Here is a 56282-nt window from a genome sequence, read left to right on the forward strand (position 1 = left end):
GGGTTCGCGCTGGGCACCTCGACGCTCATGTGGTTCGGGACGACGTCCACGACCACGCCCATGCCGCGCTCGCGCGCCGCCTCGGCCAGGCGTCGCAGCGCGTCCGGGCCGCCGAGCTCGCCGCGCACGCGGGTGGGATCGGTGACGTCGTAGCCGTGGGTGGAGCCGGGCGTGGCCTCCATGACCGGCGACAGGTACAGCGCGCCCACGCCGAGGTCGTGCAGGTAGGGCACGACCTCGAGCGCGTCGTCCAGCGTGAAGCCGGGGTGCAGCTGCAGCCGGTAGGTGGACGTCGGGGTCGTCACGAACCGGCCCCGCCCACGCGCTGCAGCACCACCAGCGAGCGGGCCGGCAGCGTGGTCGTCGTGCCTGCCTCGAGCGTCTCGCCCGGCTTGTGCCGGACCAGGCCGGTGGACGTGTCGACCACGACCGCCCAGGCGTTCCCGTACGGGCCGTCGGGCAGCGTCAGGTCGATGTCCTCGAAGTGGGCGTTGAACGCCATGAGGAAGGAGTCGTCGACGACGCGGATGCCGCGGGCGTCCAGGTCGGCGATGGCGTCGCCGTTGAGGAAGACCACGATCGCCTTGCCGAAGTCGTCGTCCCAGTTCTGCGCCTTCATCTCCTCGCCGGCGGGCGTGAACCAGGCGATGTCGCGCAGCTCGTCGCCGGAGCGGATCGGCTTGCCCTGGAAGAAGCGGCGGCGGCGGAAGACCGGGTGGCGACGGCGGAACTTCGTCAGGCCCTGCGTGAACTCCAGCAGGTCCTCGTTGTCGCGCGCCTTCGCCCAGTCGACCCAGGCGATCTCGTTGTCCTGGCAGTAGACGTTGTTGTTGCCGCCCTGGGTGCGGCCCATCTCGTCGCCGTGCAGCAGCATCGGGACGCCCTGGCTGAGCAGCATGGTGGCCAGCAGGTTGCGGCTCTGCCGGCCGCGCAGCTCGAGCACCTCGGGGTCGTCGGTCGGGCCCTCCACGCCGCAGTTCCACGAGCGGTTGTCGTCGGCGCCGTCGCGGCCCTCCTCGCCGTTGGCCTCGTTGTGCTTCTCGTTGTACGAGACCAGGTCGGCGAGCGTGAAGCCGTCGTGCGCGGTGACGAAGTTGATCGACGCGTACGGGCGGCGGCCGTTGTCCTGGTACAGGTCCGAGGAGCCGGTCAGGCGCGACGCGAACTCGCCGAGGGTGGCCGGCTCGCCGCGCCAGAAGTCGCGCACGGTGTCGCGGTACTGGCCGTTCCACTCGGTCCACTGCGGCGGGAAGTTGCCCACCTGGTAGCCGCCGGGCCCGACGTCCCACGGCTCGGCGATGAGCTTGACCTGGCTGACGATCGGGTCCTGCTGCACGAGCTCGAAGAACGCCGACAGCCGGTCGACGTCGTAGAACTCGCGGGCGAGCGTGGACGCGAGGTCGAACCGGAAGCCGTCCACGTGCATCTCGGTGACCCAGTAGCGCAGCGAGTCCATGATCAGCTGCAGCGTGTGCGGGTGGCCGACGTTGAGGCTGTTGCCGGTGCCGGTGTAGTCCATGTAGTGCTGCGGGTCGTCGTCGACGAGGCGGTAGTAGGCCTGGTTGTCGATGCCGCGCATGGACAGCGTCGGGCCGAGGTGGTTGCCCTCCGCGGTGTGGTTGTAGACGACGTCGAGGATGACCTCGATGCCCGCCTCGTGCAGGGCGCGGACCATGCCCTTGAACTCCTGGACCTGCTGGCCCGGCGTCGCGGCGTACGCGTCGTGCGGCGCGAAGAAGCCCAGCGTGTTGTAGCCCCAGTAGTTCTTCAGGCCCTTCTCGACCAGGTAGTGGTCGGTGACGAACTGGTGCACCGGCAGCAGCTCGACGGCGGTCACGCCGAGCTCTCGCAGGTAGGCGATCACCGACGGGTGGGCGAGGCCGCCGTACGTGCCGCGCAGGTCCTCCGGGACGCCCGGGTGGGTCATCGTCATGCCCTTGAGGTGCGTCTCGTAGACCACCGTCTCGTGGTACGGCGTGCGCGGCGGGCGGTCGTTGGCCCAGTCGAAGTACGGGTTCGTCACGAGCGAGTACGGCACGTGCCCGGCCGAGTCGGCGTCGTTGGGCTGGGTGTGGTCGTCGAAGTCGTAGGCGAACAGCGAGTCGTCCCAGTCGATGCCGTGGGAGAACGCCTTGGCGTACGGGTCCATCAGCAGCTTGTTGGGGTTGCAGCGCAGGCCCTGCTCGGGGTCGCACGGCCCATGCACGCGGTAGCCGTAGCGCTGGCCCGGCCCGACACCGGGCAGGTAGCCGTGGTGGACGAAGCCGTCGACCTCGTCCAGGCGGACCCGCGTCTCGGTGCCCGCCTCGTCGAAGAGGCACAGCTCGACGCGCTCGGCGACCTCCGAGAACAGGGCGAAGTTGGTGCCGGTGCCGTCGTACGTGGCGCCGAGCGGGTAGGCACGTCCAGGCCAGGGTCGCAACGGGTTCTCCCTCGGGGTTCGCGCGGCCGTCCGGCCGACGGTCCCATTCGACGGCACCCACCCCCACCCGGCAACCGGAAAGGGTGTGACGTCCGCGGTCCCCGCAGCGTCAGGCGGGACGAGGCACGTCCACTGCTCCCGACGACACGTGCAGCACCTCGAACCCGGCCACGTCCGGGTCGTCCTGCGCCACCGCGTGGGTGGTCAGCTCGACGAGCACCACCGTCCACGTGGTCACGTCCACGGCGGCCACCCGGCACACCGTGCCGGGCCCGCCGCCGGCCAGGAAGGCTTCCGTGGCGGGCCCCACCGCGGCCGACGGGGCGACGCCGTCGGGCAGCGCCACCGTGCGTCGGGTCAGGCCCCGTGCCTCGCTCGCCGCGGCCGGACCCTCGGCGAGACCGACCACGGTCCAGTCCTGGATCGGCTGGCGGCCGAAGTCGCGGACGATCGCGGAGTAGCCGGGCTCGCCCCAGCAGAACGCGCGCATGCCGTCGACGTCGCGCCACACGTAGAACGGCGCGTACTCGTTGCGCGGCGCTCCACGGTCGCGCTCGCGGACCAGGAACGCCTTGAGCCCCAGACCGGGGAAGCCGTCCATGAGGTGACCGGTGCGCTCCACCCGCGCGCGGACGGTGCCCATGTCGTGGTCGGTGGGCAGGCCTACGGCGTACTGCATGGCGTACATGGACCGGACGCTAGGACGTCCCGGCCGCCACGGGATCCCCCGCGCGTGGGAGGTGCCGGTCAGGCGAAGTAGTTCTCCAGGCCGACGAACGCGGCCGTGGCGACGGCGGCGAGGACGAGCTGACCCGCCACCAGGCGCGCGAGCGAGGTGCTCCGGCCCAGCGGCAGGCTGATGCCCACGGCCACCACGGCCATCAGGAGGAAGGCGAGCACGGCGTCGATGTCCACGAGGACGTCCTTTCGTCGGGGCTGGCGCCAGCCTAGGAAGTCCGCGGGTCCAGCGCCCGTCGGTCCCACGCTGATCGCACACCGGAGCGGTGACCTGGCAACCGCATGAGCACTCCAGACGGTTGCCGGCCCACCGCTCCGGGGTTAGTCGGTTGCTGCCTCACCGCTCACCGGGACCCGAGGCTCACGGAGGGCTAGCGGCGGAGCGGGCGGGCCTCGCGCAGGGGCGCGGTCAGGGCGTCCACCCGCGGGTCGTCGAAGAACTCCTCGAGCGACACCTTCAGCGGCACGCGCCAGTTCGGGTACTCGTCGACGGTGCCGGGCAGGTTCGGCTGGCGCATCTCCCCCACGGCGTCGGCCGGGGCGCTGAGCACCAGCCGCGACGCCGCCCGCGCGATGAGCGTGTGCAGCGCGAGCACGAGGTCGTCCTCGTCGAGCCCCTCGGCCCGGACGAGCTCGAGCAGCGCCTCCTTGTCGGCGGCGGCCCCGGCGTACGCCTCCGCGGCCGAGCCGTCCAGCAGGTCGAGCGACGCCCGCAGCCGGACGTGCTCGGCCTCGAGCCAGCCCGGCGCGGTGGGCAGGTCGTGGGTGGTGATGCTGGCCATCGTCTCGGCCTTCCAGTCGGCCGGGCGCCGGTGCGGCTGCCCGTCGGCCTCCCAGTCGCGCTCGAACCACAGCACCGCCGAGCTGAGGATGCCGCGCTCCTGCATCGTCTCGGTGACGACGTCCTCGACCGTGCCGAGGTCCTCACCGACGACGACGGCACCGGCCCGGGTCGCCTCGAGCATCAGCACGCCGAGCATGGCGTCGCTGTCGTAGTGGACGTAGGTGCCGCGCAACGGCGGCTCCCCCGCGGGGATCCACCACAGCCGCCACATGCCGGCGACGTGGTCGACCCGGATGCCGTCGCCGTGGCGCAGCACGCTGCGCACCACCTCGCGGAACGGGGCGTAGCCGGTCTCGGCGAGCCGGTCCGGGCGCCACGGGGGCAGGCCCCAGTCCTGGCCGAGCTCGTTGAACGCGTCCGGCGGGCAGCCCACGCGGACGTCCTGGGCGAACAGCCGCGGCTGCGCCCAGGTGTCGGCCCCGGCCGGGCTGACCCCGACGGGCAGGTCGTGCACCAGGCCCACGCTCATCCCGGCGTCGTGCGCCTCGGCCCGCGCCCGGTCGAGCTGGGCTCGGCACTCGTGCTGCAGCCAGACGTGGAAGGCGACGCGGTCCGAGCGGCTCTCGCGCTCGGCCGCCACCGCCTCGCCGGTCGGGTCGCGCAGCTCCTCGGGCCAGCCGTGCCAGTCGGCGCCCAGCTCCTCGGCCAGGACGCAGTAGGTGGCGAAGTCGCGCAGGGACTCGTCCGGCTCGACCCGCTCGGCGAAGCGCCACAGCCGCTCCAGCGCCTCGAGCTTGGCGTCCCAGACGGCGTCGTAGTCGATCAGCTCGGGCTCGGCGTCCGGCGCGAGCGCCAGCACCTGCTGGCGGGTGGACGCGTCGGCCGCCGCGTAGGCCGCGGTCTCGGTGACGCGCAGGTACAGCGGGTTCGCGAAGCGGCGGCTGGCCGGGGAGTACGGCGAGCGCTCGACCGGGTGGGCCGGCGCGACCGCCTGCACGGGGTTCACGAGCAGCACGCCCGCCCCCTGCTCGGACGCCGCGCGGCGCGCGAACGCGGCGAGGTCGGCGAAGTCGCCCATCCCCCACGACTCGCGCGAGTGCATCGAGTACAGCTGCAGCATCCAGCCCCAGGTCAGCGGCACCTCGGGCATCCGGCCGGGGACGACCAGGAGGTGCGCCGTCTCGTCGCCGGCGCGCAGCCGGTGGTAGCCGAGCGGCAGGTCGTCCGGCAGCGTGCCGTCGACCTCGAGCGTCCCGCCGTCCTCGAGCTCGACCACGGCGTCGACGCCCAGGGCGTGCCGCTCCCCCTCGCGCACCACGACGGTGGGCGGGAGCGTGCGGGACTCGCGGTCCGTGCGCACCCGCTCGAGGGCGTCCTCGACCGCAGCGGCGCTGGACGCGTCGACGCCCAGCTCGGACAGCACGCGCACGACGACGTCGGGGTCGACGTCGACGCGTTCGCGGTCACCGCCCAGGTACCAGGTCGCCACGCCGTGCGCGGCGGCCAGCTCGTGCAGCGAGGACGGGACGCTCATCGCTGCGGCGGCCGCGGCTCGTGGCCGGAGCGGCCGGTCGTGCGGCGCTGCTGCTTCAGGCCCGCCTCGTGCAGGTGGCGGACGCCCTGGGCCAGCTGCTCGCGGGCGTCCTGCTCGGCCTGCTTGAACGCGCTGTAGTACCCGTCGTCGAACTCCTCGACGACCTGGAAGGTCCAGCGACCGTCCAGCACGTTGCGCCCGACGACCTCGGACTCGAGCCGGTCGGCGACGTCGTCGTGGCCGGCCTCGCGCAGCAGGTCGACGCCCTCGCCGAGCGTGAAGTCGGCGGTCCCCATGAGCCGGTGGAACGTGTACAGGTGGCCGCGGGCGATCTCGATGGCCTCGAGCGCCTCGCTCACCTTGCCCAGCGCCTCGACGGTGGCGTCGTCGACGCCCTCGGGGCGTTCGCGGATGGGGGCCTCGTCACGCTGCTCGGTCATGGCTCAGTGGTACCCCGCAGGACGCCCGGACGCACCTCGGCCGGACCCGGCGACGGTCCACCATCCGAGACGCGCCGTCCGCGCTTCGGACACCCCGACGGAAAACCCCTGCAACGCCGTTGCTAGCGTGATCGCTCCCGGCGCTCGTCCGGGACCATCACGCTCACTCTCGGGAGAACCGCATGTCCACCGCGCCCGCCTCCGCGCCACCGGTCAACTCACGCCGCAAGGTCGTGGCGGCCAGCCTCATCGGCACGACGATCGAGTTCTACGACTTCTACGTCTACGCGACCGCGGCCGTCCTGGTCTTCCCCCACCTGTTCTTCCCCGAGGGCAACGACACGACGGCGCTGCTGGCCTCGTTCGCCGTCTTCGGCGCGGCGATGGTCGCCCGCCCGCTCGGCGCGATCTTCTTCGGCCACCTCGGCGACCGCTCCGGGCGCAAGACCACGCTGGTCGCGGCGCTGCTGACGATGGGCGTCGCGACGTTCCTCATCGGCGTCCTGCCGACGTACGCGGCGGTCGGCTGGTTCGCGCCGTTCCTGCTCGTGCTCATGCGCCTGGCCCAGGGCTTCGCCCTCGGCGGCGAGTGGAGCGGGGCCGCCCTCGTGGCGACCGAGAACGCGCCCGAGGGCAAGCGCGCCTGGTACGGCACGTTCCCGCAGCTCGGCGCGCCGCTGGGCTTCATCATCGCCAACGGCCTGTTCCTGCTCATCACCGTCTGGATGCCGTCGGACGACCCCAGCCGCCCGTCCGACACCTTCCTGGAGTGGGGCTGGCGGCTGCCGTTCCTGTTCAGCGCCGTCATGGTCGCCGTCGGCCTGTGGGTGCGCCTGAGCCTGGTCGAGAGCCCGGCCTTCACCCGCACGGTCGAGGCCGGCAAGGTGCAGAAGCTGCCGCTCGCCGCCACCTTCCGCGGCTACTGGCGCGAGCTGGTGCTCGGCACGTTCTACATGCTCGCGACGTACGTGCTCTTCTACCTGATGACGACGTTCTCGCTGAGCTACGGCCGCGCCGCGGCCGACGCCGACACCCCCGGCCTGGGCTACTCGTACAACACGTTCGTGCTGATGATGATCGCGGGCGTCGTGTTCTTCGGGATCTTCACGCTCGTCTCGGGCCCGCTCGCCGACCGCTGGGGCCGGCGACGCACGCTCATCGTCGTCACCCTGCTCATCATCGTCTTCGGCCTGCTCTGGGTGCCGCTGCTGGACGCCGGCGACGTGGGCGTCATGGCCTTCCTGATCATCGGCTTCACCCTCATGGGCTCGACGTTCGGCCCCATGGGCGCGCTGCTGCCCGAGCTGTTCCCGACCGCCGTGCGCTACACCGGCTCGGGCGTCTCGTACAACGTCAGCTCGATCCTCGGCGCGGCCGTGGCGCCGTTCATCGCCGTCTGGCTGTGGAACGTGGGCGACGGCAGCCCGTTCTGGGTGGGCGTCTACCTGTCGGCGATGGCCACGCTGACGCTCGTCGCGCTGCTGCTGGGCAAGGAGACGCGCGACCTGGACATCGACCGCTAGTCGTCCGGACGCACGACGGCCCCGCACCACTCGGTGCGGGGCCGTCGTCGTTCCGCAGGGCGGAACCGGTGCCGTGTTGCGTCGGACAACGAACTAGGCTCGCCGGGCACGGCCGTGCGCACGACGCCTCGTCTCGGGGGACGGCGTCGCGCGCGCGGCCGTCGTCGTCACAGCGTGGTGGTCGCGACCTCGGCGTCGAGGCGCGGCAGGCGCGGGAACCAGGCGTCCGGGCCGGGCTTGCCGATGTTGACGACCATGAAGGTCTGGCGGCCCAGCCCCGCGTGCAGGTCGGCGTCGATGCCGGCTGCGTCGAAGCCGCCCATCGGGCCCGCGTGCAGGCCCATGGCGCGGACGGCGAGGATGAAGTAGCCGGCCTGGAGCCAGGCGTTGTTGCTGCCCACGGCGGCGCGGACCGGCGCGTTGTCGTCGCCGGTGAACATCGCGGCGCGCTCGGGGGCGATCGGGAAGACCGTGCCGAAGTGCTCGGGCCACTCGGTGTCGAAGCTCAGCACGGCGACCAGCGGGGCGGCCTTCGTCTTGGCGGCGTTGCCCTCGGCCATGTGGCTGACCAGGCGCTCGCGGGCCTCGTCGCTGCGGACCCAGGTCACGCGCAGCGGCTGGATGTTCATCATCGTCGGGCCCATCTTGGCGAGCTCGTAGATCGCGCGGGCGGTGTCCTCGGAGACGGGCTCGTCGGTGAACGTGTTCGCCGTGCGCCCCTCGCGGAACAGCAGGTCGAGGGCGTCGGAGTCGAGGGCGGACTCGGACACCAGGTCGAACCCGGCGCTCTGGTCGATGCTCATGGATGGCCTTTCGTCGGAAGAGCGTACCCATGATTGAACGAGCAACTACCTCGGACGCTTCCCTCTCGGCCGCGTGACAAGGTTCACACCGCAACCACCGTCGGACCCCAGTGCCACGGGATGCGCCCCGCTCCCTGACCCGAACCCGCTCCCTGAGCCTGTCGAAGGGACGCTTCGACAGGCTCAGCGAGCGGGAGGCACGGCTCGCCCGCTCAGAACGGGTAGCCGGCGTGGCCGTCCTTCTGCACCGTCATCCAGCGCATCTCGGTGAACGAGTCGACGCCGGCGTCGCCGCCGAACTTCCCGTAGCCCGAGCTCTGCACGCCGCCGAAGGGCGCGAACGGCTCGTCGTTCACCGACTGGTCGTTGACGTGCACGATGCCGGTCTTGATCCGCTCGGCCACGGCCCAGCCGGCGCGCAGGTCCTCGGCGATGACGCCGGCGGTCAGGCCGTACTCGGTCTCGTTGGCCAGCGCGACGGCCTCGTCCGGGCCGTCGACGGTGTAGACCGCGGTCGCGGCGCCGAAGATCTCCTCGCGGTGCATGCGCATGTCGCGCGTGATGCCCGTCAGGACGGTGGCCTCGAGCAGCGCGCCGTCCGGCTTGGTGCCGCCGGTGTGCACGGTGGCTCCCTTCTCGACGGCGTCCTGGACGAGCGCGAACTGGCGCTCGGCCGCGCGGACGTTCACCTGGGGGCCGATCACGGTGCTCGCGTCGGTCGGGTCGCCCGACGGCAGCGCGGCGACCTTGGCGACGAGCTTCTCGGTGAACTCCTCGGCGATCGAGCGGTCGACGATGATCCGGTCGGCCGACATGCAGATCTGGCCGGCGTTCATGAACGCTCCGAACGTCGCCGCGTCCACCGCGTAGTCGACGTCGGCCGACTCCAGGACGACGACCGAGTTCTTGCCACCGAGCTCGAGCACGGCCGGCTTGAGGTGCTGCGCGGCCAGCGTGCCGATGGTGCGCCCGACGTTGGTCGAGCCGGTGAAGTTGACGTTGCGGACGCGCTCGTCGGCGATGAGCGCCTCGACGACCTCGGCGGCGTCGTCGCGGTCGTTGGTGACGACGTTGAGCACGCCGGCGGGCAGGCCGGCGTCCAGCAGCACGTCGGCCAGGAACAGGCCGCAGGCCAGCGGGGCGTCCTCGCTGGGCTTGAGCACGACGGTGTTGCCCACCGCGAGCGGAACGGCCAGCGCGCGGACGCCGAGGATGAACGGCGCGTTCCACGGTGAGATCGCCGCGCAGACGCCGTACGGGCGGCGGACGCCGAGCGAGAGCTTGCCGGGCATGTCGGTGGTCAGCACCTGGCCCTGCACGCCGGTGGCCGCGGTGGCGGCCGAGCGCAGGATGTCGGCGGCCAGGTGGGCGTTGAACCCGGCCCACGGGGCGACGCCGCCGACCTCGCGAGCCATCAGCTCGACGCCCTCGGCGGTGCGCTCCTCGAGCAGGTCGGCCGCCTTGGCGAAGATGCGCGCGCGCTGGGACGGGCCGGTGGCCGCCCACCCCTCGAACGCCGCCTCCGCCGCGTCGACCGCGCGGCGGACGTCCTCGGGCCCGGCCGCCGCGACCTGGGCGTAGACGCTCTGGTCCCAGGGGGAGATGTCGTCGGTCGTGCGTCCGGACGCCGCCGGGACGTGCTCGCCGTTGATGATGAGGTCGCGCTGGATGGTCACGGGATGGTCCTCTCGAGGGGAAGGGAAGCTCTCCTCATCCTCCGCCCGGTCCGGGCCCGGCGACACCCGGGGTCACCGGCCCCTCCAGCGCGGCGCCCGCTTCTCGGCGAAGGCGGCCACGCCCTCCGCGGCGTCCTGCGACGAGATGGCCGGCGCCGCCAGCTCGGACTGCCGGACGAACGCCTCGTCGGCGTCCCAGTGCGGCGCCTCCTGCACGATGCGCTTGCCGATCGCGACGCTCATCGGCGCGTTCGCCGCTACCCGCTCGGCGAGCTCGATCGCCGCGTCCAGCACCTTCCCGCGCGGGGCGAGGACGTTGACCAGCCCGAGCTCGTGCAGCCGCAGGGCGGGCAGCGGGTCGCCGGTCAGCACGAGCTCCATGGCCACGTGGTGCGGCAGCCGCTGGCTCACCCGCATGACGCCGCCCGCGGCGGCGACCAGGCCGCGCTTGGCCTCGGGCAGGCCGAGCTCGGAGTCCTCCGCCGCCACGATCAGGTCGGCGGCGAGGGCGAGCTCGCAGCCGCCGGCGAGCGCCGAGCCCTCGACCGCGGCGATCAGCGGCTTGGCCGGCGGACGCTCGGTCAGCCCGAGCGGGCCGCGGTGGTCGCCGTAGGGCAGCTCGCCCCGGTTCGCCGCCTTCAGGTCCATGCCGGCGCTGAACGTCCCGCCGGCGCCGGTGAGCACGGCGACCCGGGCCGCCGGGTCGGACTCGAACCGGTCGATCGCGCGCTCCAGCAGCCGCGCGGTGCGTCCGTCGATCGCGTTGCGCGCCTCGGGACGGTTGAGCGTGATGACGGTGACCTCGCCGCGCTGGTCGACCAGCACCGGCGACGGCGGCGGCGCGGGCATCTCGTGGACGTCCTGGTCGACGACCTCGAGCCGGCCGTCCTCGGTCACCTCGACCTGCCAGCCGATCGGGTCGTCGGCCATGAACAGGCCGAGCGTCCGCTGGTCGTCGCGGCGCAGCAGGACGCGGTCGCCCGCAGGGGTCAGCAGGCTGACGACGACCGCCTCGGGCGCACCCTCGCGCGACCACGGGATCGTCCAGGTCTCGACCACGGCGGGGCCGGCGTAGGCGCCCAGGGCTCGGCGCGCCGGCGGCAGCTCGACGTGCGGGTGCAGGTGCTCGAACAGACGCTGCGGCGGCGTGGCCGAGTAGACGCCGAGGGCGTGCTTGGTCGCGTACCAGCCGAGCGACGTCGACAGGCCGTACGCGTCAGGCTCGGCCCGCAGCAGCGGGACGAGGTTGGCCACGGCGTGGCTGCCGTAGTTGTTGCCCGGACCGCCGCCGAAGGTGAGCCCGCCGGTGACCGTGAGCGGACGCTCGGGGTCGTCGTCCGGCAGCCCCAGGGCGTCCGCCGCGATCTGCACAGCCGACGGGAAGCACGCGTAGAGGTCGACGTGGCGGACGTCGTCGATGGTGACGCCGGCGTGGCCGAGCGCGGCCTCGCCCACCGCCGCGATCGCCGGCGACGTGGCCAGGTCGGCGCGCTCGCTGACGAACCACTCGTCCGACGCCCACGCCCCGGCGTGCACGAACACCCACTTCTCCTGCGGGACTCCGGCCGCCTCGGCCGCCGCAGCAGACATCAGCACCAGCCCGGTGCCCATGTCGACGGTGAGGTTGGCGCACATCAGCTTCGTGTACGGCTCGGACACCATGCGGTTGTCGGCGGCCGGCTCGGCGATGTGCTCGGCCGACGTCCGCTCCGGCTGCCAGGCGTACGGGTTGCGGGCGGCGACGGCCGAGAACCGCGACCACAGGCCGGCGATGGCCGCGCGGTGCTCCTCGACGCCGCGTCCGCGCCTGCGGCGGACGGCGTTCTCGATGAGCGAGTAGACGTAGATCGGCGCACTGAGCCCGACGCTCGTCTCGACCTCGTTGTTGGGGCTGGTGTCGACACCCACGACGTCGGTCGGCGCCACCCCGGCCGCCTGCACCGGCCAGTCGGGGGCCGACCCCGCGCGCTGCAGGCTCGACTGGGTCGCCCCGGCCTCCGCGCCGACGACGAGCGCGACGTGCGCCTCCCCCTCGGCGATGTAGCGAGCGGCCTCGTTGACGAGCAGCTGGGCCCCGTCGCCGCCGTACGGGCTGGACGCGACGGTGCGCGTCGGCGTGGCGCCGACCCGTTCCCCCACCAGGGCGGCGGCGTCGGCGTACGTCCAGGACGCGCTCGGGACGGCGAGGATCGTGTCGGCGCTCGCGAGCAGGCCGGGCACCCCGGCGTCCGCCTCGGCCCGCTGCAGGGCGACCACGGAGAGGGCGGCGGGGTCGGCCGTCGGGTCGAGCCGCCGGTTCACGTGCTGGCCGGCGCCGACGAGCACCGGGGTGGACGCCGGGATGGTGCGCCCGCTCGCCCGGTGCAGCACCGGGCGGCTGGACGGCGCGCCGCTGACCAGCTGCTCGAGCCGGCCCAGCGACTCGTCCAGCTCGCCGCCGAGGCTGCGGACGATCGAGCTGCCCAGCGGGCCCTTGACCGGCTGGCCGTCGAGGCCGGCGTGCAGCGTGACGCGGCTGCCGCCGCCCGAGGGCCGGACCTGCAGCGCGAGCGCGAGCACCAGGCCCATCGGTCCCTTGCCGCGCAGGTCGAGCGCACCGTCGTCGAACCGCTCGACGGTCCAGCGGATGTCGGCCGGGATCGCCATGATCGCCGCGTGCTGGACGAACGAGACGCCCACCGCGGCGGCGCCCGGGGTCTCGTCGCGCCAGCCGGTGTGCAGGGTCAGCCAGTCCGCGACGCTCGACAGGTCGCCGAGCACGTCCAGCACCTGCTCGGGCGGGGCGGCGACGGTGCGCGCGGCGGCGACCCGGTGCGTGAAGCCGGCGAGCCACTCCGGGACCTCCCCCGCGTCGAGCGCCGCCGGGGCGCCCGCCGGCTCGCGGCCGAGCAGGCCGCTGACGACGTCGCGCAGCATCGCGGGGTTGCGCGCCACGGTGCCGGCGACCCGCCGGGCACCGGAGAGCAGGGCCCGCAGGCGGCGGGTGTCGAGAGGACGTCGGGTCATGCGGAGGCCTTCCGGGAGGGAGTCGCCAGGTCGTCGGGGGCGAGGTCGCCGAGCAGCACGCGCAGCGCCCGCTTCCAAGCCAGGAGGGTGCGCTGCAGCTCGGCGTCGCGCGCGCCGAGCACGGCGGTGATCGACAGCCCGGTGAGCAGCTGGACCGTGAACGCGACCAGGAGCGGCACCCGCGGGTCGTCGTCGCCGTCCGTGGCAAGGACGGCCTCGAGCCCGCTCTGGATGCTGCCGAGCAGGTGGGGCTGCTCGCGCGCGAGGGCCTCGCGCAGGCTCGCGTCGGTCCGGGCCGCGCCCCACAGCTCGAGCAGGGCGTGGAAGGTGGGGCTGCTGAGGTCGGCCCAGACGGCGTCGACGAACGCGTCGAGCCGCTCGGCGGCGTCACCGGCGGCGGCCTGCTGGGCCTGGGCGACCCGCTGGGTGACCAGGTGCCCGACGGCGGCGGAGACCAGGTCGGCCTTGGCCGGGAAGTGGTGGAGCAGGGTGCCGCGGGCCATGTCCGCCCGCTTCTGCACCTCGCCGATCGAGAACCCGGCGTACCCGTTCTCGAGCAGGCAGGCCACGGCGGCGTCCAGGACGCGCGCCCGTGTGGTGGCGCGCCGGTCCTCCTGCGTGCGGCGGGTGGTCTCGGTCACGAGAACAAACCGTACGGTCGGACTGTTAGTGCGTCAACCGTGTCGCGGAGTGGAGGACACGGCGCATCTCGCAGCGGTCGAGGCTGACGTCGCCGCGGTGCACCGTCTCACGGGCGACGACCTCGAACCCGTGACGGGCGAACACCGGCTCGGCCACGAGGCTGGCGTGCGTGGTGAGCGTCGCGAGGCCGGCTCGGCGAGCCTCGGCGAGGACGCGGTCGAGCAGCGCGCCGGCGACGCCGCGGCGGGCGGCGGCGGGATGGACGAAGAGCCGGTCGACGTACCCGCGGTCGTCCACGTCGCTGAAGCCGGCCACCCGCCCGTCGAGCTCGGCCACGAAGGTGCGGACGGCCCGCCGCGCCTCGTCCCACGCGCCGAGCGAGGGCGGGGTGCCGATCCAGGCCTGCACCTGCTCGGCGGTGTAGCGGGCCAGCGCCGTCCGCGTGATCGCCAGCGTGAACGTCTCGAGCGTCGCCGCCGCGTCGGCGGGCTCGTAGGGGCGCACGTGGACGCCGTCGGGCTCGGGAAGGGGCACGCGGGTCATCCCACCACGACGTCGCCGTACCGCTCGCCCAGCGACCCGCCGCCTGCGACGAACGACCGCGTGGACGCGTGCAGCGCCGCCGCCTCCGAGACCGACAGCGCGCGCCAGGACGCGGCCACGACCTGCACGAAGTAGCCGGCCGCCCCCTCCGCGACCTCGACCGGCAGGTCGACCTCGTGCTCGGCGTACAGGCCGACGAACTCGTCGACCAGCGTCAGGGACGCGGGCGACCCGTCCAGGCCCTCTGCCCCCACGCCGGAGTCGCGCACGGAGACGACGAGGTCGTCGGCCCACTCGCGCGACGTCCACTCCGTCCGGGGCGGCCGGACCGTGCGGATCGACGGGTGGACGTGTTCGCGCTCGTCCTCGTCGTAGGCCTGGGTGAGCGCCGTGGCGATCCGGCGCAGGGTGGCGATGGCGTTCATGGTTCTTCCGTCCGCTCGGGCCGCGGTCTAGCGGCTCAGCTCGATGGTGAGGGTGTCGGCCGTGGGCGCGGCGACCTCGAAGGAGGTGTCGCCGGTCGTGCCGGTGAGCACGTCGCCGGAGCGCGTGGCCAGCCCGGCCAGGGCCGACTTGTAGCCGTCGAGCGCCTCGGCCGCGGCGTCGCCGTCGGTCAGGTAGCCGATCGTCTCGCGGACGCCGTCGGACTCCTGGAAGGCCTGGCACAGCGTGGCCTCGACCGGCGGCTCGGGCCAGCCCTCGGGCAGCATCGTCAGGTTGCCCAGGTCGGGCGTGCCCATGGCCTCGGGGAACGCGTCGAAGCAGGTGCGCTCCTGCGCGCCGCCACCCGACTGACCGGGCGCGGACGCCGTCGTGGCGTCCTCGGTCCCGCCGCACGCGCCGAGCGTGGCCAACAGCACCAGCGCGACGGCGGTGCGGGAGAAGGGACGGGTCGTGCGCATGGTGGAGCCTCTCGGTCGGGGCGCGCCGAGGACCGGCGGCCAGGGCTCCAGCGTGGCGAGACCGGCTTGCACGATGCTTGCAGCGCGGTGCAAGGCGCGGAGGCCTCGGTCAGGCGGTCGGCCCAGCGTCCGGCGGCCGCGCGCCCGGATCACGAGCAGGAGCGCGGCCAGTCCGATGAACGCCGCGCCCAGCACGCGCAGCACGAGCTCCAGCCGGCCGTCCGCGTCGGCCTCGTCGAGGAACGCGTCGGTGTTGTCCATCGCGTGCCATGGGTCGTCCCGGTCGTGGATGAGCGGGCGGGTGTCGCCCTCCTCCACGTCGTCGCACACGTGGTACGCCCGGTAGGTGTAGGTCTCGCCGCCGGCGGTGTAGGAGTACTCGGCGCACTGCACCTCGACCGTGCGCAGCGACCGGCGGGAGGCCCGTTCGGTGCGGTCGAACGGGAACGTGGCGGTGACCGTGCCGGTGGTCTCGACGCCGTCGCCCGCGCGCATCGCCCGCAGCTCGTCGGCCCGGTCGTCGGACGTGAGCCCGGACGTCAGCTCGGCGGTGCCGAGCAGCAGGAGGCCGAGCAGCAGGAGCCGGATCACGCGCGGAGCCTATCCACGCACGCTCGCGGATGCGCGCGGATGCAGAGCCCCCGACAGGAGTCGAACCCGCGACATCCTTATTACAAGTAAGGCGCTCTACCAACTGAGCTACGGGGGCGTGCGGGTGGAACCCGCGCCGTCATCGTAGTGGAACCGGTCCGCACGAACCCCTCCCCGGCGAGCCCGCCTGCCCCTAGGGTGAGCGCGTGTCCGAGCCCTACGACCGTCTGCTGCGTGCCACCGCGGACCTGCCGACGCCCTGCGCGATCCTCGACGGGCCCGCCCTGGCGACCAACACCCACGACCTCGTCCGCCGGGCCGGCGGGGTCCCCGTGCGCGTGGCCTCGAAGTCCGTGCGCGTGCGCGACCTGCTCGACCGCACGCTCGCCCACGACGGCTTCGCCGGCCTCATGACGTACTCGCTGGCCGAGTCCGTCTGGCTGGCCGACCTGGGCCACGACGACCTGCTGCTCGCCTACCCGACGGCCGACGCCGCCGCGCTGCGCGACCTCGTCGCGTCCGAGCAGCGGCTCGCCGCCATCATGCTCATGGTCGACTCGCTGGAGCACCTCGACCTGCTCGACGCGCTCGTCGGCACCGACCACCCGCCGATCCGGCTGTGCCTGGACGTCGACTGCTCGCTGCGCGTCGGGCCGCTCCACCTGGGTGTGCGCCGCTCCCCCGTCCGCACCCCGGAGCAGGCGTCGGCGCTGGCCGCGGCGATCGCCGCCCGGCCGGGCTTCGAGCTCGTCGGCGTGATGTTCTACGACGCCCAGGTCGCCGGCCTCCCCGACACGTCCCCGGCCGTGCGGCTGGTCAAGAAGCGCTCCAACGACGACCTCGCCGAGCGCCGTTCCGCGGTCGTGGCCGCCGTGCGCCGCCACGCCGACCTGGAGCTGGTGAACGCCGGCGGCACCGGCAGCCTCGAGGTCACCGGCACCGACCCGTCCATCACCGAGCTGACCGCCGGGTCGGGCCTGTTCATGCCGACGCTGTTCGACCGCTACGACGCGTTCCACGCGCGTCCGGCCGCGTACTACGCGCTGTCGGTCGTCCGCCGCCCGGCCGACGACGTCGTCACCCTGTTCTCCGGCGGCTACACGGCCAGCGGCCCGGCGAAGGCGTCCCGCGCGCCGAGCCCGGTCTGGCCCGACGGGCTGTCGCTCATCGGCTCCGAGGGCGCCGGCGAGGTGCAGACGCCGGTCAAGGGCGCGGCCGCCCGCACGCTGCGCCTGGGCGACCGGGTGCTCATGCGCCACGCCAAGGCCGGCGAGATGTGCGAGCGCTTCGACCGGGTCGCCCTGGTCGACGCGGCCGGCGACGTCGAGCTGCTGCCCACCTACCGCGGCGAGGGGAAGAACTTCGGATGAGCACCACCTGGGTCAACTGGGGACGCAGCGCCGTCGCGCACCCGTCCGCCGTCCTGCGCCCGAGCAGCACCGAGGAGGTCGTCGAGCTCGTCCGCGAGGCCGCCGCCGTCGGCCGCCGGGTCAAGGCGGTCGGCAGCGGGCACTCGTTCACGTCCATCGCGGCCACCGACGGCGTCATGGTCGAGATGACCCGCATGACCCGCGTGCTGCACGCCGACGCCGCGACCGGCCGCGTCCGGGTCGAGGGCGGCCTGCCGTTGCGCGAGCTCAACCGCCTGCTGGACGCCCTCGGGCTCGCGCTGCCCAACCTGGGCGACATCGACCACCAGACCATCACCGGCGCCGTCTCCACCGGCACCCACGGCACGGGCGGACGCCTGCACGGCATCAGCAAGGCCGTCGTCGGGGTGCGACTGGTCACCGGCACCGGCGAGGTGCTCGACCTGGCCGAGGGCGACGACCTGTTCGGCGCCGCCCGCGTCTCGCTCGGCGCCCTCGGCGTCGTCACCGAGGTCGTGCTGCAGTGCGTCCCGGCGTTCCTGCTGCACGCGCGCGAGGAGCCGATGGCCCTGGACGCGGTGTGGGAGGGGCTCGACGACCTCGTCGACGGCAACGACCACTTCGAGCTCTACTGGTGGCCGCACACCCGGCGCACCAGCACCAAGCGCAACAACCGCGTCCCGGCCGGCACCGAGCCGCGTCCGGTCTCCCGTGCCCGCCACCTGCTCGAGGACGAGGTGCTGAGCAACGGCGCGTTCGGCGCGATCTGCCGGGTCGGCACCGCGAAGCCGTCCTGGGTGCCGGCGATCAACCGGCTCAACGCCCGGGCCCTGTCGGCGCGCGAGTTCACCGACCGCTCGCACGAGGTGTTCTGCTCGCCGCGGCGCGTCCGGTTCCGCGAGATGGAGTACGCGGTGCCGCGCGAGGCCGTGCGCGACGTCGTCGAGGAGCTCGCCGCGTTCGTCGACCGCAGCGGGCTCACGGTGAGCTTCCCGGTCGAGATCCGCTTCACCGCCGCCGACGACGTCTGGATGTCGACCGGGCACGAGCGCGACAACGCCTACGTGGCGGTGCACCAGTACGTGCAGCGTCCGTTCGCCGGATACTTCGCCGGGGCCGAGGACATCTTCACCGCCTACGAGGGACGTCCGCACTGGGGCAAGATCCACACCCGCGACGCCGCCTACCTGGGCAAGCAGTACGCGCGCTTCGACGACTTCCTCGCCGCGCGCGACCGGCTCGACCCGGAGCGGACGTTCGCCAACGCCTACCTGGACCGGGTGCTCGGTCCCTGACCCGCTGAGTGTGACGTTTCGGGGGTCGATCGACCCGATCCACCCCCGAAACGTCACACTCAGCGCGTCCCGGCACCGCGCGCGAGGTGCCTAGCGGCGGAGGAAGTGGCGGGCCAGGCGGTTGCCACCGAACTGCACGAGCTGGACGATCACGACGATGATCACCACGGCCGTCCACGTCACCACCGTGTCGAACTGGCGGTAGCCGTACTGCAGCGCGAAGCCACCGATGCCGTCGCCGCCGATGACCGAGGCGATCGCCTGCATGTCGATGACGGCCACGAACGCGAACGTGTAGCCGAGCACCAGCGGGCCGAGGGCCTCGGGCAGGGCGACGGTGCGCAGGATCCGCAGGCGGCTGGCGCCCATCGAGCGGGCCGCCTCGATGACGCCCGGCTGCACCGTCACGAGGTTCTGCTCGACGATGCGCGCGATGGCGAACATCGAGCCGACCACCATGGCGAAGACCAGCGCCCGGTTGCCGATGCCGGTGCCGACCACGGCCCTCGCCGCCGGCTGCACGGCGGCGATGAGGATGACGAACGGGATCGGCCGGAAGAAGTTGACCAGGACGTTCAGCACGGCGCTGACGACCTTGTTCTGGTACAGCCCGCCGGGACGGCTGACGTAGAGGCCGACGCCGAGCAGCAGGCCGAGCAGGCCGCCGATCAGCATGACCAGGGCGACGATCCACAGGGTCGAGACGGTGTTCTGCCACACCAGGTCCCACAGCTCGGGCAGGCGGGTCTCGCGCGTGCTCATGCCAGCTCCTCCGTCCGCACCAGGCGGCTCACGGCCGCCACCGCCTCCTGCACGCGCGCCGGCTCACCGGTGAGCGCGAGGGTCAGGTTGCCGAACGTCGCGCCCTGGACGCGCTCGATGCCGCCGTGGACGAGCTCGAACCGGACGTCGCGGTCGAGCAGCTCGGCGAAGACCTGCGACTGGCCCGGGGACCCCTCGCGGAACTCGAGCGTGACGAGCCGGCGGTGACGCTGGCGCAGGTCGTCGAGCACCTCGCCCGCGGGCACGGTGTCGACCACGGTGCCCACGAACCGCTTGGTGACCGCGTGCTGCGGCTCGGCGAAGACGTCCTTGACCAGGCCGCGCTCCACGACCAGCCCGTCCTCCATCACCGCGACCTTGTTGGCGATGGAGCGCACGACGTCCATCTCGTGGGTGATGACCACGACGGTGATGCCCAGCTCGCGATTGACCCGGGCCAGCAGGTCCAGGACCTCCTGGGTGGTGTCGGGGTCGAGCGCGCTGGTGGCCTCGTCGGCGAGCAGCAGCTTGGGGCTCGTGGCGAGCGCGCGGGCGATGCCGACGCGCTGCTTCTGCCCGCCCGAGAGCTGCTCGGGGTACTGGTGCGCCTTGTCGGCCAGGCCGACGAAGTGCAGCAGCTCGCTGATCCGCTGCTGCTGCTCGGCGCGACCGACGCCGGCGACCTCGAGCGGGTAGGCCAGGTTGCCCCAGACCGTCCGCGAGTGCAGCAGGTTGAACTGCTGGAAGATCATGCCGATCCCGAGCCGGACGCGCTGCAGCTGACGCTCCTTGAGCCCGGTCAGCTCGACGCCGTCGACGGTCACGGAGCCCGAGGTGGCCGGCTCCAGCGCGTTGACCAGACGGACGAGGGTCGACTTGCCGGCGCCGGAGTAGCCGACGACGGCGTAGATGTCGCCGGCCTCGACGTCCAGGTCGACGCCGCGGATCGCGTGCACCGGCTCCCCGCCGCGCTTGGCCGGCGGGTACTCCTTGCGCACGTCGCGTAGCTCGACGAGTGCCACGTTCGTCCTCTCGGGGGTGGTGGAAGGACCGAGGGGGCGCGGCGCTCGTGGCGCCGCGCCCCTCAGGTGTCGTGCGGGTGGATCAGCCCTTGGCGCGGACGTCGGCCTCGACGTCGGCCAGGGTCTTGCTCAGCTCGTCCACGGGGGTGTCGACGATGACCGCCGTGCCGCCCGAGACCTCCTTGACGCCGTCGGTGACGGCCTTGGTGTCGTGGTAGATCTTCACGAGCTTCTTCAGCGTCGCGTTGTCCTTGTCCTCGGCGCGGACGGCGAAGATGTTGATGTACGGCGCCGCGGCCGGGTCGGACGCGTCGTCGGTCGCGATCGCGTCGTCGAAGCTCAGGCCGGCCTTCTCGACGAAGTCGTTGTTGATGATCGCGGCGGCCACGTCGGGCAGCGAGGTGGGCGTCAGGTCGGCCTGCAGGGCCTTGACCTTCACCTTCGAGGAGGGCAGGACGTCGTCCAGCGTCGAGTACGGCGAGCCGCCGTCCTTGAGCTCGATGAGGCCGGCCGTCTGCAGCACGAGCAGGCCGCGGGCCTGGTTGGAGTCGTCGTCGGGCACGACGACGGTCTCGCCGGCCTTGATGTCCTCGACCGAGTCGTACTTCTCCGAGTACAGCGACAACGGGTAGATCGCCGTGGCGCCGATCGGCGTCAGGTCGTCGTCGTTGGCCACGTTGTACTCGGCCAGGTAGATGATGTGCTGGAACTGGTTGATGTCCAGCTCGCCCTCGCTGACCGCGGGGTTCGGCTGCGTGTAGTCGGCGAAGTCCTTGACCTCGAGGTCGATGTCCTCCTTCGCGGCGGCGTCGACCAGCTCCTCCCAGTACGGGTCGCTGGCGCCGACGACGCCCAGCGTCACCTTCTCGGCGTCCCCGCCGGCGGCGGAGTCGTCGCCACGGGTGGCGAAGAAGACGATGGCGGCGATCACCAGGAGGGCGACGACGACCGCGGCGGCGACGATCGGGCCGCGGCGCTTGGGAGCCTCGATGAGGTTCGGCTCGGACATGACGTTCCTTTCGTGCGCGGCTCGTGACCGCAGGGGGAAGCGCGGCCGGTCGGGCCGCGGGGTCGAACTCGCAAGACCGTACGTTCGACTTCCGCCGAACCTCGGACGTGTCTCGCAGAGCGAGATGCGCGTCTCAGAACCGTTGCGCGTGCCGACGATGGGTGCATGACCTCGCGCCTCCGCCCGGAATCCCCGTCATGACGGGCACGTCGACGCCCTCCGCCCTGCGCCGGGCGGTCGACGCGCTGGCCGGGACGGTGCCCGCCGGCGTGGCGGTCATCACCACAGGCACGGGCGGACGTCCGCACGGCACGACGGTCCGCAACGTGCAGCGCGCCTCGACCGACCCACCCCTCGTGGCGGTGACCCTGAGCCGCACGTCCTCGCTGCTCGCGCGGCTGCGCCAGGGCGGTCAGCTCGGCGTGAACCTGCTCGCCGCGCACCAGGACCAGCTCGCCCTGCGCTTCTCCAAGGACGTCCACGACCGCTTCGCCGACGTGCCGTGGACCGACGCCGGGGCGCCGCGGCTCGAGGGCATCCACGCCTGGGCCCTCGCCGACGTGCAGACGATCATCCCGGCCGGCGACCACTCGATCGTCCTGGCCGACGTGCTCGAGGCCGAGGTGCTGGGCGGCTCGCCGCTGGCCTACTGGCAGCGCGGCTTCGGCACCGTCCAGCTCTTCTGAGGCCCCTCACCCGAGCCCCGCGCTGCCGAGATGTGGACGCAGAAGCACCACGATCCTGAGGATCGTGGTGCTTCTGCGTCCAGATCGCGGCGGAGCCGCGCGGCGGACTGAGGACTAGCGGCGGGCCTGGGCGACGCCGTAGAGCGCGACGCCCGCGGCGACACCGGCGTTGAGCGACTCCAGGGCCGAGCTCATGGGGATCGACACGATCTGGTCGCAGGTCTCGGCCACGAGGCGCGACAGGCCCTTGCCCTCGCTGCCGATGACGACGACCAGCGGGCCGTCGAGCAGGTCGCACTCGGGCAGCTCGACGTCGCCGTCGGCGGCCAGGCCGATGACCATGCAGCCGGCCTCCTGGAAGCTCTTCAGCTGGCGGGTCAGGTTGGTCGCCTTCGCCACCGGCACGCGGACGGCCGCACCCGCGGACGTCTTCCAGGCCGAGGCCGTCATCTGCGCCGAGCGACGCTCGGGGATGACCACGCCGTGCGCGCCGAATCCGGACGCCGAGCGGACGATCGCGCCGAGGTTGCGCGGGTCGGTGATGCCGTCGAGGACGACGATGAGCGGCACCTCGCCGGCCTCGGTCGCCTGGTCGACCAGGTCGTCGGGGTCGGCGTACTCGTAGGCGTTGATCTTGGCCGCGATGCCCTGGTGCACGGCGCCACCGGTCAGCCGGTCCATCTCGACCCGGCCGATCTCCATGAGCGAGACGTGCTGCTCGGAGGCGAGGCTGAAGATCTCGCGCATGCGCTCGTCGCGGTCGGTGCCCTCGGCCACGTACAGGCCGGCCACCGGGACGGTGGCGCGCAGCAGCTCGACCACGGAGTTGCGGCCGGCGACCCACTCCGCGTCGTTCACGCGACGCTTCTTCGGCTTGGCCTGCTCGCGCTTGTCGGCGGCGCGGGCCATCTTGTACGCCTTGTGGTTCGGGCGGTCCTCGGCGCGCGGCGTCGGACCCTTGCCCTCGAGGCCCTGGCGGACGCGACCGCCCGATCCTGCGGTCTTCTTGCTGCCCTTGCGGATCGCTCCGCGGCGCTGGCTGTTGCCGGCCATCAGCGGTTCTCCTTCACGGACCATCGCGGTCCTTGCGGGGTGTCCTCCACCTCGACGCCGGCGGCGGCGAGCTGGTCACGGACGAGGTCGGCGGTCGCCCAGTCCTTGGCGGACCGGGCCTGGGTGCGCTGCTCGAGCAGCGCCTTCACGAGCACGTCGAGCGCCTGCTCGTAGGCGGCGGACGCCCCGCCGGACGCCCACTGCGGCGACAGCGGGTCGACGCCCAGCACGTCCAGCATGGCGCGGACGCTCGCGAGCGTCTCGCGGAGCGCGGGCGAGTCGCCGTCGGCGAGCAGCTTCTGCCCGTCGGCGACCGACGCCTGGATCGCGGCGAGCGCGGCCGGGACGGCCAGGTCGTCGTCCATCGCGGTGGCGAACGCGGCGGTGACGTCGCCGGGCTCGACGCCGCCGGTCACCTCCGTCGCGCGCTGCACGAAGCCCTCGAGGCGCTGGTAGGCGGTCGCGGCCTCCAGCAGCGCGTCCTCGCTGTACTCGATGATCGAGCGGTAGTGCGCGGCCACGAGGTAGTAGCGCAGCTCGACCGCGCGCACGCGCTTGACGACCTCGCTGACCATCATCGTGTTGCCCACGCTCTTGGCCATCTTCGAGCCGCCGAGGTTGAGCATCGCGTTGTGCATCCAGACGCGCGCGAACTTCTGCCCGGCCGCGCGCGACTGGGCCAGCTCGTTCTCGTGGTGCGGGAAGCGCAGGTCCAGGCCGCCGCCGTGGATGTCGAACTCGTGGCCCAGGTACTTGGCCGCCATGGCCGAGCACTCCAGGTGCCAGCCCGGACGTCCGCGGCCCCACGGGGTCGGCCACGACGCGGTCTCGGGCTCGCCCGGCTTGTGCCCCTTCCACAGCGCGAAGTCGCGCGGGTCGCGCTTGCCGGCCGGCGGGGCGTCCTCGGCGGCCTGCATGTCGTCGAGTCGCTGGTTGCTGAGCTCGCCGTAGGCCGGCCAGGAGCGGACGTCGAAGTAGACGTCGCCGGAGTCGTCGGTGGCCGGGTAGGCGTGGCCGCGCTCGATCAGCTCGGCGATCATCTCGACCATCTCGGGCACGTGGCCCGTGGCGCGCGGCTCGTAGGTCGGCGGCTCGCAGCCCAGCACGGCGTACGCCTCGTGCAGCCGGCGCTCGTTCTCGTAGGCCACGGCGAACCAGGGGCGGCCCTGCTCCTCGCCCTTGGCCAGGATCTTGTCGTCGACGTCGGTGACGTTCGCGACGATGGTCACCTCGTAGCCGGCGCGCACGAGCCAGCGGCGCAGGACGTCGAAGACGACCTCCTTGCGGATGTGGCCGATGTGCGGCGGGCCCTGCACGGTGAGGCCGCAGTGGTAGATCCCCACGTGCCCGGGGGTGACCGGGACGAGCTCGGTCAGGGACCTGGTCGCGGTGTCGTAGAGGTGCAGCGTCACGGGCGTGCCTCCGTGGGAAGAGCACGGTACGGACGCTCGCCCGCGACCGTGCTGATGGTTCGCTCGCTCCGCTCGTTCACCAGCCAAGGGTATCGGGCGCGGAGAGGGCGGCCGACCATCACGCAGCGGCGACGCCGTGCAGGCGGCGAAGCGGTCCCGCCGGCCATCTTCGTGACCTATCCTGCGCGCATGCCTCTTCCCCGGCGTCTCGCGTCCGCCCTCGTCCCGGCCCTCGGCCTGCTCGCCGCCACCCTCGTGGCGCCGCCCGCACAGGCCGCCGACGCCCAGAAGGCGCGGTTCACCCAGTTCTCGTCCTCCGCCGAGCTGCGCAAGGGCAGCCTGAGCGGCGTCCGCGTCGCCGGCGGCACCGTCACCCTGCGCTCGCCGAAGAAGACGCTGACCCGCTCGGGCACCCGCTACCGCTACGGCAGCTGGACGTCCCCGTGGACGTCCACGGGCTTCGCCGGCCGCTCGCTCGTCCCGTCCTGGAACGCCACCACGCCCAAGGGCACGTGGCTGCGCGTCCAGGTGCGCGTCCGCGACGGCCGCAAGGTCGGCTCGTGGGACACCGTCGCCGACTGGGCCAGCGGCACGGACGTCCTGCGCCGCACCTCGCTGTCCGCCCAGGCCGACGACCTCGCGCAGGTCAGCACCGACACCGTCCTCGCCCGCGGCAGCCACCGCTTCCGCCAGTGGCAGGTGCGCGTGATGCTGATGCGCAAGGCCGGTAGCAGCGCCACGCCGTCGGTCACCTCGGTCAGCGGCGCGGCCGCGGGCTACACGACCCGCAGCCGCTCGACGTCGGCCACGACCATGACCCGCACGATCGAGCTGGCCGTCCCGTACGCCTCGCAGATGATCCACCGCGGCCACCACGGCGGACGCTACGGCGCCGGCGGCGAGGCCTGGTGCTCGCCGACGTCCGTCTCGATGGTGCTGCGCTACTGGGGCCGCGGCCCCTCCCCCGCCGCCTACTCCTGGACCGGCGAGAAGGAGGGCTTCGTCGACCACGCGGCCCGCTACACGATCGACCGCCGCTACGGCGGCACCGGCAACTGGCCGTTCAACACCGCCTACGCCGGCCTGTTCGGGCTGGACGCCTTCGTCACCCGGCTGTACGACCTGCGCGACGCCGAGCGGTTCGTCCAGGCCGGCATCCCGGTCGTCGTCTCGGTGGCGTTCGGCAAGGGCGGCCTGACCGGCGCCCCGATCTCGTCGACCGCCGGCCACCTCATGGTGATCCGCGGGTTCACCCGCGACGGACGCGTCATCGCCAACGATCCGGCCGGCTCGTCGAGCACTGCCCAGCAGGTGCGCCGGGTCTACCAGCGGGCCCAGTTCGAGCGGGCGTGGCTGCGCGGCTCGGGCGGCATCACCTACGTCGTGCGCCCGACGAACAAGGCGCTGCCGAAGGACACCGCCCGCTGGTGAGCGGGTGCGGCATGATCGTGCCGTGATCCCCCGCACCGGCCTCGGCACCGACGTCCACCGCCTCGTCCCCGACCGCCCGCTGTGGGTGGCCGGACTGCTGTGGGAGGACGAGCCGCTCGGGCTCGAGGGGCACAGCGACGGCGACTGCGCCGCGCACGCCCTCGTGGACGCGCTGCTGTCGGCGGCCGGTCTGGGCGACATCGGCTCGCGGTTCGGCACCGCCGACCCGCGCTTCGCCGGCGCCTCCGGCACGACCTTCCTGACCGAGGCCGCGCGCCTGGTGCGCGAGGCCGGCTTCGAAGTCGCGAACGCCACCGTGCAGGTGATCGGCAACCGCCCGCGGGTCGGCAGCCGGCGCGACGAGGCCCAGCGCGTGCTGTCCGAGGCGGTCGGGGCGCCGGTGACCGTCAGCGGCACCACCACCGACGGGCTCGGGCTCACCGGGCGCGGCGAGGGCGTGGCCGCCATCGCCTCGGCGCTGCTGATCGGCCGCTAGACGCACGAAGGGCCGCTCCCGGCGGGAGCGGCCCTTCGTACGTGCGAGGGTCAGGCAGCCGGCGTGGCCGACGCGAGCACCTCGTCCAGGCGGATCTCCGCCTTGTCCTCGTTGGTCTGCTCGGCCAGCGCGAGCTCGGACACCAGGATCTGGCGTGCCTTGCTGAGCATGCGCTTCTCGCCGGCCGACAGCCCGCGCTCGTGGTCACGGCGCCACAGGTCGCGCACGACCTCCGCCACCTTGAGCACGTCGCCGCTGTGCAGCTTCTCGACGTTGGCCTTGTAGCGTCGCGACCAGTTCGTGGGCTCCTCGACGTGCTCGGCGCGCAGCACGTTGAACACGCGCTCCAGGCCCTGCTCGTCGACCACGTCACGAACGCCGACGAGGTCGACGTTGTCGGCCGGCACTCGCACGATGAGGTCGTTCTGGGACTGGATCCGGAGCACGAGGTACTCGCGCTCCTGGCCCTTGATGACGCGCGTCTCGATGTCTTCGATCAGGGCCGCGCCGTGGTTGGGGTACACAACGGTCTCGCCGACTCGGAAGGTCATGTAATGAGCACCTCTCTCTGACGGCCCATCCTACCATCGCCGACCGACGGCCCTTCCGACTGGTGAGACGGGGGACACAGGACCTGATCGGTGCCCCCGGCCGCCCTTCGGTAGGATCGCGGTGCTGTCGTCCCTCGTCCGGAAGCAGGAACCACGTGAGCTCCGTCCGCACCCGCCGCACCGCGGCCGCCTCCCTGACCCTCGTCGCCGCGCTGGGCCTGACGGCCTGCGGCACCGGTTTCGACACGGCCGTGAACCAGCAGTACCAGGCCGCCGTCGGCGCCGACAACCGCGAGGGCGACGTCGAGGCGCTGCACACGCTGGTCGTGGCCGACGAGGGCCCGCTGGAGCCGGTGGAGCAGGTCGAGGTCTCCGAGGCCGAGGGCGAGGAGCAGGAGACCGAGGCGCCCGAGCCGGAGGCCGCCGACATCGGCGTCGTCGCCGTCTCGCTGGTCAACAACGGTGACGACGACGCCGTCCTGACCGGCATCACCGCCGCGTCGGTCGACGGCGAGCAGGTCGAGGTCACGGGCCCGTCGCGCGTCCGCGTCCCGCAGGGCGGACTCGTCCGGCTCGGCGTCGATGCCCGCACGCTCTTCGCCGTCTCCCCCATCGACGCCGGCCGCTACGTCGAGCTGACCTTCTCGTTCGCCGACGGCTCGACGGTCGTCGTCGACACCCCGATCGTCGCCCGCGGCGAGCAGGACGTCTACGAGTCGATCATCCAGTCGACCGAGGGCCGCACCAGCGTCGACCAGGACGCCACTGGCAACGCCGACGACGCGGACTCCGAGGAGACCACCGCGCGTCCCGAGTGACCCCAGCCGCACGAGGCTCCGGCACCCCTGAGGGTGCCGGGGCCTCGTCGTCTAGAGCGTCGCGGCGGCCAGGGCGGCACCAGCGCGCAGGTACCGGGTCGTGACGACGGCCTGCACCCGCAGGGCGGCGACTGGCACCAGCCGGGTCGTGCGCCACGCGGGCCGGCTGACCGCCCGCAGGTGGAACCGGGTGCCGTGCTCGTCCCGCACGTACTCAAAACGCTCGAGGCCCGCCTCGGGGTGGCCGGGCAGCGCGGCATAGGTGAACCCGTGGCCCGAGACGTCCACGACCCGGCAGGGCGCGAGCGCCCACAGCGGGCCCAGCCCGATGCCGAGCACCACGTCCGACCCCAGGGTCGCGGGCCCGTCGGCCGCCACGCGCAGACCGGCCCCGCGGTGCACGCCCCAGTCGCGCAGGGCCCGAGCGGCCTCGTCGAGGTCGGCGCCGGACGGCACGTCGACCCAGCGGTCGAGGACGTCCGCGCCGGGCGGCGGGTCCGTCAGCGACCATCCCTCGTTCAGCGGCTCCAGCGAACGGGCGCGCTCGAGCGCGGCACGCAGGTCGGGACGCAGCCGGATCATGCCCGCATCGTGACGCACGACGGCCCCCGCAGCACGTGCAGCGGGGGCCGTCGTGGTGGGACGAGGCTCAGGTGAGCTCGCCGGTGACCAGGTAGACGACGCGGCGGGCCATCGAGACGGCGTGGTCGCCGATGCGCTCGTAGTACCGGCCGAGCAGGGCCAGGTCGATGGCCGGCTCGACGCCGTGCTCCCACGAGTCGTCCAGCAGCACGCGGAACATGTGCTTGCGCAGCCGGTCCATCTCGTCGTCCTCGGCCTCGAGCCGGCCGGCGGCCTCGACGTCACGGTCGGCGACGATGCGCGCGGCGGCATCGACCATCTGGTCGGCGACCGAGGCCATCGACATGATGGTGGGGCGCAGCTTCTCGGGCACCGCGACGTCGGGGGCGCGGCGGCGCGCGACCTTCGCGACGTGCACCGAGAGGGCACCCATGCGCTGCAGGTCGGTGACCATGCGCAGGGTGGCCACGAGCTGGCGCAGGTCGGTGGCGACCGGCTGCTGCGTGGCCAGGAGCAGCAGCGCGCGCTCCTCGATCGACTCGGTCTCGGTGTCGATGTGCTTGTCGCCGGCGATCACCCGCTCGGCCAGGCCCGTGTCGGCGCCCAGCAGGGCGGAGGTGGCGTCGGCGACGGTGCGCCGCACGTCGTTGGTCAGGGAGACGAGCTCGTCGACGAGGGTGTCGAGCTGCTCGTAGTACTGGTCACGCATGCGAGCAGGCTAGGCAGCGCCGGTGAACGGGCGGCGACCTGCCGTGAACGGGGCGTGAACAGGCCCGGAACGTCCCAGGTCAGAGCCCCCTCGCGGGCGTCGGGCGCGTGTCCGGCGTGCGTACCATCGGTGCCGTGGAGCTGAGCACCGAGCTGGTCATCACCGCGTTCCTGGGAGCGCTGGTCGGTGCCGTCATCACCTACGTCTGGCGTCTCAGCGAGCGCCGCCTGCAGGAGGTCCCCTCCGGACCGACCCCGGTCAGCCCCGTCCCGCCCGGCGCCGAGGCCGTCCTGAGCGTCCTGTCGTCCTCGGCCGTCCTGCTCGACGACGCCGACGTCGTCCTCCAAGCGTCCGCGCCCGCCTACGCGCTCGGCCTCGTGCGCGAGGACGAGCTGACGTCCGAGGCCCTGCTGCAGCTCGTGCGCCAGGTGCGCCGCGACGGCCAGGTCCGCGAGGGCGAGACGACCCTGCACCGCCGCGGCCGCGCGCCCGTCCACGTCCACGCCCGCGTGGCTCCGCTGACCCGTCAGGTCGTGCTCGTCCTCGTGCAGGACCGCACCCACGAGCACCGGGTCGAGACGATCCGGCGCGACTTCGTGGCCAACGTCAGCCACGAGCTCAAGACGCCGATCGGCGCGATCTCGCTGCTGGCCGAGGCCGTCGGCGAGGCCAAGGACGACCCCGAGGCCGTCGTCCGCTTCGCCGGACGCATGCAGGACGAGGGCCGCCGGCTCACCCGCCTGGTGCAACAGATCATCGACCTGTCGCGGCTCCAGGCGGACGTCCTCAACGACACGCCCGACGTCGTGGCCGTGGGCGACCTGGTCGCCGAGGCGTGCGAGCACAGCCAGACCGACGCCGAGGCGAAGGGCATCGAGCTGGTCCGTGCCTGCGAGCCGGGGCTGTTCCTGCGCGGCGACCGCAGCCAGGTCCACGCCGCCGTCAGCAACCTGGTCGAGAACGCCGTCACCTACTCCGAGCCCGGCACCCGCGTCTCGGTCACCGCCGAGGCCTACGGCGACGACGTGCGCATCACCGTCACCGACCGCGGCATCGGGATCCCCGAGGGCGAGCTCGACCGCATCTTCGAGCGGTTCTACCGCGTCGACCCGGCCCGGCACCGCTCGACGGGCGGCACCGGCCTGGGACTGTCCATCGTCAAGCACGTCGCGGCCAGCAACGGCGGGTCCGTCGAGGTGTGGAGCAAGCCGGACGAGGGGTCGTCGTTCACCCTCGTCCTCCCGGCGCACGTGCCGGACAACGAGGAGGAGCACGCATGACCCGTGTCCTGGTGGTCGAGGACGAGGCGAGCTACAGCGAGGCGCTGTCGTACGTCCTGCGCAAGGAGGGCTTCGAGGTGGCGATCGCCGAGACCGGCCCCGACGCGCTGACCGAGTTCGAGCGCGGCGGGGCGGACATCGTCCTGCTCGACCTGATGCTGCCGGGCCTGTCCGGCACGGAGGTGTGCCGGCAGATCCGCCAGACGTCGCACGTGCCGATCATCATGGTCAGCGCGAAGGACACCGAGGTCGACAAGGTGGTCGGGCTCGAGCTGGGCGCCGACGACTACGTCACCAAGCCGTACAGCCCGCGCGAGCTCGTCGCCCGCATCCGCGCGGTGCTGCGCCGGGGCGTGGTCGACCCGGTCGAGGACGACGCCGCGCTCGAGGCCGGCCGCGTCCGCATGGACGTCGAGCGGCACCTGGTGACCGTCGACGGCGACGAGGTGCGCCTGCCGCTCAAGGAGTTCGAGCTGCTCGAGTACTTCCTGCGCAACCCCGGCCGCGTGCTCACCCGCGGCCAGCTGATCGACCGCGTGTGGGGCTCGGACTACGTCGGCGACACCAAGACGCTGGACGTCCACGTGAAGCGCCTGCGGGCCAAGATCGAGCCCGAGCCCGCGGTTCCGCGGACGCTCGTGACCGTGCGCGGCCTGGGCTACAAGTACGAGTCCTGACCCGATCCGCTCCCCGAGCCGGTCGAGAGGATTCCTTCGACAGGCTCAGGGAGCGGGTCCTCAGCGACCCTGGTTGGCGACCGCGGCGATGGCCGCCTGGGCCGCGTCGGGGTCCAGGTAGGTGCCGCCGGCCTTGACCGGCTTGAAGTCGTCGTCCAGCTCGTAGTGCAGCGGGATGCCGGTCGGGATGTTCAGCCCGGTGACCGACTCCTCACTCATGCCGTCCAGGTGCTTGACCAGCGCGCGCAGCGAGTTGCCGTGGGCGGTGACCAGGACGGTCTTCTGCTCCAGCAGGTCCGGGACGATCGAGTCGTACCAGTACGGCAGCATGCGCTCCAGGACGTCCTTGAGGCACTCGGTGCGCGGCAGCAGCTCGTCGGGCAGCCCGGCGTAGCGCGGGTCGGCGGCCTGGCTGAACTCGCTGTCGTCGGCCAGCGCCGGCGGCGGGGTGTCGTACGAGCGGCGCCAGAGCATGAACTGCTCCTCGCCGAACTCCTCGAGCGTGGCCTTCTTGTCCTTGCCCTGCAGCGCGCCGTAGTGGCGCTCGTTGAGCCGCCACGAGCGGCGGACCGGCACCCAGTGGCGGTCGACGCCGTCCAGCACGATCTGCGAGGTGCGGATCGCGCGGCGCAGCAGCGACGTGTGCGAGACGTCGGGCAGCAGGCCGGCGTCGCGCAGCAGGCCCGGCGCCCGCTGGGCCTCGGCGACGCCCTGCTCGTTGAGGTCGACGTCCACCCAGCCGGTGAACAGGTTCAGCGCGTTCCACTCGCTGTGGCCGTGCCGCAGCAGGACGAGGTTCATGGTCATGCCCAGAGCCTATCGAGCGCCGACCGCGGCGGCGCACGAGCGAGCGGCTAGGCCTCGCCGCGCCACTCGCGGTAGACCGCGTCCAGCGCCTGGACGTAGTCGTCCTGGCTGTGGACCCCGGCGAGCGTCCAGCGGTCCTCGATGACCACGGTGGGCAGCTGCGTCACGTTGACCGCGCGGCCCGCCTCGACCTGCAGACGCACCTGGTCGGCGTACTCGTCGCTGGCCAGCAGCGCCTCGGCGGTCTCCAGGTCGAGCCCGACGAGGGCCGCCCGGGTGGCGAGGACGAACGGGTCGGAGACGTCGGCGCCCTCGAGCAGGTGGGCGCGCCACAGCTGGTGGGCCAGGTCGCGCTGCTCGGCCGCGCCCACGTCGCCGGCCCAGGTGAGCAGGCGCCAGGCGTCGAAGGAGCTCGCCTCGACGGCGTCGTGGAAGTTCAGGTCGATGCCGCTGATGCGCGCCGCGGCGCTCACCTGGGCGAGCATCTCGTCGGCCTCGTGCTCGCCGTGGCGTCCGGCCAGCGCCTCGCGGAGCGGCCGTCCCGAGCTCGTGGCGTCCGGGTCGACCTGGAAGGCGCGCAGCGCCATGTCGACCGGCTCGCCGCGCACGATGGTGAAGGTGGCGGCGGCGCGCTCGAAGCGGGTGGTGCCGACGTAGGACCAGGGATCGGTGACGTCGACGAACAGGCGGGCCCTCACGCGATCACGCCTCGCTCGGGGCGTCGGGACGGAAGCGCTCGAACGCCGCCAGGTTCTTGGTGGACTCCCCGCGCGACAGCCGCCACTCCCACTCCTTGCGGATCGAGCTCTCGAAGCCCAGCTCCAGGATCGGGTTGAACGACTCGTCGGCGTACGTGAGCACCGAGCCGAGCAGGCGGTCGACCTCGTCGGGCGTCACCGAGTCCAGCGAGACCCGTCCGTCGAGGTAGACGTCGCCGGCGGCGTCGAGCGCGAAGGCGACGCCGTAGAGCTTGAGGTTGCGCTCCAGCAGCCAGCGGTAGACCGCCTCGTGGTTCTCGTCGGGACGGCGCGCGACGAACGCGTGGATGGCCAGCGAGTGCCGGCCCACCTCCAGGCGCGCGGTGGTCTTGAGCTTGCGCTCGCCGGGCAGGTCGACCTCGAAGACGCCGGGGCGGTGCTCGGTGTGCTCCAGCCCCGAGCGCTCCAGGGCCTCGCGGACCACCTCGGCCGCGTGCTGCTGGGTCATCGACGTCCTTCCTGGGCGGCCCGCGCCGCCTCGTACACCTCGAGCGTACGGTCCACGGTCGCCTCCCACCCGAAGGACGACGCGTGCTCGACCGCCTTGCGGCCCATGGCGTCGGCCAGGCCGGGGTCGGCGACGAGCCGCTCGAGCGCGTCGGCCCAGTCGGCCGGCTCGTGCCCGTCGACCAGCAGGCCGCTCACCTCGTCGGCGACCGCGGTGGGCAGTCCACCCACCCGGGCGGCCACGACCGGCGTGCCGCAGGCCTGCGCCTCGAGCGCCACCAGGCCGAAGGACTCGTTGTAGGACGGGACGCAGACCGCGCTGGCGGCGGCGTACCAGTCGGCGAGCACGTCCTGGCGCACCGGCGGCTCGAACCACACGACGTCGTCGAGGCCGAGCTCGCGGGCCAGGTCGGCCAGCGCGTCGGGCGCCTCCAGCCCCGAGCCGGACGCTCCCCCGACCACCGGGACGACCAGCCGCTCGCGCAGCGACGGGTCGCGCTCCAGCAGCACCGCGACGGCGCGCAGCAGGACGTCCGGCGCCTTGAGCGGCTGGATGCGTCCGGCGAACAGCAGCACCACGGCGTCGTCCGCGAGCCCGAGCGAGGCCCGGGCCGTGTCGCGGCGGTCGGCACGGAAGACGTCGAGGTCGACGCCGGGGTGCACGACGACGACCTGCGCGGGGTCGGCCTCGTACAGGCCCACGAGCTCGGCCGCCTCCTCCTCGGTGTTGGCCACGAGCCGGTCGGCGAGCCGGACGATCTCCTCCTCGCCCCGCACGCGTCCGATGGGCTCGGGGGTGTCGCCCTCGGCCAGGCGGGCGTTCTTGACCTTGGCCATCGTGTGCATCGTGTGCACGAGCGGCACCGACCAGCGCTCCGCCGCGACCGTGCCGACCTGGCCGGACAGCCAGTAGTGCGAGTGCACGACGTCGAAGGTGCCCGGGCCGTTCTCGACCTCGGCCCGCAGGACGTCGCGGACGAACGAGCACATCTGGGCGGGCAGGTCGTTCTTGGTCAGGCCCTCGAACGGGCCGGCCGCCACGTGATGGACCCGCACGCCGTCGAAGGCGTCGTGGACCTCGGGCTGGCTGGACGACGTGGCGCGCGTGAAGATGTCGACCTCCACGCCGCGCGCGGCGAGCCGCCGCGACAGCTCGAGCACGTACACGTTCATGCCGCCGGCGTCCCCGTCCCCCGGCTGCTCCAGCGGGGAGGTGTGCGCCGAGAGCATCGCGACCCGTCGGATCATCAGCACCTCGCCTTCGGCCTCCCATCATCCCACCGCGTCCCACCTCGGCACGGCGAGGGCGTCTGGGAGCATGAGCGCATGAGCACCCGCACCGCCGTCGTCACCGGAGCCAGCAGCGGCATCGGCGCCGCGACCGCCCGCGCCCTCGCCGGCGACGGCTTCCACGTCTACTGCGCCGCGCGCCGCCAGGAGCGCGTCGAGGCCCTCGCCGCCGAGATCGGCGGCACCGCCGTCGTCTGCGACGTCACCGACCCGGCGTCGGTCGCCGCGCTGGCCGAGCAGGTCGGGCCGCGGCTGGACGTCCTGGTCAACAACGCCGGTGGCGCGGTCGGTCTCGACCCGGTCGCCACGGCGAGCGCCCAGGACTGGCGCGACATGTACGAGAGCAACGTCATCGGCACGCTGCAGGTGACCCAGGCGCTCGTCGACGCCCTCGTCGCGTCCGGCGCCGGACTGCTGGTGAACGTCGGGTCGACCGCCGGCTTCACCGCCTACGAGGGCGGCGGCGGGTACACCGCGGCCAAGCACGCCGTGAAGGTCATGACCGAGACGCTGCGCCTGGAGCTGAACGGGCTGCCGGTGCGGGTCACCGAGATCGCCCCGGGCATGGTGCGCACCGACGAGTTCGCGCTCAACCGCTTCGGGGGCGACGCGGCCGCGGCCGGCAAGGTCTACGAGGGCGTCGCCGAGCCGCTGGTCGCCGAGGACGTCGCCGAGGCGATCCGCTGGGTGGCGTCGCTGCCCGCGCACGTCGACGTCGACAAGCTCGTCATCAAGCCGGTCGCCCAGGCCGCCCAGCACAAGGTGCACCGCACCTCCCTCGACTGAGGCTCACCCGAGCCCGGCGTCCGCCGCGAAGTGTGTCGCCTCGGACGGGGTCGCGCGCGATCGGGCGTCCGGAGCGTCACACTTCGCGGCGGCGCGGACGCTCGGTGAGCTCGTCGCGGAGGACGCGCTTGAGCAGCTTGCCCGACTGGTTGCGGGGCAGCTCGGGCACCAGGTGGACGCGCTTGGGGATCTTGTAGCCGGCCAGGTGCTGCTTGGCGTGCGCGACGAGCTCGGCCTCGGTGACGTCGGCCTTGGTGACGACGACCGCGGTGACCGCCTCGATCCAGCGCTCGTCCGGCGTGCCGATGACGGCGACCTCGGCGACGGCCGGGTGCGTGTAGAGCACGTCCTCGACCTCGCGCGAGGCCACGAGCACGCCGCCGGTGTTGATGACGTCCTTGATCCGGTCGACGACGGTCAGGAAGCCCTGCTCGTCCTGCACGACCAGGTCGCCGGAGTGGAACCAGCCGCCGGCGAACGCCTCGGCCGTCTCGTCCGGCTTGTCCCAGTAGCCGGTGCACAGCTGCGGCGAGCGGTAGACGACCTCGCCCGCCGTGCCCGGCGGGACGTCGTTCCCGTCGGCGTCCACGACCCGCGTCTCGACGAACAGCACCGGACGTCCGGCCGCGTCGGGCCGGTCGGCGTGCTCCTCGGGACGCAGCACGGTGGCCAGCGGACCGATCTCGGACTGGCCGAAGCAGTTGTAGAACCCCAGGCCGGGCAGGGCGTCCTGCAGGCGCTTCAGCACGGGCGTCGGCATGATCGACGCGCCGTAGTACGCCTTGCGCAGGCTGGACAGGTCGCGCGTGGCGAAGTCGGCGTGGTTGGCCAGCGGCACCCACACCGTCGGCGCGAGGAACAGCGAGCCGATGCCGCGCTCCTCGACCAGGGCGAGGACCTCGGGCACCACGGGCGCCTCGACCAGGTGGTTGGTCGCGCCGATGGCCAGGTACGGCACGAGGAACACGTGCATGCCGGCCGAGTGGTACAGCGGCATGGCGTGCAGCGGGGTGTCGCCCGGCGCGAAGTCCAACGCGGTGATGCACGACAGGTACTCGTGCACCAGCGCGCGGTGGGTCATCATCGCGCCCTTGGGCTTGGACGTGGTGCCCGACGTGTAGAGCAGCTGCACCAGGTCGGTGTCGGCCACCTCGACGTCCAGCTCGGGCACCTCGCCGGCGCTCACCCGCTCGAGCAGCGAGCCGTCCTCGTCGCGCAGCGCGAGCGTGTGGTCGAGCGTGAGACCGGCGCCCTCGAGGGTCGGGCGCAGCACCGGGTCGAGCAGCACCGCCCGCGCCCCGGACTGCTCGACCAGGTAGGCCAGCTCCTCGCCGGTCAGCGCGAAGTTCACCGGGACGTGCACGAGGCCGGCGCGGGCGCAGCCGAGGAAGCCCAGCAGGTAGGCGTCGGAGTTCTTGCCGTACGCCGCGACGCGGTCGCCGCGCTCGAGCCCGAGGTCGAGCAGGAGCCGTGCGGTGCGGCTGACCGCGGCGTCCAGCTCGGCGTACGTCCAGCGGCGGTCCTGGAAGTTCAGCGCGGTGCGGTCGGGAGTGCGGCGGGCGCTGCGTCGCACGAGGCCGTCGACGGTGCTGGAGCGAGGATCGGTCATGGACGCATGCTAGGACGTCCTAGTATCACTGCGGGGCCTCCGCGGCCCCGCCCGGCGACGCCCGCCGCGCCGCCCGTCCGCCGAGAGGAGCCCGCATGCCCGCCGACCGGCTCATGCCCACGCCCGAGTCCGCCGACCTCGTCGCGCTGACCCGCAGCATCGTCGACAAGGAGCTGCGTCCGCGCGTGGACGAGGCCGAGCGCAGCCACTCCTTCCCGCGCGACGTCTTCCGGACGCTCGGCCGCGCCGGGCTGCTCGGGCTGCCCTACCCCGAGGAGGTCGGCGGCGCCGGCCAGCCGTACGAGGTCTACCTGCAGGTGGTCGAGGAGATCGCCACCGCGTGGGCGGCGGTGGGCGTCGGCACGAGCGTGCACGCGCTGTCGAGCTTCCCGCTGTTCACCGCCGGCACCGAGGAGCAGAAGGAGCGCTGGCTGCCCGACATGCTCGGTGGCGACCAGCTCGGCGCGTACTGCCTGTCCGAGGCGCACGCCGGGTCCGACCCCGCCGCCATGCGCACCCGCGCGGTGCGCGACGGCGACGACTACGTGCTCAACGGCGCGAAGGCCTGGACGACCCACGGCGGCGAGGCCGACTTCTACACCGTCATGGCCCGCACGTCCGACGACGGCGGGCGCGGCATCACCTGCTTCCTCGTGCCGGCGGACGCCGAGGGGCTCAGCGCCGACGTGCCCGAGGACAAGATGGGCCTCATGTCGTCCACGACGGCCACGATGCTGCTGGACGACGTCCGGGTGCCGGTCGAGCGCCGCGTCGGCGACGAGGGCCAGGGCCTGTCCATCGCCCTGGCCGGCCTGGACGCCGGGCGCCTCGGCATCGCCGCCGTCGCCACGGGCGTCGCCCAGGGCGCCCTCGACCTGGCCGTCCGGTACGCCACGGAGCGCGAGGCGTTCGGCAAGGCGATCATCGACCACCAGGGCCTGGCCTTCGTGCTCGCCGACATGGCCGCGGCCGTCGAGTCCGCCCGCGCCACGTACCTGCACGCGGCCCGGCTCAAGGACGCCGGACGCCCCTACGGCCGGCAGGCGTCCGTGGCCAAGCTCGTGGCCACCGACAACGCGATGAAGGTGACCACCGACGCCGTCCAGGTGCTCGGCGGAGCGGGCTACACCAAGGACTTCCCCGCCGAGCGCTACATGCGCGAGACGAAGGTCATGCAGATCTTCGAGGGCACCAACCAGATCCAGCGACTCGTCATCAGCCGCCACCTGGCGCGCTGAGCACCACGACAGGAGAGACATGCAGCTCACCGGCAACGCCGCCATCGTCACGGGCGGGGCCTCGGGCCTCGGCGCCGCCACCGCCCGCGCCTTCGCCGAGAAGGGCGCGCACGTGTTCGCGCTCGACCTGCCCGGCTCGATCGCGGACGCCCCGCAGGTCGACGGCGTCACCTACCTCGCCGCCGACGTGACGAGCGAGGACGACGTGCGCGCCGCCGTCGCCACCGCGGCCGAGGCCGCGCCGCTGCGCGTGGCGGTCAGCTGTGCCGGGATCGGGCCGTCCGCCCGCATCCTGGGCAAGCGCGGCAGCCACGACCTCGCGCTGTACCGCAAGGTGGTCGAGATCAACCTCGTCGGCACGTTCACCGTCATGACGCTCGCCGCCGAGCAGATGGCGCAGACCGAGCCGCTCGCCGACGGCCAGCGCGGCGTCGTGGTCAACACCGCCTCGATCGCCGCGTTCGACGGCCAGGTCGGCCAGGCGGCGTACTCGTCGTCCAAGGGCGGCGTCGTCGGGCTCACGCTGCCCGCCGCGCGCGACCTCGCCCAGCACGGCATCCGGGTCAACACGATCGCGCCGGGCATCGTCGAGACGCCCATGCTGGCCACCGTCTCGGACGAGTTCCGCGCGAGCCTCGCCGCGGGCGTCCCCTTCCCGCAGCGCCTGGCCCGCCCGGACGAGTACGCCCAGCTGGCGACCTTCCTGGTCGAGCACGACTACCTCAACGGCGAGGTCGTCCGCATGGACGGCGCCCTGCGCATGGCGCCGCGCTGACCCGAGCCAGCACGCACGACGGGCCCGCGTCCAGGTGGACGCGGGCCCGTCGTGCCTGTCGGACGTCGTCACATGGTGTTGACGATCAGGCCGATGTGGGTGAAGAAGTTCATCGCGCCGAACAGCAGCAGCACGGCGCCGCCGACCAGCCAGACCAGCCCGACGGTCTTGACCAGGCCGCCGAGGCGCGCGCCGCCCTTCTCGAGCGAGCGGACGACGAACGGGAACAGGAACGCGCCCAGGCCGATGACGGCGATGAGGCCGGACATGAAGATCGCCTCGACCAGCGGCCACTCGGCGAACTCGCCGGAGATCGGCTCCTCGGCCGGCGCGGCGAACAGCTGGTACTTCACGCCGGCGACGGCGATCGCGAACAGGGCCAGGCCCAGCCCGCCGACGAAGATCGAGATCGGCTTGGCCACCTTGACCAGCGACCCGACCGGGTCGGCGGTCAGCAGGGCGTCCGCGCCACGGCGCCACAGGTAGACGGCGACGCCGAGCAGCAGCGTGCCCAGGCCCAGGCTCGTCTCGCCGAAGATGATGTTGTCGAACGGGAAGCCGCCGGCCGCCAGGGGCCAGGTCAGCGTCATGTGCAGGCCGGTCGTGGTGAGGATGAAGCCGAGCACGCCGAACGTGACCGACCATCCCTCCGCGCTGACCTCGGCGGGCTCGGTCAGCAGCTGCCGGCCCATCAGGACCAGGCCGATCAGGGCGGCACCCGCCGCCACGGCCATGATCGTGTTGTACGTGGGCATGCTCGCCCAGTCGATCTTCAGGCCCTCCTGGGCCACTGCGGTCTTCATCGATCCACCTCGTTGACGGGAGGCCCTCGTCGGCCTCGCTCGGTAAAACTCATACGCGTGTATGACTATTCCCGGATCCTAGGATGACGACGTGGCAGACCACCAGGCGCGTCGGACCAAGCAGGCGCGCAGCGCCGCCCAGCAGGAGGCGATGACCCGCGCGGCGGCCACCCTGCTCATCGAGGAGGGGCCGGACGCGATCACGTTCCGCAACGTGGCGCGAGCCGCCGGCGTGGCCGAGGGCTCGGCCAGCTACTACTTCCCGAGCAAGCGGGCGCTGTACGCCGCCGCCGTGCGCGCCGCCGAGACCGTGCGCACGACGAGCGCCCGCGCGACGGCGGAGTCCCTCGAGGTCGCCGAGCGCTCCCCCGCCGACACGGCCGGCCTCATGATCGAGGTCTTCTACGCCCCGGCCCTGGGACCGGACGTCGTGACGCGGCGGCTCGAGCCCATGCTGGACGCGACCCGCAGCCCCGAGCTGCACGACGTCATGGCCGCGTCCCGGCCCCACCTGCTGGAGTCGCTGCGCATCGTCCTGCGCCGCAGCGGGCACGCCACCGTGGCCGACTCCGAGGACGTCGAGCTCGTGGCCCAGCAGATCGACGCCGGGCTCCTGTACGGCGCCCTGGCCGGCGAGCAGGACCCGGTCGGGTTCGCCCGGCGCGGCGTCGCCCGCGTGCTGGAGCTCGCCTCGCGCCCCGGGCCGGCCTAGGCGCCGTTCGGTACCGTTGCGTCGAGTCAACTAGTTGCGGAGGCGCCCGTGGAGTTCCTGACCCTGCTCGTCGCCCTGCTGGTCGGGACGGTCGTCCTCGTCGGCGTCGCCGAGCGTGCGCGGCTGCCGTACCCCATCCTCATGCTGCTGTTCGCGGCCCTGGTGGCGTTCGTGCCGGGCATCCCGGAGATCCACGTCGAGCCCGAGCTGATCCTCCCGCTCTTCCTGCCGCCCCTGCTGTTCGCCGCGGCCCAGCGCAGCTCGTGGTCGACCTTCCGGATGCGCTGGCGGACGCTGATCCTGCTCGCGGTCGCGCTCGTCGTCGTCAGCGCCCTGGCCGTCGCCGGCACGACGATGCTCGTGGTCGGTTCGATGACCCTGCCCGCGGCGGTCATGCTCGGCGCGCTCGTGTCGCCACCCGATCCCGTCGCGGTCGAGGCCGTCGCCGGCAAGGTCGGGATGCGTCGTCGGCTCGTCACCACCCTGCAGACCGAGGGCCTGTTCAACGACGCCATGGCGATCGTCCTGTTCCAGGCCGCCCTGTCGGCGACCGTGGCCGGCGGCGGCCTCACGGCCGGCGACCTCGCCCTGTCGTTCGTGGTGGGCTCGGCCGGCGCGGCGCTGCTCGGCTACGTCGTGGCCGCGATCGTCGCCTGGGTCGCGGCCGCCGTGCCCAGCCTGGTGGCGCACAGCGCCGCCACGCTCGTCGCCCCGTACGCGGTCTACCTGGCCGCCGAGGAGGCGCACCTGTCCGGCGTCGTCGCGGTGGTGGTCACCGCGCTGGAGATCGGCCGACGCGCGCGGCCGCAGGACTCCGAGGAGCGCCTGACCCGCCGGGCCTTCTGGGACGTCGTGGAGCTGCTCACCACCGGCGTCGCGTTCGGCCTGGTCGGCATGGAGATGCGCTACATCATCGCCGACGAGGGCCGCGAGATCGCCCGGTTCGTCCCGGGCGTCGCCGCGGTCTGCGTCGTCGCCGTGGTCGTCCGGCTGCTGTGGATGCTGGGCATGCACGCCGTCGCCCGTCGCGAGGGTGCGCCGCTGCTGGCGCCGGCCTCGCTCAAGGAGGTGCTGGTGCTGACCTGGTGCGGCATGCGCGGCCTGGCCACGCTTGCGCTCGCCCTGGCCCTGCCCCTGACGCTGGACGACGGATCGGCCTTCGAGCAGCGCAACTTCATCATCGTCTGCGCCGCGGCGGTGCTGCTCGTGACGCTCGTCGTGCCCGGCCTCACCCTGCCCGCGCTCATGCGCTGGCTCGACCTGCCCACCGGCGAGGCCGAGGAGCAGAAGGCCGAGAAGGCGCTCGCCCGCCGCGCGCAGAGGGCGGCGCTGGAGACCCTGCGCTCGCACGCGTCCGCGGCGACGCTCACGGCCGAGCAGCGCCGCGCGGTCGGCCGCCGCCTGTCCGGACTCGAGCGCATCCTCGACGCGGCCGCCGACGACGTCGACGAGCTGCACCGCTCCGCGCGCGAGGCGCGCACCACGATGCAGGCGGTGGAGAAGGTCGCACTGGACGCCGCCCGCACCGAGATCCTGCTGGCCCGCAACGAGGTGGGCACCGACCCCGAGGTCGTCGACCACCTGCTGCGCCGGCTCGACCTGCGCACGGTGCTGCTCGACCGCTAGGACGCACGAGGGCCCCACCGCGGTGCGGTGGGGCCCTCGTCGTCGGTCGAGCGTCAGTGCATGACGATCGGCGCCTTGGTGGCGTCGTCGTCCAGGCCCGCCTCGCGCTTGCGCGGCAGCAGGGCCACCGGGATCAGCGTGAGGACCAGGATGATCGTCGCGACCCAGTAGGTCGTCGAGAAGGCGTCCGCCCACTCGCTCAGACCGGTCGGGACGAACGCGTCGCCGAGGCGCTGGGCGACCTCGAGCGCGCCGGCCGGGGGCTGCTCGCCCTGGGCCTGGGCCTGACCCGTCGCGACGAGCGCGCTGGCCGCGTCCGACGCCTTGATCTGGTTGGTGAGCACGACCGTCATCAGTGCGACGCCGATCGAGCTGCCGACCTGCTGGATCACGTTGATCAGCGTCGAGCCGCGCGCCACCTCGTGCGCGCCGAGCGTGCGCAGCGCGGAGGTGAAGATCGGCATCATGGTCGCGCCCATGCCCAGGCCCATGACGAACAGCCACGCCATGACCTGGATGTAGGGGGTGTCGACCTCGGCGCTCTGGGTGAGGCCGAACATGCCCACGATGATGCCCACGAAGCCGAACGGCACGATGCGCCCGACCGGCAGGCGGTCGGCCAGGGTGCCGGCGATCGGCATCGTCAGCATGGCGCCGATGCCCTGCGGGGCCACGAGCAGGCCGGCCTTGAGCACCGACTCGCCGCGGATCTGCTGGAAGTACGTCGGGACCAGCAGCAGGGCGCCGAAGAAGGCCAGCGTGAACAGGAACATCACGATGGTCGCCAGCGTGAGGTTGCGGTCCTTGAACAGGCGCAGGTCGAGGAGCGGGTGCTTCGGCTTGAACGAGTAGAAGACGAACGCGACGATCAGCGCCAGGCCGACCAGGCCCGGCAGCAGCACCCGGGTGGAGGCGACGGTGCCGGTCTCGGGGATCGACGAGACGCCGTAGAGGAACAGCGCCAGGCCGGGCGACATGAGCAGCACGCCGACCAGGTCGAAGGTCTCGCTCGGCTCGGTGTCGTCCTTGGGCAGCACCATGAACGCGTAGACCAGCGCGACGACGCCGATCGGCAGGTTGATGAGGAACACCCAGTGCCAGGAGGCGGTGTCGATCAGCCATCCGCCGAGGATCGGGCCCATGATCGGTCCGAGCAGCATCGGGATGCCCAGGATGGCCATGAGCCGGCCCATGCGGTGCGGGCCCGCGGCGCGGGTCATGATCGTCATGCCCAGCGGCATCAGCATGCCGCCGCCGAGACCCTGGATGACGCGGAACGCGACCAGCGACTCGATGCTCCAGGCCGCGGCGCACAGGGCCGAGCCGAGGGTGAACAGGGCGAGCGCGGTCATGTAGAGGCGCTTGGTGCCGAAGCGGTCGGCCGCCCAGCCGGTCAGCGGGATGACCGCCGCCAGGGCCAGCGTGTAGCCGGTCACGGTCCACGCGACGGTGGACAGCTCGGCGACCTCGAACTCCTTCTGGAACGTCGGCAGGGCCACGTTCACCACGGTGATGTCGAGGATGGACATGATGGCGCCGAGCACGACGACGCCGGCGACCTTGAGGATGTCGGGAGTGATCTTGTCGTCGTCGGCTGCGTTGACAGCAGGGGTGGTCATAGGCACGTCCTGAGGTGTTTCGGTCCAGTCCCGCGATGATGACCGCGGGCGCGTCAGGCTACTGCAGCGCACTGACAGGGCGATGAACATCGGTGAACGTCGAGGTATTCCCCGGGCCTGCGGCCCACGAGCACACGGCGGCATCCCGTAGACTTGCTCCGGCCCGCAGTCGCGGAACCACTCCCCACGCAAGGACGTCCCACCCGCATGCCCACTCGCTCCGACCTGCGCAACGTCGCGATCGTCGCCCACGTCGACCACGGCAAGACCACGCTCGTCGACGCCATGCTCCAGCAGCAGGGCGCCTACCAGTCCCACCAGGAAGTGACCGAGCGGGTCATGGACTCCGGCGACCTGGAGCGCGAGAAGGGCATCACGATCCTCGCGAAGAACACCGCGGTGCGCTACGAGGGCCCCGGCTCCGACGGCGGCGTCACCATCAACATCATCGACACCCCCGGCCACGCCGACTTCGGTGGCGAGGTCGAGCGCGGCCTGTCGATGGTCGACGCGGTCGTCCTGCTGGTCGACGCCTCCGAGGGCCCGCTGCCCCAGACCCGCTTCGTGCTGCGCAAGGCGCTCGCCGCGAAGATGCCGGTCATCCTGGTCGTCAACAAGGTCGACCGTCCCGACGCCCGCATCGCCGAGGTCGTCGACGAGACCTACGACCTGTTCCTGGACCTGCTCGGCGACGAGGCCAGCGACGACGCCCTCGACTTCCCCGTCGTCTACGCCTCGGGCAAGGCCGGCCGCGCGTCGGTCGAGCAGCCCGAGGACGGCACGCTGCCCGAGAACGACAACCTCGAGCCGCTGTTCAAGACGATCCTCGAGCACGTCCCGGCCCCCGAGTACACCGAGGGCGCGCCGCTGCAGGCGCACGTCACCAACCTCGACTCCTCGCCGTTCCTCGGCCGTCTGGCGCTCGTCCGCGTCGAGCAGGGCGAGCTGCGCAAGGGCCAGCAGGTCGCGTGGATGAAGCGCGACGGCTCGGTGCAGAACGTCAAGATCACCGAGCTGCTCATCACCGAGGCGCTCGAGCGCAAGCCCGGCGAGCAGGCCGGCCCCGGCGACATCGTCGCCGTCGCGGGCATGGCCGACATCATGATCGGCGAGACGCTGGCCGACCCGGAGAACCCGGTCGCGCTGCCGCTCATCCACGTCGACGAGCCGGCCATCTCGATGACCATCGGCACCAACACCTCGCCGCTCTCGGGCCGCGAGAAGGGCACGAAGGTCACCGCGCGCCTGGTCAAGGACCGCCTGGACTCCGAGCTCATCGGCAACGTGTCGCTGCGCGTCCTGCCCACCGACCGTCCGGACGCCTGGGAGGTCCAGGGTCGTGGCGAGCTCGCGCTGGCCATCCTGGTCGAGCAGATGCGTCGCGAGGGCTACGAGCTGACCGTCGGCAAGCCGCAGGTCGTCACCAAGCAGGTCGACGGCAAGCTGCACGAGCCGATCGAGCGCCTGACGATCGACGCCCCCGAGGAGTACCTGGGCGCCATCACCCAGCTGCTGGCCGTCCGCAAGGGCCGCATGGAGCAGATGGTCAACCACGGCACCGGCTGGGTCCGCATGGAGTTCGTCGTCCCGTCGCGCGGCCTCATCGGCTTCCGCACCGAGTTCCTCACCGACACGCACGGCACCGGCATGGCGCACCACGTGTTCGAGGGCTACGAGCCGTGGTTCGGCGAGATCAACACGCGTCCGAGCGGCTCGCTCGTGGCCGACCGCGCCGGGGCGGCCACCGCGTACGCGATGACCAGCCTGCAGGAGCGCGGCACGATGTTCGTCGAGCCGACCACCGAGGTGTACGAGGGCATGATCGTCGGCGAGAACAGCCGCGACGACGACATGAACGTCAACATCACCAAGGAGAAGAAGCAGACCAACATCCGCTCGGCGACGTCGGACAACTTCGAGAAGTTGATCCCGCCGAAGAAGCTGTCGCTCGAGCAGTGCCTGGAGTTCTGCCGCGAGGACGAGTGCGTCGAGGTCACGCCGACCGCCGTGCGCATCCGCAAGGTCGTGCTGGACGCCGGCGAGCGCGCCCGCACCGCCCGCAAGCGCTGAGGTCCCCTGCTCCACGCCGCGAGCCCGCCGTCCCCCACCGGGGCCGGCGGGCTCGCCCGTTGTGGGGGTCTCTCGGCGGGCGGTGAGCTGTCCACCTCACCCGACCGGGGGCGGTGAGTGGCCGTCACTCCTGAGCGGGCGCGGTGAGTGGTGGTCACTCTCGCGGTCGAAAGTGACCACCACTCACCGCCCGACGCGGATGGGACGGTCGAGCGCGTGCCAGGCAGCGCCGAAGTGCGGGCCCGGCCCGTCGTAGCCGCGCCGGCGCAGCTCGTCGTGCACGCGCTCGACGAGGGCACGAGGACGCCTCAGGTCCGACGCGACCACCTGCAGGTATCCCCAGCCCGCGCGGCGCAGACGCCGGTACCGCTCGATGTCGACGCCGAACTGGTACGCGTCCTCGGCATGCTGGCGGCCCTCGTACTCCAGGACCAGGTGGTACTCGTCCAGGACGAGGTCGCCGGTCGCGAGAAGCTCGCCGCCCAGCATCACTGGCCCGTTCGGCACCCCCGTCGGAAGAGCCGCGGCGCGCAGCCGGAGGCGCAGCCAGGACTCGGGCATGGAACGCGACCGTCCGTCGACGAGGTGCACCACCCGCAACGTCTGGCGCGCTCCGGGTCGCCACCGGTGCAGGCGAGCCGTCGCGACGAGCTCCTCGACCGTGGTGTGACCGCGGTGGACTAGCCAGTCGCCGGCCGCGACCGTGCTGGCGAGCGAGAGGGACTCCGCGCACTGCACCAGCGCCGCGGCCGGCGTCACGCCGATGTCGTCTCGTGGCGGAAGCACCGCTGTGCGATGCACGACGATGCCGTCGAGCGCCAGGTGCAGGTCGCCCTGGACGATGAAGTGGACGGGTCGGACCCGCGCCACCTCGAGTCCGAGCGTGAACAGCCGGGACGCATGGCTCAGCAGAGCCTGCTCCGGCATCGCCTTGGCCGCCGCGACGACGTGGTCGTGGTCGCTCATGGCGTGGTCGCGGTGCACCCAGACGGTCGGGTGCACCCGGACGAACCGACTCCCACGCAGGAGCGACGTCGAGGCACCGGCCTCCGCCGCCTCCCGGCGCGTGAACGGACCGTTCAGCAGCGGGGGCGGAACCGGCTTCGTCATCGGACCAGGGACTCACGCCGACCGGCCGCGTCGGCAGCCCTGCCGTCACGACCTGTGGATGCCCGGTGACGAGCGGTGGGGTGTGGTCATTCCTGACGCCTGAAGTGACCATGGCTCACCGACCAGCCCGGGGAAGTGACCACAACTCACCGCCCACGGCCGGGGTGAGCGGTCACGCCAGGAGGGCGGCGGTCGTGGTGATGGTCAGCTGGGGCGGGAACATCGCCATGGCGTCGAGGGCGCGCTGGTGGTCGGCCGGGGTCACTCCGGCGCAGGCGTCGGACGCCACGCGGACCCAGCAGCCGTCGTCCGCCGCCGCAAGGGCCGTGGTGATCACGCAGCAGTCGGTCGAGACGCCGCACAGGTCCAGGTGCCGCGAGCCACCGGTCGCCGCGAGCAGCTCCGGGCCCCACTTGCCGAACGTCGGCGCGTCCACGACGGGCACGCCCGACGCCGGCGCGAGCGCGTCGACGACCTCCCACAACGGCGCCGCCGACGGCTCCAGCGCGAACGGCCAGTCCCGGTAGTAGTCGACCCACGCGCCCTGCGGCTCGCCCGGCGCGACGAACCGGGTCATCACGACCCGGCCCTCGTAGGCGTCCATGAGGGCGCGGACGTTCGGGACGATCGCGCCGAAGTCCGCGCCCATCCCCCACGGGCTCGCCTCGGCGTCGGCGAACACCCGCTGCATGTCGACGACGACGAGCCAGGGCTCGCTCACGCGGCCTGCGCCTCCTGCCGGCGCACCGTGCCGCGCTCGAGCAGCAGGTAGCCCAGGAAGCCGATCAGGAGCGCCACGACGACGCCGACGCTCGCGAAGGCCCAGGCGCCGTCCTTGCCGCCGAGCAGGCCCATGAAGTAGCCCTGCCAGTCCAGCCACCCGGCGTAGGTGTTGGTCACCAGTCCCCAGCCGACGACGGTGCCGACGACGAGGGTGCCGATCGCTCCCCAGCGGAACGCGCCGTAGCGCCCGGCCGGGTCGAACAGCGCCGCGTCGTCGAAGTCGCGTCGGCGCAGCGCGATGTCCGCCAGCATGATGCCGGCCCACGCGGCGATCGGGACGCCCAGCGTGATGAGGAAGCCCTGGAACTGGTCGAAGAAGCTGCCGGTCGCCACGAACAGCACCAGCACCGAGCCGATCACCATGATGACGCCGTCGATCGCGGCGGCGACCGGACGCGAGACCGGGAGGCCCAGGCTCAGCAGCGACAGCCCGGACGAGTAGATGTCGAGCAGCGCGCCTGCCACGAGGCCGAGCACGGCCACGACGACGAAGGGGATCAGGAACCAGGTCGGCAGGAGGGTCGCGAGCGCGCCGATGGGGTTGATCCCGATCGCGTCCTTGAGCGCAGGGTCCGAGCCGGCGAGCATGAGGCCGAACAGGATGAGCACGAGCGGCGCGGCGGACAGACCCAACGCCGTCCACCCGGCCACGCCGGCACCCGAGGAGCTGCGCGGGAGGTAGCGGGAGTAGTCGGCCGCCGCGTTGACCCAGCCGAGACCGGTCGCGGTCATCATGAGGATGACGACGCCCACGACGGCAGGGAAGCCGCCGCTCGACAGGGACGTGACCGCGTCCAGGTCGACCGTGTCGATGACCAGCACGACGTAGACGACGGTCAGGATGATGCCGACGTAGGTGATGAACGTCTGGATGCGCATCACGGCGTCGTAGCCGAGCACGCCGCCGGCGATCACCAGCGCCACCACGACGGCGAGCGCCACGGCCGTCGTCGCGTCGCCGCCGCCCCAGCCGAGCTCCTCGAAGACGGTGCTGGTTCCGAGCGCCGCGAGCGACACCAGGACGATCTCCCAGCCGACGCTGAGCAGCCACGAGACGGCAGCGGGCAGCTTGTTGCCGGTGACGCCGAACGAAGCCCGCGACAGGACGAGCGTCGGCGCTGATCCGCGCTTGCCCGCGATCGCGATCAGGCCTGCGAGCACGCCCGAGCCGACCACACCCACGATCGCGGCCAGGACGACCTGCCACCAGCTGACTCCGTAGTCGAGCGCGAACGAGCCGTAGGTGACCCCGAAGACCGAGATGGACGCGGCGGTCCAGGGCCAGAACAGGTCGCGGGGCGTGCCCTTGCGCTCGTCCTCGGCGATGACGTTGGTGCCGTTGAGCTCGACGCGCGTCGGCTCGAGCGGCTGCTCGGGGTGGGTCATGGGTTCTCCTCGGGGGAAGGCTGCGCCTCATCCTCGCCTGTCGAGAGCGCCGCGTCGATGACCGACGTCGCGGGGGACGTCGCGGGTCCGCGCCGGGTGACGGCGATCGCTGCGGCGACGTTGGCCCGGCGCACCGCGTCGTCCAGGCCGAGGCCGCGTCCGAGCCCGGCCATCGTGACCCCGGTGTGGGCGTCGCCGGCGCCGGTGGTGTCGACCGCGTCGACCCGATAAGCGGGGTGGTGGCGGAGCCCGGCCGCGTCGCGGACGTGCGTGCCGGCGGCACCGTCGCGCAGCACGACCGCACCGTTCTGGGCGATGCGGCCCAGCAACGCCTCGGACGCCTCCCCGGCGTCGGACGAGCCGGTCAGGACGCCAGCCTCGCGCGCGTTGAGCGACAGCAGCGACGTGCGCCGCAGCACGCGTCCGAGCAGGGCCGGGTCGAGGTCGGCCACCAGGGACGCCGGGTCGAGCACCAGCCGAACCCCTGCGGGCAGCGACTCGACCCAGCCGACGAGGGAGGCGCTGGCCGGCACCGCGAGCGTGTACCCGCTGAGGTAGACGAGGTCGTCGCGGCGCAGCTCGACCGTCGCGAGCCGGGCGGCGTCCAGCTGCGTCTCCGCCCCGAAGGACGTCACGAACGTGCGCTCCCCCGTGCCGTCGACGAGCACGACGCAGTACCCGCTGTCGCGGTCGGCCAGGGGGTCGAGGGCAGCGGCGATGCCCTCGGCGGCGAGACCGGCGGCCACGACGTCGCCGAACGGCCCGGTGCCGCGCAGGCCGGCCCACAGCACGTCCATGCCGTCGCGCGCGGCCGCCGTCAGCACGTTGAACCCACCGCCGGCGGTCAGCGTGGAGGACGTCGCCAGCACGTCGCCGCCGTGGTCGGGCAGCCGCGGCACGTCCATCACGACGTCGGCGATGACCGCGCCGACGTGCACCAGCCGCGCGCTCACCGCCCGCCCTCGCGCAGCTCGAGCAGGTCGCGGACGACCTCCGGCAGGTCGAGCTCGTTCACCTCGGTCACTCGCCGCACCGCGTCGGTGGGCCAGGCACCCTCGCCGTGCACCGACCCGAGCACCGCGCCCAGGATCGCCGCGACGGTGTCGGTGTCGCCGCCCACCGAGGCGGCCAGGCACAGAGCCCGCCACGGGTCGGGCTCCGCGGCGGCGATGGCGAACGCGGCGACGACGGACTCCTGCGCGGCCACGCTCGTGCCGACGACCGTGTCGAGCTCGTCCGCCCAGCGCTCCGGCGGCAGCGACGGAAGGTGCCGCGTCGCCCAGGCGATGCGCGCACCCACGTGCCCGCCGGCGACCCAGCGACCGCGCTCGGCGCCGAGCGCCGCCGCCCGCGGCGCGACGTCCAGGACGTCGGCGAGCGTGCCGCCGGCGACACCGGTGCTCACCGCGGCCGCGACCGCGGCCGCGGCGCCCAGGCCGAGGGACGTCGCGTGGGTGACGAAGGACGCGTCGACGACGGCGTCGACCAGGACGTCGAGCGGCTCGGCCGCGACGGCGATGCCGACCGGCGCGATCCGCATGGCGGCCCCGTTGGTGACCCCGTCGCGCCCGGCCTGCTCCGGCGGCTCGCCGGTGGCGATGCGCTCCACCGCTCGCTTGGTGGACGGCCCGAGGAGGTCCAGCGACCCGCGGGCGGCCATGCCGCGCTCCCAGGCGAGCAGCGCGGCGGCGAGGACGTCCGGCGCTATGCGTCCGCCGCCTTCGACGAGCAGACGGGCCAGCAGGAGCGCCTGCTCGGTGTCGTCGGTGACGCTCCCGGCGCGCATCCCCGCGGCGATGCGCTGGTGCGGGCCAGCGTCGACCAGGCCGGTGACCGCACCGTGGTCGGCGAGGATCTGCGCGCGGCTCAGCGACTGCGTCGGCATGCCGAGCGCGTCACCGAGCGCGAGCCCGGTCAGGGCGCCGAGGGCGCGGTCGTACGTCGTCACGGCCACATCGTGCCAGGGACGGGGCGGGGTCAGCGCGCCTCGTCTGCCGTCGCCGGACGGACGGCGACAACCAGGAGGGCCGCTGCCCACGTGGCGGCAGCGGCCAGCAGGAGGACGTAGGGAGTCAGGACGAGCGGCCCGAGCACCCACGGTCGCCAGCCCTGGGCTAGCCACACGTCCGTCCGGACGTCCAGCGCCAGGTCGAGGATTAGCCGGACGATCATGAACGGGACGACGACCCAGAACAGGGCCCGCCAGGTCCGGCGACACACCGCGCGCGCAGGCTCGCCCCGGCGGGGCAGGGGACGGTCGCTCACGCGGACGTCCTCCCAGCCCCGGCACCGCCGCGTCAGCGGGTCAGAGCACGCCGCGCGGGCGCAGCTGGACGCTGATGCGTCCGCCGACCGGCTTGGCCGTCTTCAGCACCGCGTGCTCCCAGGTGCGCTGGCAGCTGCCGCCCATGACGACGAGGTCGCCGTGGCCGAGGGTGAACCCGATCTGATCCCCGCCGCCGACCGGGCGCAGGCTGAGCCGCCGGTGCTCGCCGAGGGACATGATCGCCACCATGGTGTCGGCGCTGCGGCCACGTCCGATGCGGTCGCCGTGCCACGCGACGCTGTCGCGGCCGTCGCGGTAGTAGCAGAGCCCGGCGGTGGCGAACGGCTCGCCGAGCTCGGGCAGGTAGTGCCGGGTCAGCGCCTCGCGGGCCTCGCCGATCACCGGGTGCGGCCAGGCGTCGCGCTCGCCGTAGAAGCACAGCAGCCGCGGGACGTCGACGACCCGGTCGTACATCTCGCGCCGCTCGGCCCGCCACGGCACCTGCTGCTGCAGGTGCAGGTACAGCTCGTCGGCCCCGGAGACCCAGTCGCGCCGCACGTCGACCCAGGCACCGTGGCTCAGCTCGGTGCGCTCGACCGTGCCGCCGAGCTCGCCGAGCGTCGGCTCGGAGGCGGTGTCGAGCAGCGAGCCCTGGAAGAACGCGTCCATGGCGAGAGCGTACGCCGATTCGAACACATGTTCCAGTCCCCCGGCGTGCGGCACCATGTCCCCATGGACGAGTGGGACGCCATCTGGACCGAGGTCGACCGGCTACTGGGCGGTGGGCGTGAGGACGTGCCCGCGCTGACCGCGCACGTGCGGGCGGCGCAGGAGGCGCACGTCGTCGACCGCGAGCTGCGTCCCGAGGCGACGGCCCGCTGGCTCGTCGCGCTCACCGACGCCTGCCGCCGGCTCACCGAGACGCACCCGGACTACGACGCCGACACCGAGATCGCCACGATGCGCATGATCGCGACCCGGTGGCTGCGACCGGCGCGCATGGGCCCGCTGCCCTCGCGCAGCTGACCCCGGACGCACGACCGCTCCCCGAGCCGGCCGGAGGGAGGACCCTTCGACGGGCTCAGGGAGCGGTGCGTGTCGCTCAGGGAGCGGTGCGCTAGCGGACCGGCTGGGCCCCGGCCGAGCCGGCCGCTCCCTCGGTGCCGTCGGCGTCCGCGTCGACGACCGGGGTCGGCTCGGAGACCTCGCCGTCCTCCTCCTCGAGCGGCGCGACGTACGTGACCTCCTCCAGCGCGGCGCTGTGGTCGCCCGGCACCGAGTCGGCCGGCTCGACCACGAGCGCGAACTCGCCGTCGTGGTCCTCGACGCCCGTCGCGACCGCGTCGACGACCGCGGCCCGCGCCAGCTGCTGGTGGACGATGATCGGGTCGTGCCGCAGGTCCTTCCAGATGGCCAGGCACAGGGCCACGACCACGAGCGTGAACGGCAGCGACGCGACGATGGTGATCGCCTGCAGGCCGTTGAGCGCCTCCGCCTCACCACCGCCGGCGACCAGCATGATCGCGGCGACCGCGCCGGTGAGGACGCCCCAGAAGACGACCGTCACCTTCGACGGGGTCTCGCTGCCCCGCTCGCTGAGCGTTCCCATGACCAGCGACGCGGCGTCCGCGCCGGACACGAAGAAGATCGCCACGAGCGCCATGACCAGCACGGCGGTGACCGACGCCGCCGGGTACTGCTCCAGCAGCGCGAACAGGCTGGTGTTGGAGTTCACCGAGCCGTCGTCGCCGACCAGACCGCCGGTCGTCCGCTGGGCGTCGATCGCGGCGCCGCCGAAGATGGCGAACCAGACCAGGCTGACCAGCGTCGGGACGAGCAGCACGCCGGTGACGAACTGACGGATGGTGCGGCCACGGCTGATGCGGGCGATGAACATGCCGACGAACGGCGTCCACGACATCCACCAGGCCCAGTAGAAGATCGTCCAGCCGCCCAGCCACTCGTCCATGTCCGAGCCGCTGGCGCCGGTGCGCGACGCCATCTCGGTCATCTGGCCGGCGTACTCACCGAGGGTGGTCGGCAGCAGGTTGAGGATCAGCAGCGTGGGGCCGGCGACGAAGACGAAGACGGCGAGCAGCAGGGCCAGGCCCATGTTGATGTTGGACAGCCACTGGATGCCCTTCTCGACACCGGAGACCGCCGAGGCGATGAAGGCGATGGTCAGCACGACGATGATGCCGACGAGGACAGGCTCGCCCACCTTGCCGACCCAGCCCTCGTACTGCATGCCGCCGGCGATCTGCAGGGCGCCGAGGCCGAGCGAGGCGGCCGAGCCGAACAGGGTGGCGAAGATGGCCAGGATGTCGACGACGCGGCCGAACCAGCCGTCGGACTTGCGGCCGAGCAGCGGCCAGAACGCCGCCGAGAGCCGCTGCGAGCGTCCGGCGCGGTAGGTGCCGTAGGCGATGACGAGGCCGACGAGGGCGTACATCGCCCACGGGTGCAGGCCCCAGTGGAACATCGTGGTGGCCATCGCGGTGCGCAGCGCCTCGGTCGACTCGGCCTCGCTCGTGCCCGGCGGCGGCGACACGAAGTGGGTGAGCGGCTCGGCGGCGCCGAAGAACATCAGGCCGATGCCCATGCCGGCGCTGAACATCATGGCGATCCAGCTGAGCGTCCGGAACTGTGGCTGCTCGCCGTCGCGGCCGAGCGGCACCTGGCCGTACTTGCTGGCCGCGATCCAGATGACGAACACGACCAGGAACGAGGCGGTCAGGACGTAGAACCAGCCGGCGCCCTGGATGACCTTGCCCTGCAGGTCCGTCGCGGTGGACGAGAGGCCGGCGCTGCTGACCAGGCCCCACACCACGAAGGCGATCGCGAAGACGCCGGTGACGGCGAAGACGACGGGGTCGATCCGGTCGCGCCACCCCCCGCCGGTGGGTGCTTCGGTCGTCGGGCGCGCGATGGCCATGTACGTCTCCTCGAGGTCGATTGCACGTCACACGTGCCGTCGACGGGAAGCGGACGGCACGAGCCGTCGAGGGACGTTACGTCAACCTCGGCGGATGCGCGAATCGAAGGACGTCAGACGCGGCTGCCGCGCAGCTGCGCGAGGTACACCAGCGCGGCGACCGTGCCGAGCAGGTTGAGGATGGAGATCGGGTCCCAGATGAGCAGGTGCGCGACGAGCGCGATGACCAGGATGATCAGCCAGTTGCGCTTCGGCATCGAGTAGGAGAAGTCCGACTCCTTGCGCGCGACGCAGTCGATGAGGGCGAACGCCTTCACCGCGAACAGGACCAGCGCCAGCACCAGGGCGATGCCGCCCTGCACCTCGAAGAAGCTCACGGCGACACCCTACCGACCGGACCGCCGGGGACGACGCGACTGCGGCGACGCCGAGCGCCGCCGCAGCACGTCACTCCCAGCGAGGGGTCACTCCTGGGCGTCGGGCTGAGCGGCCGGCGCGTTCTGGTCCGGCGTGCGCGGGCCGGCGGCCGGGTTGGACTCCGAGGCCTGCTTGGCCGCCTGGCGCTTGGCCGCGGCCTCGCGGGCCGCCGCCTCCTGCGCCGCCGTCTTCTTCGCCGGTGCCTTCTTGGCCGCGGTCTTCTTGGCCGGGGCGGACGCGTCGGCGGCCTTCTTCGCCGGGACCTTCTTGGCCGGCGACTTCTTCGCGGCCGGGGTGGAGCCGGACGCCGCAGGGGTCGCGGCCGACTTCGCGCCGGCGGTCTTCTTCGCCGCGCCGGTCTTCTTGGCGGTGCTCGACTTCTTCGCCGGGGCCTTCTTGGCCGCGGACGTCGCGCCGCTGGCCGCCGGGGGCTTGGTCGCGCCGGTGGCCGCGGGCGCGGCCTGGGCGGGCTCGGAGACCGGCGACGCCGGCTCGCTCACGACCGGGCCTTGGCCCGCGTCGGCGGCGGTGCCGCGCTTGGACAGTCGGGCGACGACGGCCTGCGCCTCGCCGATGAGCGCGTTCGCGCGCTTCTGGGCGTCCTCGGCCAGGTCCTCGAGCCGGTCCTCCAGCTCGTCGCCGAGCGCGTCGGCCTTCTCGCGCAGGTCGGCGGCCGCCTGGCGCAGGTCGTCGGCCTTGAGGTCGCGGGCCTTCTTGTCCAGGTCGGTGGCGAGCGCGGCGGCGCTCGTGCGCAGGTCGGCGGCGGCCTTGCGCAGGTCCTCGGCCTTGAGGCCGCGGGCCAGGGCGACGAGCTCGTCGGCCTTGGCCCCGAGGTCCTCGCCGCGCTTGGCCAGGTCGGTGTACGTGCTCAGCGCCTGGGTCTTCAGGCTCTGCGGCAGGGCGTCGACGACGCCGTCGACGAGAGCGCGCAGCTGGGCGTTGATGGTGTCGGTGATGCTCATGCTTCCTCCGTGTTGACGGCCTGGATCGCTTCGGACAGCTCCTCGCTGGAGCTGGTGTCCGAGCCGGTGAACGAGCGGTAGATCTCGAGCAGGACGCTCTTCTGCCGCTCGGTCAGCCGAGGGTCGAGGGCGATGGCGTCCTCGACCATGCGTGCGCCGCTGTCGTCCGCGTCGAGGATCCCCGCGCGGACGTACAGCGACTCGGCCGAGATGCGCAGCGCCTTCGCGATCTGCTGCAGGACCTCGGCGGACGGGCGACGCAGCCCGCGCTCGATCTGGCTGAGGTAGGGGTTCGAGACGTTCGCCTGCTCGGCCAGCTGGCGCAGCGAGAGCTGGGCCTGGCGGCGCTGGTCGCGGAGGTACTCCCCCAGACCTTCGACCGTGTGGTTGATCGACAGCTTCGCCATGCCTCCAGTGTGCTTGCAAAAGTTAGCAGATGCAAGCAGAGAGCATGCAGGGCTCAGAACGCGGGACGGATCTCCCCGACCGGACGCCCGCCGCCGAGCACCTCGACGTGGCCCGGAAGACCGTCGGCCGCCTCCCCGTTCACCTCGAGCGCACGGGCCAGGACGAGGGCCGCGGCGCGGTCGTTCCCGTCCTCGACCTTGAGCGCGTAGGCGACGCCGCTGGGCAGGCCGAGCACGTACACCGCCTCGGCGCCGGACTTGGCGATCGCGCCGGGCAGCGCGGCCATGAACGCGGTCTCGCTGCGCCCGGTGCCGCTGAGGTACAGGGGGTTCTCGACGACCGCGTCCACGAGCCGGCGCTCCAGCGACCCCTCGCCCGCTGCGCTGATCGTGCCGATCGCCGAGGCCAGGCTGGTGAGGCTCGTGGCCAGCAGCGGGGCCCCGCAGCCGTCGACGCCGACGACGCTGGGCGAGCCGCCGGTCAGCTCGGTGAACGTCTCGGTGATCGTGCGCTGCAGCGGGTGCTCGGGGTCCAGGTAGGTCGCGGTGTCCCAGCCGTTCTGCACGCAGGTGAGCAGCATGGCCGCGTGCTTGCCCGAGCAGTCCATGAGGATGCGCTCGCGCTCGCCCCCGGCGCGGATCCACGCCGCGTGGACCTTGGGGTCCAGCGGGTACGACGGCGGGGTCTGCAGCGCGGACTCGTCGAGCCCGGCCTGCGC

At 72.8% G+C, this 56282-nt stretch carries 56 protein-coding genes and 1 tRNA gene (2 of these 57 only partly in view); 16 read left to right on the forward strand and 41 right to left on the reverse strand.

Going from position 1 to position 56282, the window contains the following annotated elements:
* The 6 genes from treY to E0W78_RS07625 all read right to left on the reverse strand — a co-directional run.
* Positions 1-305: the 5' portion of a malto-oligosyltrehalose synthase gene (treY, locus tag E0W78_RS07605; RefSeq protein WP_131403264.1), read on the reverse strand. Its footprint begins 1975 nt before the window's first position; the window shows 305 of its 2280 coding nt (coding positions 1-305); its start codon is at positions 303-305; the stop codon falls past the left edge of the window.
* Positions 302-2422 carry a glycogen debranching protein GlgX gene (glgX, locus tag E0W78_RS07610; protein ID WP_131403265.1) on the reverse strand — a complete coding sequence of 707 codons (2121 nt, stop codon included), beginning with the start codon at positions 2420-2422 and terminating at the stop codon, positions 302-304. Before glgX ends, treY begins: the two co-directional genes overlap by 4 nt.
* A gap of 109 nt (positions 2423-2531) precedes the next feature.
* Positions 2532-3110, reverse strand: a complete 579-nt coding sequence (locus E0W78_RS07615) for a DUF4865 family protein (RefSeq protein ID WP_131403266.1) — start codon at positions 3108-3110, stop codon at positions 2532-2534.
* A gap of 59 nt (positions 3111-3169) precedes the next feature.
* The gene (locus E0W78_RS16525; protein WP_165570440.1) at positions 3170-3337 is read right to left on the reverse strand and encodes a hypothetical protein; all 168 of its coding nucleotides are present in this window, start codon (positions 3335-3337) and stop codon (positions 3170-3172) included.
* 194 nt (positions 3338-3531) lie between these two features.
* Positions 3532-5478 carry a 4-alpha-glucanotransferase gene (gene malQ, locus E0W78_RS07620; protein WP_131403267.1) on the reverse strand — a complete coding sequence of 649 codons (1947 nt, stop codon included), beginning with the start codon at positions 5476-5478 and terminating at the stop codon, positions 3532-3534.
* Positions 5475-5918, reverse strand: coding sequence for a hypothetical protein (locus E0W78_RS07625; RefSeq protein ID WP_131403268.1), 444 nt, complete (start codon positions 5916-5918; stop codon positions 5475-5477). The genes malQ and E0W78_RS07625 overlap by 4 nt, the downstream gene beginning before the upstream one ends.
* Positions 5919-6100: 182 nt before the next feature.
* On the opposite strand from E0W78_RS07625, the gene E0W78_RS07630 reads away from it, so the two are divergent.
* Positions 6101-7441 carry an MFS transporter gene (locus E0W78_RS07630; RefSeq protein WP_131403269.1) on the forward strand — a complete coding sequence of 447 codons (1341 nt, stop codon included), beginning with the start codon at positions 6101-6103 and terminating at the stop codon, positions 7439-7441.
* 167 nt (positions 7442-7608) lie between these two features.
* On the opposite strand, the gene E0W78_RS07635 is transcribed toward E0W78_RS07630, so the two are convergent.
* From E0W78_RS07635 to E0W78_RS07670, 8 genes are all read right to left on the reverse strand, one after another.
* Entirely contained in the window at positions 7609-8244 is a 636-nt protein-coding gene (locus E0W78_RS07635; RefSeq protein WP_131403270.1) for a malonic semialdehyde reductase, read from the reverse strand.
* A 212-nt stretch (positions 8245-8456) separates the two neighbouring features.
* A complete protein-coding gene (locus tag E0W78_RS07640) occupies positions 8457-9920 on the reverse strand; it encodes an aldehyde dehydrogenase family protein (RefSeq protein WP_131403271.1) in 1464 nt (487 codons plus the stop codon).
* A gap of 72 nt (positions 9921-9992) precedes the next feature.
* Positions 9993-12926, reverse strand: coding sequence for a crotonase/enoyl-CoA hydratase family protein (locus tag E0W78_RS07645; RefSeq protein ID WP_131403272.1), 2934 nt, complete (start codon positions 12924-12926; stop codon positions 9993-9995).
* Entirely contained in the window at positions 12923-13567 is a 645-nt protein-coding gene (locus tag E0W78_RS07650) for a TetR/AcrR family transcriptional regulator (RefSeq protein WP_131403273.1), read from the reverse strand. Before E0W78_RS07650 ends, E0W78_RS07645 begins: the two co-directional genes overlap by 4 nt.
* A 25-nt stretch (positions 13568-13592) precedes the next feature.
* Positions 13593-14102, reverse strand: coding sequence for a GNAT family N-acetyltransferase (locus E0W78_RS07655; protein ID WP_165570441.1), 510 nt, complete (start codon positions 14100-14102; stop codon positions 13593-13595).
* Between the two features lie 5 nt (positions 14103-14107).
* Positions 14108-14536 (reverse strand): hypothetical protein, encoded by a 429-nt coding sequence (locus E0W78_RS07660; protein ID WP_131403275.1) that lies wholly within the window; start codon positions 14534-14536, stop codon positions 14108-14110.
* 27 nt (positions 14537-14563) lie between these two features.
* The gene (locus E0W78_RS07665) at positions 14564-15604 is read right to left on the reverse strand and encodes a DUF3592 domain-containing protein (protein ID WP_131403276.1); all 1041 of its coding nucleotides are present in this window, start codon (positions 15602-15604) and stop codon (positions 14564-14566) included.
* Positions 15605-15649: 45 nt separating this feature from the next.
* Positions 15650-15722: transfer RNA gene (locus tag E0W78_RS07670), tRNA-Thr, on the reverse strand.
* An 88-nt stretch (positions 15723-15810) separates the two neighbouring features.
* On the opposite strand from E0W78_RS07670, the gene E0W78_RS07675 reads away from it, so the two are divergent.
* Both E0W78_RS07675 and E0W78_RS07680 read left to right on the forward strand, forming a co-directional pair.
* Entirely contained in the window at positions 15811-16974 is a 1164-nt protein-coding gene (locus E0W78_RS07675) for an alanine racemase (protein WP_131403277.1), read from the forward strand.
* On the forward strand, positions 16971-18269 hold the full coding sequence (locus E0W78_RS07680; RefSeq protein ID WP_131403278.1) for a D-arabinono-1,4-lactone oxidase: 1299 nt from the start codon (positions 16971-16973) through the stop codon (positions 18267-18269). Before E0W78_RS07675 ends, E0W78_RS07680 begins: the two co-directional genes overlap by 4 nt.
* A gap of 90 nt (positions 18270-18359) precedes the next feature.
* Here E0W78_RS07680 and E0W78_RS07685 read toward each other — a convergent pair whose 3' ends face one another.
* The 3 genes from E0W78_RS07685 to E0W78_RS07695 form a co-directional block, all read right to left on the reverse strand.
* Positions 18360-19031, reverse strand: a complete 672-nt coding sequence (locus E0W78_RS07685; RefSeq protein WP_131403279.1) for a methionine ABC transporter permease — start codon at positions 19029-19031, stop codon at positions 18360-18362.
* Entirely contained in the window at positions 19028-20053 is a 1026-nt protein-coding gene (locus E0W78_RS07690) for a methionine ABC transporter ATP-binding protein (protein WP_131403280.1), read from the reverse strand. Before E0W78_RS07690 ends, E0W78_RS07685 begins: the two co-directional genes overlap by 4 nt.
* 82 nt (positions 20054-20135) lie before the next feature.
* Positions 20136-21062 (reverse strand): MetQ/NlpA family ABC transporter substrate-binding protein, encoded by a 927-nt coding sequence (locus E0W78_RS07695; protein WP_131403281.1) that lies wholly within the window; start codon positions 21060-21062, stop codon positions 20136-20138.
* 197 nt (positions 21063-21259) lie between these two features.
* On the opposite strand from E0W78_RS07695, the gene E0W78_RS07700 reads away from it, so the two are divergent.
* Positions 21260-21748, forward strand: coding sequence for a flavin reductase family protein (locus E0W78_RS07700; RefSeq protein ID WP_131403282.1), 489 nt, complete (start codon positions 21260-21262; stop codon positions 21746-21748).
* Between the two features lie 114 nt (positions 21749-21862).
* Here E0W78_RS07700 and rlmB read toward each other — a convergent pair whose 3' ends face one another.
* Positions 21863-22801, reverse strand: coding sequence for a 23S rRNA (guanosine(2251)-2'-O)-methyltransferase RlmB (gene rlmB / locus E0W78_RS07705; protein ID WP_131403283.1), 939 nt, complete (start codon positions 22799-22801; stop codon positions 21863-21865).
* Positions 22801-24213 (reverse strand): cysteine--tRNA ligase, encoded by a 1413-nt coding sequence (cysS, locus tag E0W78_RS07710; RefSeq protein ID WP_131403284.1) that lies wholly within the window; start codon positions 24211-24213, stop codon positions 22801-22803. Before cysS ends, rlmB begins: the two co-directional genes overlap by 1 nt.
* A 189-nt stretch (positions 24214-24402) precedes the next feature.
* Here cysS and E0W78_RS07715 point away from each other — a divergent pair, with 189 nt between their 5' ends.
* A complete protein-coding gene (locus E0W78_RS07715; RefSeq protein WP_131403285.1) occupies positions 24403-25644 on the forward strand; it encodes a peptidase C39 family protein in 1242 nt (413 codons plus the stop codon).
* A gap of 22 nt (positions 25645-25666) precedes the next feature.
* Complete coding sequence (gene ispF, locus E0W78_RS07720) at positions 25667-26140, forward strand: 2-C-methyl-D-erythritol 2,4-cyclodiphosphate synthase (protein WP_207392680.1); 474 nt, start codon at positions 25667-25669, stop codon at positions 26138-26140.
* Between the two features lie 50 nt (positions 26141-26190).
* On the opposite strand, the gene E0W78_RS07725 is transcribed toward ispF, so the two are convergent.
* Positions 26191-26691, reverse strand: a complete 501-nt coding sequence (locus tag E0W78_RS07725) for a CarD family transcriptional regulator (protein ID WP_131403287.1) — start codon at positions 26689-26691, stop codon at positions 26191-26193.
* 155 nt (positions 26692-26846) lie between these two features.
* On the opposite strand from E0W78_RS07725, the gene E0W78_RS07730 reads away from it, so the two are divergent.
* On the forward strand, positions 26847-27509 hold the full coding sequence (locus tag E0W78_RS07730) for a hypothetical protein (protein WP_131403288.1): 663 nt from the start codon (positions 26847-26849) through the stop codon (positions 27507-27509).
* A gap of 51 nt (positions 27510-27560) precedes the next feature.
* Here E0W78_RS07730 and E0W78_RS07735 read toward each other — a convergent pair whose 3' ends face one another.
* Together E0W78_RS07735 and phoU are read right to left on the reverse strand one after the other, a co-directional pair.
* On the reverse strand, positions 27561-28091 hold the full coding sequence (locus E0W78_RS07735) for a DUF1990 domain-containing protein (protein WP_131403289.1): 531 nt from the start codon (positions 28089-28091) through the stop codon (positions 27561-27563).
* A 67-nt stretch (positions 28092-28158) separates the two neighbouring features.
* On the reverse strand, positions 28159-28800 hold the full coding sequence (gene phoU, locus E0W78_RS07740) for a phosphate signaling complex protein PhoU (RefSeq protein ID WP_019144654.1): 642 nt from the start codon (positions 28798-28800) through the stop codon (positions 28159-28161).
* Between the two features lie 134 nt (positions 28801-28934).
* Here phoU and E0W78_RS07745 point away from each other — a divergent pair, with 134 nt between their 5' ends.
* Positions 28935-30080 carry an ATP-binding protein gene (locus E0W78_RS07745; RefSeq protein ID WP_131403290.1) on the forward strand — a complete coding sequence of 382 codons (1146 nt, stop codon included), beginning with the start codon at positions 28935-28937 and terminating at the stop codon, positions 30078-30080.
* Positions 30077-30757: a response regulator transcription factor gene (locus tag E0W78_RS07750; protein ID WP_131403291.1), complete on the forward strand. Its 681-nt coding sequence runs from the start codon at positions 30077-30079 to the stop codon at positions 30755-30757. Before E0W78_RS07745 ends, E0W78_RS07750 begins: the two co-directional genes overlap by 4 nt.
* Positions 30758-30817: 60 nt before the next feature.
* On the opposite strand, the gene E0W78_RS07755 is transcribed toward E0W78_RS07750, so the two are convergent.
* The 4 genes from E0W78_RS07755 to mshA are packed head-to-tail and all read right to left on the reverse strand — an operon-like array spanning position 30818 to position 34017.
* Positions 30818-31564 carry a phosphoglyceromutase gene (locus E0W78_RS07755; RefSeq protein ID WP_131403292.1) on the reverse strand — a complete coding sequence of 249 codons (747 nt, stop codon included), beginning with the start codon at positions 31562-31564 and terminating at the stop codon, positions 30818-30820.
* 47 nt (positions 31565-31611) lie between these two features.
* Positions 31612-32262, reverse strand: a complete 651-nt coding sequence (locus E0W78_RS07760; protein WP_131403293.1) for a DsbA family protein — start codon at positions 32260-32262, stop codon at positions 31612-31614.
* A 4-nt stretch (positions 32263-32266) separates the two neighbouring features.
* On the reverse strand, positions 32267-32770 hold the full coding sequence (locus tag E0W78_RS07765; protein WP_131403294.1) for a YbjN domain-containing protein: 504 nt from the start codon (positions 32768-32770) through the stop codon (positions 32267-32269).
* Positions 32767-34017: a D-inositol-3-phosphate glycosyltransferase gene (gene mshA, locus E0W78_RS07770; protein WP_131403295.1), complete on the reverse strand. Its 1251-nt coding sequence runs from the start codon at positions 34015-34017 to the stop codon at positions 32767-32769. Before mshA ends, E0W78_RS07765 begins: the two co-directional genes overlap by 4 nt.
* A 78-nt stretch (positions 34018-34095) precedes the next feature.
* On the opposite strand from mshA, the gene E0W78_RS07775 reads away from it, so the two are divergent.
* The gene (locus tag E0W78_RS07775) at positions 34096-34845 is read left to right on the forward strand and encodes an SDR family NAD(P)-dependent oxidoreductase (protein ID WP_131403296.1); all 750 of its coding nucleotides are present in this window, start codon (positions 34096-34098) and stop codon (positions 34843-34845) included.
* Positions 34846-34921: 76 nt separating this feature from the next.
* On the opposite strand, the gene E0W78_RS07780 is transcribed toward E0W78_RS07775, so the two are convergent.
* Positions 34922-36454 carry an acyl-CoA synthetase gene (locus tag E0W78_RS07780; protein WP_131403297.1) on the reverse strand — a complete coding sequence of 511 codons (1533 nt, stop codon included), beginning with the start codon at positions 36452-36454 and terminating at the stop codon, positions 34922-34924.
* A 95-nt stretch (positions 36455-36549) separates the two neighbouring features.
* Between E0W78_RS07780 and E0W78_RS07785 the strand changes: the two genes are divergently transcribed.
* Complete coding sequence (locus tag E0W78_RS07785) at positions 36550-37692, forward strand: acyl-CoA dehydrogenase family protein (protein ID WP_131403298.1); 1143 nt, start codon at positions 36550-36552, stop codon at positions 37690-37692.
* Between the two features lie 19 nt (positions 37693-37711).
* Positions 37712-38467, forward strand: a complete 756-nt coding sequence (locus E0W78_RS07790; RefSeq protein WP_131403299.1) for an SDR family NAD(P)-dependent oxidoreductase — start codon at positions 37712-37714, stop codon at positions 38465-38467.
* Positions 38468-38535: 68 nt separating this feature from the next.
* Here E0W78_RS07790 and E0W78_RS07795 read toward each other — a convergent pair whose 3' ends face one another.
* Positions 38536-39270: a DUF981 family protein gene (locus tag E0W78_RS07795; RefSeq protein ID WP_131403300.1), complete on the reverse strand. Its 735-nt coding sequence runs from the start codon at positions 39268-39270 to the stop codon at positions 38536-38538.
* Between the two features lie 91 nt (positions 39271-39361).
* Here E0W78_RS07795 and E0W78_RS07800 point away from each other — a divergent pair, with 91 nt between their 5' ends.
* Complete coding sequence (locus E0W78_RS07800; RefSeq protein WP_131403301.1) at positions 39362-39982, forward strand: TetR family transcriptional regulator; 621 nt, start codon at positions 39362-39364, stop codon at positions 39980-39982.
* Between the two features lie 48 nt (positions 39983-40030).
* On the forward strand, positions 40031-41608 hold the full coding sequence (locus E0W78_RS07805; RefSeq protein WP_131403302.1) for a Na+/H+ antiporter: 1578 nt from the start codon (positions 40031-40033) through the stop codon (positions 41606-41608).
* Between the two features lie 53 nt (positions 41609-41661).
* Here E0W78_RS07805 and E0W78_RS07810 read toward each other — a convergent pair whose 3' ends face one another.
* Positions 41662-43227 (reverse strand): DHA2 family efflux MFS transporter permease subunit, encoded by a 1566-nt coding sequence (locus tag E0W78_RS07810; RefSeq protein WP_131403303.1) that lies wholly within the window; start codon positions 43225-43227, stop codon positions 41662-41664.
* 207 nt (positions 43228-43434) lie between these two features.
* On the opposite strand from E0W78_RS07810, the gene typA reads away from it, so the two are divergent.
* A complete protein-coding gene (gene typA, locus E0W78_RS07815; RefSeq protein WP_131403304.1) occupies positions 43435-45297 on the forward strand; it encodes a translational GTPase TypA in 1863 nt (620 codons plus the stop codon).
* 183 nt (positions 45298-45480) lie between these two features.
* Here typA and E0W78_RS07820 read toward each other — a convergent pair whose 3' ends face one another.
* The 7 genes from E0W78_RS07820 to E0W78_RS07850 all read right to left on the reverse strand — a co-directional run bounded on the left by E0W78_RS07820 (position 45481) and on the right by E0W78_RS07850 (position 51511).
* Positions 45481-46407 (reverse strand): hypothetical protein, encoded by a 927-nt coding sequence (locus E0W78_RS07820; RefSeq protein ID WP_131403305.1) that lies wholly within the window; start codon positions 46405-46407, stop codon positions 45481-45483.
* A gap of 172 nt (positions 46408-46579) precedes the next feature.
* Positions 46580-47128 (reverse strand): cysteine hydrolase, encoded by a 549-nt coding sequence (locus E0W78_RS07825; protein WP_131403306.1) that lies wholly within the window; start codon positions 47126-47128, stop codon positions 46580-46582.
* Positions 47125-48576, reverse strand: coding sequence for a cytosine permease (locus tag E0W78_RS07830; RefSeq protein WP_131403307.1), 1452 nt, complete (start codon positions 48574-48576; stop codon positions 47125-47127). The genes E0W78_RS07825 and E0W78_RS07830 overlap by 4 nt, the downstream gene beginning before the upstream one ends.
* Positions 48573-49529, reverse strand: a complete 957-nt coding sequence (locus E0W78_RS07835; protein ID WP_131403308.1) for a PfkB family carbohydrate kinase — start codon at positions 49527-49529, stop codon at positions 48573-48575. The genes E0W78_RS07830 and E0W78_RS07835 overlap by 4 nt, the downstream gene beginning before the upstream one ends.
* Positions 49526-50524, reverse strand: a complete 999-nt coding sequence (locus tag E0W78_RS07840; RefSeq protein WP_131403309.1) for an ADP-ribosylglycohydrolase family protein — start codon at positions 50522-50524, stop codon at positions 49526-49528. The genes E0W78_RS07835 and E0W78_RS07840 overlap by 4 nt, the downstream gene beginning before the upstream one ends.
* Before the next feature lie 29 nt (positions 50525-50553).
* Positions 50554-50841, reverse strand: a complete 288-nt coding sequence (locus E0W78_RS07845) for a hypothetical protein (protein WP_131403310.1) — start codon at positions 50839-50841, stop codon at positions 50554-50556.
* 40 nt (positions 50842-50881) lie between these two features.
* Positions 50882-51511 (reverse strand): alpha-ketoglutarate-dependent dioxygenase AlkB, encoded by a 630-nt coding sequence (locus E0W78_RS07850; protein WP_131403311.1) that lies wholly within the window; start codon positions 51509-51511, stop codon positions 50882-50884.
* 63 nt (positions 51512-51574) lie between these two features.
* On the opposite strand from E0W78_RS07850, the gene E0W78_RS07855 reads away from it, so the two are divergent.
* Positions 51575-51868 (forward strand): hypothetical protein, encoded by a 294-nt coding sequence (locus E0W78_RS07855; RefSeq protein ID WP_131403312.1) that lies wholly within the window; start codon positions 51575-51577, stop codon positions 51866-51868.
* A gap of 91 nt (positions 51869-51959) precedes the next feature.
* Here the strand turns inward: E0W78_RS07855 and E0W78_RS07860 are convergent, their stop codons facing one another.
* The 5 genes from E0W78_RS07860 to E0W78_RS07880 all read right to left on the reverse strand — a co-directional run.
* Complete coding sequence (locus E0W78_RS07860; protein ID WP_131403313.1) at positions 51960-53777, reverse strand: BCCT family transporter; 1818 nt, start codon at positions 53775-53777, stop codon at positions 51960-51962.
* 113 nt (positions 53778-53890) lie between these two features.
* Positions 53891-54154: a DUF2516 family protein gene (locus E0W78_RS07865; protein ID WP_131403314.1), complete on the reverse strand. Its 264-nt coding sequence runs from the start codon at positions 54152-54154 to the stop codon at positions 53891-53893.
* A gap of 87 nt (positions 54155-54241) precedes the next feature.
* Positions 54242-55156 carry a hypothetical protein gene (locus E0W78_RS16740; RefSeq protein ID WP_131403315.1) on the reverse strand — a complete coding sequence of 305 codons (915 nt, stop codon included), beginning with the start codon at positions 55154-55156 and terminating at the stop codon, positions 54242-54244.
* On the reverse strand, positions 55153-55563 hold the full coding sequence (locus tag E0W78_RS07875) for a helix-turn-helix transcriptional regulator (RefSeq protein WP_131403316.1): 411 nt from the start codon (positions 55561-55563) through the stop codon (positions 55153-55155). Before E0W78_RS07875 ends, E0W78_RS16740 begins: the two co-directional genes overlap by 4 nt.
* 53 nt (positions 55564-55616) lie before the next feature.
* Positions 55617-56282: the 3' portion of an asparaginase gene (locus E0W78_RS07880; protein WP_131403317.1), read on the reverse strand. Its footprint extends 261 nt past the window's final position; the window shows 666 of its 927 coding nt (coding positions 262-927); the start codon falls outside the window, past its right edge — the gene reads right to left on this strand; the stop codon is at positions 55617-55619.

Source organism: Aeromicrobium sp. IC_218, assembly GCF_004336805.1.
Lineage (GTDB): Bacteria > Actinomycetota > Actinomycetes > Propionibacteriales > Nocardioidaceae > Aeromicrobium.

Coding starts and splice junctions, on each gene's coding strand:
- E0W78_RS07700 (WP_131403282.1), top strand. CDS start 21,260: ATGACGGGCACGTCGACGCCCTCCGCCCTGCGCCGGGCGGTCGACGCG.
- E0W78_RS07615 (WP_131403266.1), bottom strand. CDS start 3,110: ATGTACGCCATGCAGTACGCCGTAGGCCTGCCCACCGACCACGACATG.
- E0W78_RS07780 (WP_131403297.1), bottom strand. CDS start 36,454: ATGACCGATCCTCGCTCCAGCACCGTCGACGGCCTCGTGCGACGCAGC.
- E0W78_RS07735 (WP_131403289.1), bottom strand. CDS start 28,091: ATGATCCGGCTGCGTCCCGACCTGCGTGCCGCGCTCGAGCGCGCCCGT.
- E0W78_RS07755 (WP_131403292.1), bottom strand. CDS start 31,564: ATGACCATGAACCTCGTCCTGCTGCGGCACGGCCACAGCGAGTGGAAC.
- E0W78_RS07765 (WP_131403294.1), bottom strand. CDS start 32,770: ATGACCCAGCAGCACGCGGCCGAGGTGGTCCGCGAGGCCCTGGAGCGC.
- E0W78_RS07635 (WP_131403270.1), bottom strand. CDS start 8,244: ATGAGCATCGACCAGAGCGCCGGGTTCGACCTGGTGTCCGAGTCCGCC.
- E0W78_RS07775 (WP_131403296.1), top strand. CDS start 34,096: ATGAGCACCCGCACCGCCGTCGTCACCGGAGCCAGCAGCGGCATCGGC.
- E0W78_RS07725 (WP_131403287.1), bottom strand. CDS start 26,691: ATGACCTTCCGAGTCGGCGAGACCGTTGTGTACCCCAACCACGGCGCG.
- E0W78_RS07695 (WP_131403281.1), bottom strand. CDS start 21,062: ATGTCCGAGCCGAACCTCATCGAGGCTCCCAAGCGCCGCGGCCCGATC.
- E0W78_RS07830 (WP_131403307.1), bottom strand. CDS start 48,576: ATGACCCACCCCGAGCAGCCGCTCGAGCCGACGCGCGTCGAGCTCAAC.
- E0W78_RS07790 (WP_131403299.1), top strand. CDS start 37,712: ATGCAGCTCACCGGCAACGCCGCCATCGTCACGGGCGGGGCCTCGGGC.
- mshA (WP_131403295.1), bottom strand. CDS start 34,017: ATGATCCGACGGGTCGCGATGCTCTCGGCGCACACCTCCCCGCTGGAG.
- E0W78_RS07795 (WP_131403300.1), bottom strand. CDS start 39,270: ATGAAGACCGCAGTGGCCCAGGAGGGCCTGAAGATCGACTGGGCGAGC.
- E0W78_RS07645 (WP_131403272.1), bottom strand. CDS start 12,926: ATGACCCGACGTCCTCTCGACACCCGCCGCCTGCGGGCCCTGCTCTCC.
- E0W78_RS07875 (WP_131403316.1), bottom strand. CDS start 55,563: ATGGCGAAGCTGTCGATCAACCACACGGTCGAAGGTCTGGGGGAGTAC.
- E0W78_RS07685 (WP_131403279.1), bottom strand. CDS start 19,031: ATGAGCACGCGCGAGACCCGCCTGCCCGAGCTGTGGGACCTGGTGTGG.
- typA (WP_131403304.1), top strand. CDS start 43,435: ATGCCCACTCGCTCCGACCTGCGCAACGTCGCGATCGTCGCCCACGTC.
- E0W78_RS07680 (WP_131403278.1), top strand. CDS start 16,971: ATGAGCACCACCTGGGTCAACTGGGGACGCAGCGCCGTCGCGCACCCG.
- E0W78_RS07630 (WP_131403269.1), top strand. CDS start 6,101: ATGTCCACCGCGCCCGCCTCCGCGCCACCGGTCAACTCACGCCGCAAG.
- E0W78_RS07810 (WP_131403303.1), bottom strand. CDS start 43,227: ATGACCACCCCTGCTGTCAACGCAGCCGACGACGACAAGATCACTCCC.
- E0W78_RS07660 (WP_131403275.1), bottom strand. CDS start 14,536: ATGAACGCCATCGCCACCCTGCGCCGGATCGCCACGGCGCTCACCCAG.
- E0W78_RS07715 (WP_131403285.1), top strand. CDS start 24,403: ATGCCTCTTCCCCGGCGTCTCGCGTCCGCCCTCGTCCCGGCCCTCGGC.
- E0W78_RS07860 (WP_131403313.1), bottom strand. CDS start 53,777: ATGGCCATCGCGCGCCCGACGACCGAAGCACCCACCGGCGGGGGGTGG.
- E0W78_RS16740 (WP_131403315.1), bottom strand. CDS start 55,156: ATGAGCATCACCGACACCATCAACGCCCAGCTGCGCGCTCTCGTCGAC.
- E0W78_RS07785 (WP_131403298.1), top strand. CDS start 36,550: ATGCCCGCCGACCGGCTCATGCCCACGCCCGAGTCCGCCGACCTCGTC.
- rlmB (WP_131403283.1), bottom strand. CDS start 22,801: ATGGCCGGCAACAGCCAGCGCCGCGGAGCGATCCGCAAGGGCAGCAAG.
- E0W78_RS07855 (WP_131403312.1), top strand. CDS start 51,575: ATGGACGAGTGGGACGCCATCTGGACCGAGGTCGACCGGCTACTGGGC.
- E0W78_RS07750 (WP_131403291.1), top strand. CDS start 30,077: ATGACCCGTGTCCTGGTGGTCGAGGACGAGGCGAGCTACAGCGAGGCG.
- E0W78_RS07625 (WP_131403268.1), bottom strand. CDS start 5,918: ATGACCGAGCAGCGTGACGAGGCCCCCATCCGCGAACGCCCCGAGGGC.
- malQ (WP_131403267.1), bottom strand. CDS start 5,478: ATGAGCGTCCCGTCCTCGCTGCACGAGCTGGCCGCCGCGCACGGCGTG.
- E0W78_RS07850 (WP_131403311.1), bottom strand. CDS start 51,511: ATGGACGCGTTCTTCCAGGGCTCGCTGCTCGACACCGCCTCCGAGCCG.
- E0W78_RS07820 (WP_131403305.1), bottom strand. CDS start 46,407: ATGACGAAGCCGGTTCCGCCCCCGCTGCTGAACGGTCCGTTCACGCGC.
- phoU (WP_019144654.1), bottom strand. CDS start 28,800: ATGCGTGACCAGTACTACGAGCAGCTCGACACCCTCGTCGACGAGCTC.